Below are 57,671 nucleotides of genomic sequence, written 5' to 3'. Positions count from 1 at the left end.
AGCAGGAACTCGAATGTAACAAAAGTTGTTGCGTTTGCTGTGTATGTCGACCAGACTGACGCGGTGGCGGCCAACAGCAGAGTGACTATCGCGGCCCACGCCTTGGCGTGGCTGGAATTGGCCAGGCGGCGCGGTCGTGAGGTGCTCACCTCGGAAGAGGTTTCGGCCAGCATCAACACCAACGCGGTCATCGTCCGGCGTAGCCTCAGCGACCTGCAGCGGGCCGGCCTGGTGGGGGCCCGCCGCGGCAACGGAGCCGGCTTCTCCCTCGGGCGGCCGGCAACAGAGATCACACTTCTGGACGTCTGGCTCGCAGTCTCGCCGGAGCCGCTCCTCGCCCTGCACCACTCCGAGCCGAACCTGGAATGCCCGGTCGGACGCGGAATCCGTCCGGTGCTCACCGACCTGTACGACGAAGCGACCGACGCGTTCCGGATGACGCTGGCCCGCTGGACCGTCACCGACGTCTTGGAAAGGATCCTGGCATGATCGTCGAATTGCGCCGTTACACCCTGCACGAGGGGCGCCGCGACGAACTGATCGACGTGTTCGACCGCGAGTTCGTCGAGACCCAGGAGGAACTGGGGATGGCAGTGCTGGGACAGTTCCGCGACCTCGACCGGCCCGACCACTTCGTGTGGCTGCGCGGATTCACCGACATGCAATCGCGCCACACCGGCCTAACGGCCTTCTACTCCGGCCCGGTATGGGCGAAGCACGGGCCGGCCGCGAACGCGACGATGCTCGACTCGGACGACGTACTGCTGCTCCGTGAGATCGTCGCGGTGCCGGTATTCGACCGCGGTACCGCCAACCCCGAATCGGTTCTGCACGCGACGATCTGGTACTGGGCCGGCCCCTTCCCCGACCCCACTGAGAGCCCGAAAGACACCCTGGCCGTACTACGGACCGAGTACGCCGCGAACAGCTTCCCCCGGCTACCGATCCGTGAGGGGGAACACGCGCTGGTCTGGCTCACCCGGTCACCCCTGCAGACAGACGTGCCCGCGGAGGTGGTGAAGACCGAACACCTGCGCCTGCGCCCCACCGACCGCTCCACCCTCCATTAAGGAATGCCACGACGGGCCCCGCTGGTCGAACGCCCGCTCGCCGGTGCCACCGATCAGCACGACGCGACCACGACCGCCGCTCGGTCGGACGCACGTACATGCCGTCGGTCGAGCGCAAATGTCGGGCGGGTGGTGACGCCGAGGTAGGCCAGTTCCGCGGCGTGACGGCTGGCTGGGGGACTGCCGGTCGTGGCGGACGGCATCGCAGCACGGTTTACGCCTACCACGGTCATCAGGAACGGGTGCGCAGTCTCCCAATGCCCTGCACGTCAGCTCATCGACCCGAATCGGCGGCTCTACCCGCGGCCGTCGCCACACCGGTCATGGCACCCTCATGTGCCGCCCCGTACCCGACACCCCTGGTCGGGCATCGCCCTCACCCCCCGAGGTGCTCCCGGATCTCCCGCTCCAAGATCGCGCCGAACTGGCCAGATCGATCGTGGTCCAGTCCAGGCACGAGGTGAAGCTGCGTCGTGAACCCGTTGGCCCGGTACCACGATTCACCGGCCTTGACGCCGTACGAGCTCGTCCAGGCCGAGTCTTGATCGCCGACGTCCCACACGAATGGCACGGCGGCCTTGTACGCGGCGGTGAACGTCGGTGTGGCGATGCAACGGCCACCGTAGGAGATCGCGACGCCCACGCCGTCTGTCATCGTCCGCACGCCGTACGCGGGTGCGAAATACTCCGTGAGCCACTGTGCCCCCGAGGAGTATCCGCCCAGCGCAACCCGTGCTGTGTCAATGTTGTAGCGGCTCTTCACGTACTCCACCAGGTTGTGCGACCAAGCCGTCTTCTGTGTCGGCGTATAGCCCGACGATGTCTCGTACCAGCAGGTGCCGTCACCGTCAGGGCAACCCGTGCCGGGCGCCAAGGGTGTCAGGAGGACCATGTTCTGCCGCTTCGCCACGGCGATCATGCCGTTGGTGCCCGCGAGCAGATACGTGGACGATGGGTTCTTCAACCCGTATTCGCCTGATCCGTCGGCGTAGACCAGCAGACCGACCGGCTTGGTCCAGTTCAGCCCCGCCGCGTACAGGTGATACGACGACGTGATGCCGCCGTTGCTGTACGACAGGTTGGTCCGATCCGTCCGTGGACCACCCGATCCGCCACTGGGAGTAGCCGGAACCCGGGCTGTCGGCGCGGCCGAGGAAGTAGTCGTCGCCGGTGACACCGGAGCCGTCGGGGTTGCTGTTGGAGTCGGTGCCGGCGCGCTCGTGGTCCGGCTGGCAGATCGGGACGTCTCGGTCTCCGCTGCTGTCGCGCGCTGCTCGCTGGTGTCGCCCAGCGCGATCTCGCCGGCGCGGTCCGGTATGACCGGCGCTGCCCCCGCCATGCCGATCGAGATGACCCCCGCCAACCCGCTGGCCGCAAGGAGCCGGCGGAGGGCGCTCGGCCGCCCGTTCGCCGCACGATGTCGGGCCGATCGATGGCGACCACCAGCAGCTTCATGGGGGGCTTGGGCGCGGCGCATGGGGCGATGCTAGGCAACGCACTCCCAGTCGCCCACCCCTCAACACGGAAACCTGGCAGTTTCCTAGTGCCTATTTCGCCTGGTGGAGGCCACATTTGTCGCAACAGTTCGGCCGCGACGCGAGGTGACCACCAAGCTGGCAAATCACTTGATTACAGCATTTAGTGTTTATTGCCGGGCTGGCGGGCACGAGCGGTCAGGGCACTCACTCATCGACCATCGGAAGTCGTTGCACAAGCTGAAGGAGGATCCTGATCAACAGGTGCCCCCCGGCAAGAATCGAACCTGCGACCTGAGGTTTAGGCCGCCCTTCCCGTGGTGCCTGCTTGGCGCGATCGTCGGCGGCGCGGTCTCGGCAAGGTGCGCTCGGGACAGATCGTTAGATGCCGGCATCGTCGTGATCATTCGTAGCCCCGCTCTCACCAGGGCAAACGCTATCCTTGTCGAAATGTGCGCCCCCGAAGTCGTCTCGCCGTCCACCCGTTCCGCGGCCCGCACAGCAGCTGGTCACCGGTGGCGTGACGGCAGCCGGGCGGCGTGTCTCCTGGCCGTGGCTGTGCTCGTGGGCTACGTCCTGTCCGGCTGTTCGGGCGTCCCGGCCGGCCCGGAAGCGGACAAGCCGACACAAACCCCGGCCGCTTCGCCGACCGCGTCTACCGAGTCTCCAAGCCCTGCGCCCACCCGCATCGGCAACGCCACCGCCGCACCGTCCTGGCTCGGAACGCGAGTGCTCCCCGTCGGGCCGCAAGGGTTCGCCGCCGCCCAGCAGACGCCGCCCGAGCTGCGTAACCGGTCGATCATCACCGTCGACGACTTGCCACCACCGGCGGACGGCCGCTTTCACGCAACCGTCCAGGCGGTGCCGGCTGGCGTACTCGCTCGATCCAGCTGGACCAAGGACTGCCCGGTCGCCGCCGCCGACCTGCGCTACATCACCGTAAGCTTCCGCGGCTTCGACGGACTCGCCCACACCGGTGAGCTGCTGGCCAACTCCCGCGCGGCGGACGACCTGGTCACCGTGTTCCAGCGACTCTTCGCCGAGGGCTTCCCGATCGAGCGTATGCGGATCTCCAGCGCCGCAGAACTGAACGCACCGCCGACCGGCGACGACAACACCACCGAGGCGTTCGCCTGCCGACCGGTACGCGGCCAGCAAGGGTGGTCCCAGCACGCCTACGGCCTCGCCGTGGATCTCAACCCGTTCCAGAACCCGTACCACAAGGGCGAGATCGTCCTGCCGGAACTCGCCACCGCCTACCTCGACCGAGCCGATGCGCGACCCGGAATGGTGCAGGCCCACGGGCAGGCTGTCCGGGCCTTCGCCGCGATCGGATGGAAGTGGGGCGGCGACTATCGATCTCTGAAGGATTACATGCACTTCTCTGCCACCGGCGGCTAGGCCAACCGAACACGGCAGAGCATGCAAAGAGTTCGACCACGCGGCTGTGGCGGCTCGGTGGGGTTCCTCCGAGCCGCCTGAGCGAATGCCGGGCTGACCGTCGCCCAGAACCGCCGCGTCTGCCGTTCCACGTGCCGGCTACGTACGATCAGCCACGAGCCGGCGCGGGCTGCGAATTCCGGACTCTTGCAGAGGGGGCTCACGTGAACGACCCTCTGGCACGCAGACGACTGGAGATGGATCGCATCGCGCGGAGGCTGGCCAGACGCCGGATCAACGCTGTGACGTACTGGGGTCTGGGATCCTTTAGCGATCCCAGCCTGTGGGACATAAGCGACTGGCACCTGCCTGTCATGGGCGTCGAGCTGCGCCTGGATGACGGCGCACCCGTTTCGGCGGTGTGGGGCAGCGATTTCGGGCATTTCGGCTTAGAGCTGTACGCCTCGCCGATGACCGATCACGTCACGGCTCTCGACGTAGATGATGGCGGCCCGAATCATGGGACAGTCACTGACCACCCTCGGTGGGCCGCGCTGCTCATCGATCCTATCGTCGACGCTCGGCTTGTCTGGGCGGAGGGCTATGCCGATCGGCAAGGTGCAGTTGGACCTGTGGCCGCCCCGCTCGCGCTCCGTCTGAACTTTCCGAACGGCCGCATTCGGATCATTGCCGCTATGGAGCACACCGACGACCGTTGGTGGCTCGGGGCTGACGAGGTCATTGTCGCCTTCACCGACGAGTTTGCCGCCAGCATCGGCTACCCGGACAACGACTGACCTCCGTTGGTGAGAGGCGACTAAGCTCCGAAGTGTCCTGGCCTCGAGTTGAAGCCGCGCCGCGGCGACCGAGCAAATCTTGCGATGCGGGCAAGGTCGACCGGTCGCAACCCACGCCGCGGGTGCGGCCGGATGAGTAGCCCCTGCCCGCGTGCGGTCAGCTCGCGTACGAGCGTTGGCTCGTGCGGAATCGCAGTGTCGTCCGTCCACACGAGTCGTCGCCCGTCGGCCAGTATGCGTCGTGCCGCTGTCAGCTTCGCCGCATCCGCGTCGTCGGTCAGTGCAGCTGTCTCGAGCGCGATGCCGAGCGGGGGCAGTCCTAAAAGCTGTTCAAGCTTGTCCGCTTCCGCGCACCACGTGGTGCACCACTGGATGTCGATGGTGCCGGTCGCGTGGATGCGGCGGATGCCGGTGATGAGCCGGGGCGCCCAGTGCAGCGGATAGTCGTCGTCATCGGAGTGGACGATTCCGCGGTGCAGCTGGGGTCCCCAGAGCGGCCGCCGGGTGTTGATCACTCCGTCGACATCGAGAAGCCAGACCGGTGGGCGGGACATTCCGCCATCATGGCCCCTTTGGAGCTCCTGGCTAAAGGTAGTGGCTGGAGTCGACCCTGAGCGCGTGTTCGGGCGACTGCTTACGCTGCGGGGACATGGAATCCAGCGGTGGACGAACACCGATCTGAACTCATGGAATTCGACGCTGGACTATCGAGACCTGCTTCAAAGACGCGAGAAACGAGGCTGGCCCGGGCCGCAACCAAGTGCGTCGCAGCGACCTGCACTGCCACATCACCCCGTCCATCTGGCCTACGCTGGGCCACGTGCGGCATCGGGGCAGGGGAGTCGTAAGAGATCATGGACGTCATGCGCCCCGATCGCCTCGATGAAGCCGACACGGACCTGATCAAGATCTGGATCAAGTTCGTGCCCCGCGATGGCTGGCTCCCGTACGACACAGAGGGATTGTGGGCCGAACCTCTCGACGGGCACACCGCCCGCGTCCGCAGTATCCCGTTCCTGGCCAACGGCATCGCGTTCGGCGACGTGCTGAATTACACGGTCGGTGAGGACTCCACAAGGTGGGCGAGCGGGCGCGTAGCGACCTCCGGCCACTGCACCGTCCGGGTGCTGCCGACGCCCGCCGGGCCGCTCGGTCCCAGCGCCGAGGCGGTCCACCGATGCTTCGCCCCATGGAATCTCGGCGGTGAGGCGTACAGCAAGGAGCTGCCGCTGGTAGCCCTCGACATCCCCGTCGGAGCCGACCTGACCGGGATCAAGTCGCTGCTCGACCGCGGCGTCGAGGACGGCTGGTGGTATTCCGAGACGGCTTGCGTCACCGACGCCTGGCGTGCGGCGTGATTTCTTCGGTGCTCCCGGCGCGGCTGTCCGATCTAATATCTATCCCGTCATGACGGTGTTCACCTGCAGCAACTGCGGAGCGGCGGTGACGGCAGTCCTGAGGGAGATACCGTTCGTCGACGAGCCCGCCGTTCACCACGGCAGCGGCCCTGCGCCGTCTCGGATGCCGCCAGGTGCCTTCGCCCGTGATCCCGACCGGTTCGAGCAGCCTTCCGAGCCGACGTCCGAAAATCAGACGCTGTTGGTGCCGGCCGGGCCCGCGTTGACGATTGTCGTCCACCCCGGCGATATCCGCGGGCTGAGCCTGCATCCTGACCGGCGGCGGTTGAACGGCTGCTGCCGTCTCGACGGATGTGACGGCCCGAATCTGGTCTGCGCCGGCTGCGGGGCTGAGATCGCCACAGAGCAATCCGACTGCTGGGTCAGTTGGCATGACGTCCGACTTGATCCAGCTGCGGTCGTCGAGCACCGCCCGAACTCGGAACAGTTGTGAGCATGGGCCTGCGCGTCATCGCGTTCACCGTCCGCTGGCTCGTCGACCGGCGCGTCCACGAAATCGTGCCCACCCTCGACGGCCGATCGCTACTCGACCTGATCGACCGCTTCGAGATCGACGCTGGCATGCGCCCTGCCGGCGGCGCCTACGGCGGAATCATTCCCGCCTTCTACCGGTATGGCCCGCTCGACGAACACTTCCTGGGCAAGGAGAACCCCGGACTTGGGCCAAAGACGGCGGTGCTCGCCTGCGAATGCGGCGAGGTGGGCTGTTGGCCGCTCATGACCCGGATCACGCCGACCGGGAACCTGGTCGTATGGAACGACTTCGAGCAGCCCCATCGCCCGACCCGCGACTACACGACGTTCGGACCGATCCTGTTCGACCGCGACCAGTACGACGCGGCGCTGGCGGCGCTCGCCGAGGATCTCGCTGGTACCGAGGCGTAGTCTCGATCGCTCCAGGCAGGGCCGGCCGCGTTGTGAGGCAGTGACCGAGCGCCCTCTTCTCGACCTCAGTGAAACGCCCTGCCGTTCCGACCAGATGTCGGCGTGGTGCCGATGACCTCCGAGCACATCGTGTTCGAGGTGGGAACCCCAGGCGCTTACGGCTACCGTGGCCCCGTGAACCGCGCCCTACTCGATCGAGCACTCACCGACGCCGTGCCAGTGCGGCCATTGCCGGAAGACGCCGCCGCCTTGCTACGAAACCTCGCCGCGCCGCCGAGACTGGCGGCGCATCTGCGTGCGGTGCACGACGTGGCGTGGCAGCTCACCGAAGAGATCACCAACCTTTGTCCAGTGCTGCGGTTCGACCGGGAAGAGGTGCTGTTCGGCGCGGCGACGCACGACATCGGCAAGACGATCCACGTCGCCGAGCTGTCGCAGCCGGGCACCCGGCATGAGTTGGCAGGGTACGAGCTGCTCGTCGAATCGGGCGTCGAGCCCCGGCGGGCCCGCTTCGCAGCCAATCACGGAACATGGGCCGCGCCCGACGTCAGCACCGAGGACCTCCTCGTCAGCCTCGCCGACAAGATCTGGAAGGCCAAACGGGTACCGGACCTCGAAGACCGCATCGTTCAGCGAATCTGCGATGTCTCTGGCGAGAGCCGCTGGCAGGTCTTCATGAACCTCGACGACCTGCTTGACCAGATTGCGCAAGGCGCCGACGCACGGCTGGCGTTCCAGAGCCATTACCCGGTTGCCGCCGATGGCTGAGAGCCCACGCGCGCCACGGCGACCCGTCCGAACCATCCTCACGCTCGGACGTGCAGCGATCCCAATGACTTTGTGGTGATGGTGGCGACGGCCACCGATCTTCGGCTGTTCGACCTGGCCGAGGATGCGTCGCTGCGCAATGGCACCGGATGGATACCAGGCATCAGACCCGGCACGGGGACTCGGTAGGGATCGGCTTCACGCCGCTGACACACTCCGCGGCATCTGGGAAATCACGATCCATTCACGGTCCCGCCAGGCGATCCCGCAGGATTATGTGCATGAGTGGGCTCTTGGGTCAGTTGCCTTGGGCGCTGAACACTTGGTCGACGCCGTTGCTGTCGTCGTACTCATGGACAAAGCCAAGCCGTTCGTACAGCCGACGCGCCTTGCTGCCCCGATCGATGGCGAGCCGGAAGCGTCTGGCGTCCCGATGGGCGTCCATGACCTGACGCAGGACCTGCTCGCCGATGCCGCGACCGTGCACCGATGGATGCAGGTAGAAGTGCTCTATCCATTGCGCATCGCGCTCAGGCCGGACGGCGATGACACCCACCGGACTGCCATCGATCTCGATCACGTCGGTGTTCGTGGGGACGAATGAATCCAGGAACCGTTGCCGAGCCCAGTCCCGATCCCACAGTCCCAATCGCTCCAGATCCGGGCGCATGGCCAGTGCCTTGAGGTCGGCGAGCCACTGCGCATCCTCTGCCGTCGCGGGACGGAGCGTCCACAGTTGCCCCATGATCCGGAGTATCCCACAGCTGGTCAGTGCCGGCCCGTCCACTACCACCGCTCAAGGTGCACTGGCGAACGTTGTGGGCCCATGTCGGCCTCAATCTGGCCAGGCAAAGCTCACTAACAAACGAGCCATCACTGACGGCTCATCGAGGCCATAGCGAGCCCCGCTTGCTTGCACCAGAATGACCCGCGACAGCGAGAAGGCAGGCCCGAGGTGCATCACTGCCTGGGCCGACACATGTCTTCATGCTAGGAACGACCCGCTGCAGGCAACCCCTGACCCGCCTCGCAAAAAAGTCTTGCTGCGGATAATTAGGCCATATTCATTTCCTTCTTGACCTTGTCCAGGACCTGCTGAGCTGCGTCGTTCAGCGTCACCCCGGCCATGTCATGCTGAGCGAGGTGCGCCTTCAATGCCTCTAGGAATTCCGCTTCATCGTTGGATGCCATGAGAGTGTTGTCGTCTTCACAGACGTACTTATACTCTTTCATCTTCTTCTCCCGTCCCGGGATACGCATCGGGCATCATCCGGCGTCGAGTCCGGCTCGCCGGAATGAATACGCGCCAGTGAAACAGTCGGCCCAGCGTGGCAGAAATCGCTGCTCAGGCAATTATAAGACCTGGACCTGAACAGGCACGGGGAGAGAACGTTTCCGCTTCAGCGAGGGTGGACCGCATCTGCGCCGGAGGACCGCAAGCTCCACTGCCTGCTGCGTCCGGTGGAGGTGGCGTACGCGCCTCAGGGCTCGCGAGACATGATCACTGTCCGGGAGAATATTGTCCGAAATAAGCTGTACAGTGCCGGACATGACAGCGATCGGAGTGGATTGGCGGGTAGTCGATGGCGTTGCGACGGCATGGTTTGACGCGCCGTCGTTGATCGAGGGGGCCGCGCTGGCCAGGCGTATCGCGGAGCTATCGGCCGAGATCGTGGTCGACCTACGTGCGACAGGCATGCGGGTGCGACTGGCCTCAGACGAGCACGCCGAGGCGGTTTCGGCGGCCGCTCGGGATCTTGGGCTGGCCGCAAACCCTGTAGCGCTGCAGCACCTGAGCGTTGTGATCGAGTCCGCGAACCCGTCTGTGATGAAGCCTTTCTGGCAGCGCGTGCTCGACTACGCGCCGGGGGAGGACGGAGGTTTGGCGGATCCGTTGCGCCGCGACCCCGAGGTACGGATCCGGCGGTCGACCGAGCCGCGGCCATTGCGAAACCGTATCCACCTCGACGTGGTGCGGCCAGCCGCGGCGGTCGAGCAGGCGGGTCTTGGTGAGGCATCGGGACCGTTCGGGGTCTGTCACAGCGACCCCGACGGTAACGAGGTCGACCTGGTGCCGGGCGCGGCACTCGGCGAGAGGAGTGAGACAGCCGACTGGCAGGTGGTGTTCAGCGCGATGGCGTGTTACCGCACCACATCGCCGACGCAGCAGGGCGAGCTGGCCTCCGCGGCAGCGGCGCTGGCCTCCAATGCGGGCTTCCCGCTGCTGGTCGACCTGCGCCCCGGGCTCATGATCATCGACAGTGGTAAGGACCAGTGGGGAGACGACGCCCACGGCCTCGAGCTCGACTTTACTGACTTCGCCGCAAACCTCCAGACTGCTGCCCGCGAACTCGGTGCCACTGCGGATCTGAGGCTGCCGCGCTTCGCTCAGCTCTTCCTCGACGCCGCCGACGTCGCCGCAGTACGCGCGTTCTGGGTCGCCGCACTCGGATACACCCACGACCGGCGAGCCGGGGTTACCGATATTCACGATCCGCGGCGGCTGAACCCAGTGCTGGTGTTCCAACAGCTCGACGCATCGGAGACGCAGCGGCGCCAGCAGCGCAACCGCATCCACTTCGAGCTCGCAGTACCGACGGACCTCTCGCAGACGCGCCTCGCCGCGACCATCGCAGCCGGTGGCCGGCTCCTTGACGAGTCGAAGGATCGCTGGCGGGTCGCCGACCCCGAAGGCAACGAAATTGTGCTCGTCAGTCGGGCATGAGCTCGCGTTCGGCTGAGCTGCATGCCTGGCGATGTTCGGTCAACGAACGTTGGATCTCCGTTGCGATCAGCATCGAACACGCACGCCGCTGTTCAGCGAATCTGCGATGTCTCTGGCGAGAGAGCGGGCAGGCCTTCATTAACCTCGACGACCTGCTTGATCGGGTTGCGCAAGATGCCGACGTGCGGCTTGAGGCCGAGGGCTGAGACCCCCCGCGCGCCACGGCGACACGTCCGAACCATCCTCAATCTCGAACGGTGCAGCGAGCCCATTGACTTTGGGGCGTCGCGTGGTCACCAGTCGCGGGTGGAGATCAGTTCTTCGACGTCGGCGTCAGCGAATCCGTAGGCCGTTGCGATGAAGTGGAAGTCCGTGCCGATCGCGTCGCGGGCAACGGTCTCGATCTCGCTGCCCGCCTGGTCGAAAACTTCCTCAAGCTCGTTGAACTCCTCGGTCGCCGCGTGCGTGATCACGTAGAGCGCGGCAAGGTCCGCGGGCTGTTCGGCTTCGATGCGGTCACACATCCGGACCAGGATCGCCTTGCCCAGGTCGACGACATGATCCGGGTAATAGTCGTCCTGGTACATCTCAGCGAGAAACGGGTATACCGCCACTTGCTGGTTGCGTGGCACGTTCTTCTCCTTGCTTGCGCGGTGCCCGTCGCCTCACCCGGACGCGGTCGGCACACGGATTCTGCAACAGAGTCAGGTACGCGTTGACGCACAAGATCGTATGCCCGAGGAAGCCCGCTGCGCCCGGTTGTATCGGCCAGGCCGGCCGGATCTCCCGCCGCCGCCTCGAATCGTCCGATGCGACCGGATGCGTCGCGGACGGCGTCCCCGCGCAGACCTCTACGCACGGGGCTATCTCCAGCCCTGCGCGAACCCACGACGTGCTGATGGCATTCGCCGCTGGAGCCATGCCGCGCCACGTCGAGAAGGTCCTTCTGCCAAGATTCATTGAAGCCACCTTGACGACATTCGCGGACGGGATGACGACTCGCATGACGAAGGATTGCTGCACGCCCGGCGGCGTACGCGACGCAATCGCGCCCATGGAAATCCAGGCGCCGCGACGCGATCTCAAGGACGTGCGTCGCGGAATGGTGTTCATCTCCGGCGGCGCATTCTGGATGGGCAGTCAGGACGACGACACCTTTCCTGACGATGGCGAGGGTCCGATCCGCGAGGTGACCGTCGACTCGTTCTACATCGATCCCAAGGCGGTCACCAACGCGCAGTTCGCCACGTTCGTGAAGCGCACCGGCTACGTCACTGAGGCCGAGCGGTTCGGCTGGTCGTTCGTCTTCCACCAGTTCGTCGCCAACGAGGCGCGCGGCAACGTGCTGGACGCCCATGTGCCGTCGGCGCCGTGGTGGCTGCCGGTCGAAGGCGCGTACTGGCGGGCGCCGGAAGGGCCAGGCTCGGACGTGCAGCGCCGGTCGAATCATCCGGTGGTGCATGTGTCGTGGAACGATGCCGATGCCTTCGCGCAGTGGGTGGGTAAGCGGCTGCCGACCGAGGCGGAGTGGGAGAAGGCGGCACGTGGCGGCCTGGATCGCGCGCGTTTTCCGTGGGGCGACGACTTCATGCCGCACGGGCAGCATCGATGCAATACATGGCAGGGCGTCTTCCCGCGGCAGAACACCGGTGCTGACGGGCATGTGGGCACTGCCCCGGTGGATGCCTTCCGGCCTAACGGGTTCGGGCTGTTCAACACCTCGGGCAATGTCTGGGAATGGTGCTCGGATTGGTTCAGCCGCGATTGGCACGTCGCCGAATCGCCGGAGCGGCGGCTGAATCCGCGGGGCCCGGAGAGCGGCGAGGGACGGGTGATACGAGGTGGCTCGTATCTCTGCCACGAGTCGTACTGCAACCGCTACCGGGTGGCCGCCCGGACCACGACGACACCGGACTCCACCACTGGCCACACCGGATTCCGTTGCGCCGCCTGACCTGCATCCCTCCGCCCGATGACCGCGCCGACGGGTCGCGCCGGGACCGGGACGGCCGGCCGCACGGTGCGGTCCTTACCTCAGCCGGTCACGCAGGTGGGCCAGCATCGGGCTGACCGGCCGGCCGGGGACCAGCCGGGCACCGTCCGTGAAACCCTCCTCACGACCCGTCAATACCTTGATCAGTTCCGCCCGCCAGGGTCGTGTCCGGGCCTCGTCGTGGGCAATGTCGCGAAGTTCCGACGGATCATTTCGCAGGTCGAACAGCTGTTCACGGCCGGTGCTGCTGTGCCAGATGTACTTCATCCGGCCGTCCGTCAGCCACTGCAGCGACTGGCCGAGCAACGTGTGTTCGCCGTGCAAGATCTCGCGCCACTCGGTGTGCTCGCCACGAGCGAGGGGCAGGAAGCTACGGCCCTCGACGTGTTCGGGGATCGGTAGGCCGGCGCACTCCAGCAGGGTAGGCATGACGTCGCGCAATTCGACCACACTGTCATCGTTCACGGTCGGCCGGATTCCCGGCCCTGTCAGCAGGAGCGGTATGCGTGCCGAGCCCTCATAGGGGAAGCCTTTGCGGAACAGGTGATGGTCGCCGAGCATCTCGCCGTGGTCGGCCAGGAAACACACGTAGGTGTTGTCGCGTACGCCGTAATGGGCCAGCGTCTCCAGCAGATAGTTGATCTGTTGATCCACATGTGACATGTGGCCGTAGTAGGCCGCTTGTGCGCGGTGCAGGAGCCGCGTACCGATGTCACCGACGAACGTGGCCGGGTCGCGAGGATTGTCGAAGGCGCTGAACGCGTCTACCCAGTCGCCGATCGGCGGCGGGGGCATAGGCGCGTCGAGATACTGCTCCATCGCCCACGAGGGCGGATCGTAGGGGGGATGCGGCGCGTTGAAGGACGTGAAGAGTAGGAACGGTTTGTCCGTGTCGCGGCGCCGGAGGAAGTCAGCGGCCTGGGTGGCGACGAAATTGGTCGGGTGAACATGCTCCGGCTTGTCCCATGGCCGGGCGACGTATGAGTTGCTGTCCACGCCGTTGTCGAAGAATGTCGCGTCGCGGCCGAGTTGCTGCCGCAACCAGGGGAGGTAGTCGTCCACCTGGTCTGGGTCGATGCCGTGCTGGCGGGCCATCCGGATGATCCCTGTCGGGCTGTGCAGGATCACGTTCTGAAACCCCTGCTGTGATCGTTCGGGGTAGAAGTGCATCTTGCCGACGGCCTGCGTCTGGTAGCCGTGCCGGGTGAACTCGCCCGCCAGAGTGATCGGGTAGTCCCACGGTACGTAGTCCTGGTATCCGACTCGCCCGTGGGTGACTTGTCCAAGTCCGGTCATGAGCGAAACCCGGGCGGGAATGCAGGTGGGGGCGGCGGAGTACGCGCGGTCGAACCGGGCGCCGGACAGAGCCAGCCGATCGAGGAAAGGGGTTTGGACGACCGGATGGCCGGCCGCGCTCAGGCAGTCACCGCGCCACTGATCGACCATGATCAGCAGTACGTTGGGACTCGCGGAAGTGGCCATGTCGGGCGTCCTCACCTCTAGATCATCCTTTCGGTCCACGGTAGCGACTCTTGATCGATCAGATCCGGCGCCGGGCGCCGGTGCCACCACGCTGCCATGGCCGCGGTCCCTCCAGCGGCCGGTAGTTCACGTCGAGCGCTTCGAGCCGGCGCAGGTGGGCGCCGAGGCGGCGGACAAGCCCAGCCTGGTCGCGGCGCGCCGCCGGAGTCCAGCCCACCTCGGCGAGGGCGCTCAGCCGAGGAAACGCCATGTACTCGACCGCCTCGGGGGTGGGCAGGTACTCGGTCCACAGCTGTCCCTGCACCCCGAGCACCCGGCCGGTGAGGTCGTCGGGGCCGGTCGGGTCCGGGTCCCACGCGGCCACATCCTCGATGCGCGTCAAACCGCCGATGGCCAACGGTTCGTCTGTTTCCTCGGCCTGGTAGTAGTCGAAGTATGTCCGCTGCTTGGGGCACATGACGACGTCGTGGCCGGCCCGCATCGCCGCCAGCCCGTGATTCATGCTTCGCCACGCCATCACGAGGGTGTCGGCAGGCATGCCGCCGTCGTCGACGACCTCGTCCCACCCGACGACTCGCTTGCCCAGACTCACCGCGTGCGCATGCACGGTGCGCATGAACCAGCTCTGTAAGTCCTCGACCGAGCTCAGGCCGAGTTGCTCGGCGCGGCTCCTCGCCTTCGGGCTGCTGTGCCACTGTGTCCGAGGGCATTCGTCGCCACCGAGGTGCAGCCATGGACCGGGGAAGACCTCGGCGACGACGTCTACCACCGTCCGGGCGAAGGCGAGGGCTTGCTCGGTGGGGGCCAGGACATCGTCGGAGATCCCCCAGCGCGTGCGTACGCCCAAGGGGCGGCCGGTGTTGCCGAGCTCCGGGTAGGCCGCGAGCGCGGCCTGGACATGACCGGGCAGGTCGATTTCCGGCACGACGGTGATGGATCTCTGCGCTGCGTAGGCGACGATCTCCCGAAGGTCGTCGTGCGTGTAGTAACCGCCGTGGGGTGTTCCGTCGAATTCGCTGCCGCCGTTGTGTCCGATCAGAGTTTCGGCGCGCCACGAGCCGATCTCCGCCAGCCCGGGGAAGGACGGGATGTCCAGCCGCCAGCCCTGGTCGTCGGTGAGATGCAGATGCAGCACGTTGAGCCGATGCAGCGCCGCGAGATCCAGGAGCTTGAGAATGAACGACTTGGGCATGAAGTGCCGTGCGACGTCCAGGTGGACCCCACGCCAGGAGTATCGCGGCGAGTCGGCGATGTCGCAGCAGCCGATCGCGATCGGTTCGACAGCGCCGTTCGCCTGCCGCAGAGCTGCGGGCGCCAGCATCTGACGCAGGGTCTGAACCGCTCGTGCCAGGCCCTCGACCGCGTTGCCGGTCAGGCGTACCAGATGGTCTTCGACCGCGATCTCATAGCCTTCGGGCGAGCCGTCAGTAGCCGCTGGTCTTATCGACAGGACGATCGTGGCCGCTGGGTCCGACTCGGCCACCACGGGAACCCGGAAGCCTGCGCGGCCAAGGATGTCGTGCAGCAGCCAGGCTGCAGTGCGGGAGGCTCCGTCGGCGCCGATGGCGGTACTTGCGCCGACGCGGAAGACACCGGGCCGCTGCCGGCACATCGCCGGCAGCGGGACCAGCGCGTCGATGAGGTCGTGCGGATCAGGCACGGACGCCTCCCGGGTGCCCGTTTTCCACCACGAACGTCGCTCTGGTGGTGATCGGGGCGTCCGGGGTGGAGATGTATGGCACCACTCGGAAGTCGCTGCGCAGTTCCTGCGGCGTGACGGTGACCCGGTTGTAGCCGCGTTGGAAGTTGCAGAAGTGCATGTGCGGGTTGGCTTGCAGGTAGACCTCGCCGACCGGAAGCATGTCAGCACCGTCTTTCGCGGAGCTGATCGAGGTGCCGACGATCTCCACACCGACGACGGGCGACTCCGGATCGTCGTAGTCGGCCTTGAGGTCGAGGAAGTAATTGCTGTGCCGGTCGCCGGTGACGACGACAAGGTTGTCCACGCCGCGGTTGTGCGCTTCCGTCAGAACTAGTTCGCGCTCTACGGCGTAGGCATCCCAAGCCTCGAAGACCCGGATGACGTCGGGGTCGGGATCGCGGTCGACCTGCCCCATCGGCTGCTGATTGCCGATGATCTGCCAGCGGCCTGTCGACGACGAGAACCCGTCGAGCAACCAGTCACGCTGCGTGCCGCCGAGCATGGTGGCGTTGGGGTCGAACCGGCCGACGTGGGCCGAGCGCCACTGCCGGGTGTCGAGCATGGTGAAGTCGGCGAGGCTGCCGTAGCTGAGCCGCCGGTGGATGCGGATGTCCGGGCCTGACGGCATCTGCGTGTGCCGCAGTGGCAGGTTCTCGTACATGGCTTGGTACGCATCCGCTTTGCGTTGCCGGAACGTCGCGGGATCCTCGCCGGCGTGGGTGTCGGACCGCCAGTCGTCGACGACCTCGTGGTCGTCGAAGGTAGTGATCCAGGGGCACAGCGCGTGGGCGGCCTGCAGGTGGACGTCTGACTTGTAGAGGGCGTATTGCATCCGGTACTGGTTCAGATCGAAGCACTCGGTGTGCAGATGGTCCGGGAGCGGGTCGCCGTTGTGGAGCCGGGGATCCGCGACATAGGACGTTTCGTAGATGTAGTCGCCTAGATGAAGCACGAGGTCGAGGTCTTCCTCCGCCATGTGCTGGTAGGCGGTGTAGTGACCGCCCTCGTAACTCTGGCAGGACGCCACGGCGAACTGAAGCTGCGCGGGCATGCTGTCGGGCGCCGGTGCGGTACGGGTTCGGCCGACGGGCGACACGTTGCTGCCGACCCGGAACCGGTACCAGTAATGGCGTCCCGGCTCCAAGCCGTAGATTTCCGGGTGAACCGAATGGCCCAGTTGCGGTGTGGCGAAGGCGACTCCCGCTCGGACCACCTCGGTGAAGTTCTCGTCGGTGGCGACCTGGTATTGCACCGGGACGGTCTGGTCCGGCATACCACTCTTGCCGTCGGGCGCGAGCGCGTCGACGGCCAGCCGGGTCCACAGCACGACACTGTCCGATGTGGGGTCACCAGAGGCGACGCCGAGGGTGAACGGGTAATCCTTGATGCCCTTGGCCGATGCGCTCGCGGTATCCCATAGACCGGTGCCGAGCAGGACGGCGGTGGTGCCTGCGCCGGAGTATCCGAGGAAGCGACGCCGGGACAGTCGAGAAGTCATGTCGGCCAGTTTCAGTCCCCAGCGTGGGCGCGTGTCAAGATGCTGCGCTCACTAATACAAATTAGAAGGTCCGATGGCGAGTGATCCTGAATTTCACGTGGGGGCCTCTTGACTCCGCATAGCCGGAGGGCTAGCTTCTGCCTAATTCGAATTAGGAAGGATTATCGAGATGACTGGACGGCCACGGCAACGGGACATCGCCAGGCTGGCCGGTGTCTCTCAGACAGCCGTGTCGCTGATCCTGAACGGCAAGACCGCCGAGCACGGCCTCACGAAGGAGACCGAGCGCAAGGTGCTGGATGCCATGCGTCAGCTCGGTTACGTCCCCAACGTCACCGCTCAGGCGCTGCGCGGCGGTCGCAACGGCCTCATCGGTGTCCACACCTTCGAACCGCTGTTTCCCAACAAGGGCACCTACTACGACGAGTTCATGGTGGGCATCGAGGATCAGGCCATCCGGGCCGGACAGGACCTGGTGTTGTTCACCTCGGTCCACCAGCGTGAGGGCGACCAGAGCATCTACCGCGGCGGGCAGAACCGGCTGCGAATCGCCGACGGCGCCGTCATCCTCGGCTTCAACCAGCACGGCGAAGAGCTGGCGAGGCTGGCGGCAGAGGGATTCCCGTTCGTGTTCATCGGCCGACGTGAGAGCGCCGCCGACCTGATGCCCTACATCACGCCCGACTACACTCCCGCCGTCGGCAGCATGGTCGACCAGGCCTACCAGCTGGGACACCGGCATGCCGCGTACCTCGGCCTGCCGGATCGGTCCGAGCCACGGGTCGAACGGCGCGACGCGTTCCGGACCTTCTGCGCCCGAACCGGCATCGCCATCACCGAGGAGACGGTGGCCGAGCCGCAGGCGCTCACCAGCGATTGGCTCTCCGCCGTCTGCTCCTCCGGGGCCACCGTCCTGTTCGTGGAGAGCTCCTACCACCTTGAGGAACTCGCTCGATTGTCGGCCGAGACGCGCACCCGCATCCCGAGCCGGCTGTCTGTCGTCGGGCTCGACTCGATCGACGCCGCCGGCAACGCGACCCATCACTGGACTCACATCAGCGTGCAGAGACGTGCCATCGGTGCCCGCGCCGTCGAAATGCTCCTCGAAGTCATCGATGGATTGCGCGGCGTGCACGACCACGAGCACTACCCGTGCCGGCTCGAACACGGAGCCACACTCGTCCCCCCGCCGCGTGCTCGCGTCGCTCGGCCGAGAAGCGCCGGCCGACGGCGCAGCGACACCGACTGATCCGCCCCGACTCTTGAGAAGGACGCCACGTGAAGAGAAAACACATCCTCGCCGCGGCCTTAGCCGGCTGTCTGGCGGCTGCGCTCCTTTCCGGCTGCTCTTCGAGCGCGAAGCAGCAGAACGACGACAAGAAGCTCAGCGTCTGGTTCCCCGGCAACTCCGAAGCCGAGATGAAGCTTGTCAAGGAGACCATCGTGCCGGCCTTCGAAAAGGAGACCGGCACCGACGTCGAGGTGACCTACGTCGACTGGACGCAGCTGTCCCCGAAACTCAACGCCGCCTTCGCCGCGGGCACCGCGCCCGACGTCTTCGGCCATGGCATCGCCGCGACGGCGGATCTGGTGAAGAACGACCGGATCGTCGATCTCACCCCCTATGTCGACAAGCTGGCGGCCGCCGACCGCGACGACCTGAAGGTGGCGCTGACCGGCGGCAGGGTCAACGGCAAGCAGTACATCATGCCGATCGTGGCCACGGTTCGCCTGCTCGTATACAGCGGCAAGGATTTCAAGGATGCCGGTCTGAACCCGGACCAGCCGCCCAAGACCTGGGAGGAGGTCAAGGCCGCCGCCGACAAGCTCACCCAGCGGTCAGGCGGCAAGATCTCCCGCGCAGGTCTGATCATGCCCAGCGACGCCATCGGTGCGCAGCAGACATTCGCCACCTTGATGTGGTCCAACGGCGGTGAGCTGCTCAGCTCCGATGGGAGCAAAGCGACTCTCACCACGCCGGAAGCCGTGGCGGCGCTGGAGTATCAGGCGTCTCTATATGGCGGCGCCGCTGCCGTGGACAACACGTTGGGCGGCACCTGGAACACCGCGCCCCAGGCGCAGCAGCCGATCGCGACCGGCAAGGCATCGATGCAGTTCGCCGGCGCGGGCGACATCAAGAAGTTCCAGACCGCCGCACCCGACCGCGACCTGCGTCTCATGCCACCGGTCGGATTCGGGTCCAACAAGCCGCAGACGTTCGGTGGCGCGGCCAACGGCCTGATGATCAACAAGGACAGCGCCAAGCAGGACTTGGGCTGGAAGTTCATCCAGTACATGATCGACGCTCAGACGGGCCTCAAATACGCCGAGGCGTTGGGCGTGCTGCCGGTGCGCACCTCGGCCATCAACGCGCCTTACGTGACGGCCGACCCCGAGATCACCAAGGCTGTCGCGGCACTCCAATACGCACACGGGAATCCCAACGTTCCGGGCTGGGTCCAGATGCGCGACGCACTCGGCAAGCAGATCGAGCAGGTACTGCACGGCAAGGTCGACGCCTCCCAGGCACTGACTCAGGCAAACGCTGAAGTGGACAAGACCATTGCCGCAAGCTCTTGACAACGATTCCGTGGTGCGCCGCCCGGCCCGAGACTCGGGCGGCGCACCACGGGCGCGCAAGCGGCCGCGGCGAGCCTCTCGGCGGCTGGCGCGGAGCGGTCTGCTCTTCGTCGTTCCAGCCGCGCTGTACGTAGCCTTCTCCCAGCTCGGGCCCGTCGTGTACGGACTCGTGCTCAGCTTCACCAAATACAATCCGCTCAGCCGGTCCGGACCGCAGCCCGTGGGTCTGGACAACTACCGCTCGCTGCTCGACGACCCCGAGTTCGGTAAGGCGCTGCTCGTCACGGGCCGCTACGTGCTTCAGGTGCTGCCGGTCACGGTCGTCCTCGCGATGGGGTTGGCGCTGCTGGCCAATCGGGCCTTCCGCGGCGTAGGCCTCTTCCGCACCGCGCTCTACGTCCCGCACGTGGTCTCACTCACTGCGGTCAGCATGATCTGGCTGTGGATCTACTCCGATCAGGGCCTGGTCAACCAGGTTTTCGACTTCTTCGGTCTGCCGAGCCAGAGCTGGCTGCTGCAGGAGGGCTCGGCGCTCAACGCGGCGTCGGCGATGCGCGTCTGGAAAGCATTGGGCAGCAACATGGTTCTGCTGCTCGCCGGACTGCAGACCGTGCAGCGCGATCTGTATTAGGCGGCCCGCGTCGACGGCGCCAACGCGTGGCAGCAGTTCCGTGCTGTGACACTGCCCGGCATCCGGCCGATGCTCACCTACGTCATCGCGATGGACATCATCTATCTGGCGCAGGGCTTCCCCGAGATCTATGTCCTCACCCAGGGTGGACCGGTCGGCAGCACTACCACGGTGAACTACCTCATCTACACCGAGGCGTTCCAGTACAACCAGATGGGCAGCGCCTCAGCGATGGCGTTCGTGTTGTTCGCGTTCATCGCGGGACTCTCGGTGGTCGCCATCCGTCTGGGCCAAGGGAGGCGGCCGTGAACAGACCGCGAAGCAACGCGTACCGTTTCGTCATTCTGGCGGTTGCCACGGCGCTTGTTCTGCTGCCCTTCGTCTGGATGGTGAGCCTGGCGTTCACCCCGGAAGAGGACGCTTTCGCCTCCGTCCATCTCATCCCGGACAACCCGACGCTGGACAACTTCGTCGCCGCCGTCCAGGCGGCCAACCTCGGCCGTGCCTTCGTCAACTCAGCGGTCGTCACTCTCCTGGCGGTTCTGACCAACTGCCTGATCGCGGTGCTGGCAGGCTACGCCTTCGCACATCTTCCGTTCCCGGGCGCCAAGGTGGTGTTCTACGCGCTCATCTCGACCGCGGCCATCCCGGTGTCGGTGACGCTCATCCCGCTCTTCCTGATGGCGAAGAACTTCCCGCTCGCCGGTGGCAACGACGTGTTCGGCGACGGTGGGAGCGGTCTGCTCGACAGCCTGGGCGGCCTGGCGATCCCATACCTGATCGGCACGATGAACATCTTCGTCTCCCGGCAGTACTTCTCCAGCCTCGACCGCGACTTCGCCGAGGCTGCTCGGATCGACGGGGCGAGCGAGCTGCGCATCTTCACCCGGATATACCTGCCGATGGCTCGGCCGCTCATCGCCCTGGTCGCGGTGTTCTCCTTCACCAGCGTGTGGGACGACTTCCTGTGGCCGCTGGTCGTATCTACATCGGAGCGCAGCACCACGGTGCAGCTGGCCATCACCACCTTCACCTCCTCTGGGAACGTCAAATACGGCGCTTTGATGGCCGCCACGATCCTTGTCAGCATCCCCGTTCTGCTCATCTTCCTGATCAACCAGCGCGGCTTCATCTCCGGGCTGACCGACGGTGGCACGAAAGGCTGAACCGACGTGACATCCAACCAACCAGACGTCCTCATCATCGGTGGCGGCCTGGGCGGCGTCGCTGCCGCGCGTGCCGTTCTGATGCTCGGCCGGACCGCTGTGCTCACCGAGGATGGAGACTGGCTCGGCGGTCAGCTCACTACTCAAGGCGTACCGCCGGACGAGCACCCTTGGATCGAAAGCGACCTCGCCTCCGCCGGCTACCGCGAACTGCGTACCCGCATCCGCGAGTACTACCGGCGCAATTACCCGCTGACTGATCAGGCACGTGCCGACGAGCGGCTTAACCCGGGCGACGGCTTCGTCTCCGCGCTGTGCCACGAGGCGCGGGTCGCCGCCGCGGTGCTGCCCGAGATGCTGGCGCCATGGATCGCCAGCGGAGCGTTGACGATCCTGTACGGGCATCGGCCTGTCGCGGCGACCCGCGATGCCGTCCGGGTGACCTCGGTGACTCTGCGCGACCGGCAAGGCAACGACAAACGGCTGACCGGACGCCTCGTCGTGGACGCCACAGAGCTCGGCGACCTGCTCGAGTTCGCCGATATCGCGCACGTCATCGGCGCCGAGTCCGTCGGGGAGACCGGTGAACTGCACGCGCCCGATCAGGCAGACCCGCTCGACCAGCAGGCGATCACCTGGTGCGCCGCCGTCGACCACCGCCCGGGCGAGTCGCACGTGATCCAAGAGCCGATGTCCTACCGGGACTGGCGCGACACCGTCGACCCGCGGTGGCCCGGATCTCAGCTGTCGTGGACCGACGTGCACCCCATCACTCTGGAGGAGCGGCACCGGCCCATCTTCGCCGGGCAGCCCGAGGCTGCGGTCCACGGCAGCGAACGCGATATGTGGCACTACCGCCGAGTGCTGGCCCGGAAGCACTTCGACCACAGCTTCCGCGGCGAGGACATCACACTCATCAACTGGCCCCAGACCGACTACTGGCGACGGCCGCTGCTCGGCGTGGACGACGGCACGCGCCGGGCCGCCCTGCGGGAAGCACGCGAGCTGACGCTGTCGTTCGTCTACTGGATGCAGACCGAGGCGCCACGGGCGGACGGCGGCCATGGCTATCCCGGGCTACGCCTGCGCGGTGACGTCCTGGGGACACTGGACGGGCTGGCCAAAGAGCCGTACATCCGCGAATCGCGCCGGGTCAAGGCATTGTTCACGGTCACCGAGGCGCACATCGGCCGAGAGATGCGAGGCCGAGGCGCGGGCTCCGAGATCTTCCGTGACAGCGTCGGTATCGGCTACTACCGCATCGACCTGCACCCCTCAACCGCCGGGCGCAACTACGTGGACATCGGCTGCTTCCCCTTCCAGATTCCCCTGGGCGCGCTCATCCCCGCCACGGTGGACAACCTTCTTCCCGCCAATAAGAACATCGGCACGACACACATCACCAACGGCGCATATCGCCTGCATCCCGTGGAGTGGTCCATCGGAGAGGCCGTGGGCGCGCTGGCGGCCTACTGCCTCCAGAATGACCGGACGCCCGCGCAGGTCTGGGCTGACCCCGCCGACGCGCGCAAGTTGCAGGACATGCTGGCGGACACGCTCGGCGTGCCATTGGCGTGGCCGGACGACATCCGGTGCGGTGCCGGCACTGAGGACCAGGAATGAGGACACCGTGCCGACCCCGCCGCGCGACGACACCCTGCAGCTGTTCAGCCCCGCGGCGGGGGTGCCGACCTACGGCCGGAAGGGCGCTCCGCCCTGGCATCGTCCACACCGGGTCGGCGGCTCTAACCGGGCGCATCAGTCGTGGGCCCTTTGCCTGAGCGCGGGTGGTGTCGAATGCTCCAGCGTCTTGTGAGCTAGAAGGGCACTCGCCGCCGGTCCGGTCGGGCGCGGGTTCGGGGTGGGCTGACTCTGCGTCTCTGATTCGCCACGGCACACCTCGGCCCGACGCGGAGTTTCCCGACGGACGTCAGGTTCTGTCTATCGTGAGGACCGCTGCAAGGCGACCGAGTGCTTTCTTGATGTCGGCGACTGACTGCTTCCGTACGTGCCGTTGATACTGGTAGACCTCGGGGGCGAGGGGAGCGAGCAGCACGTCGGGGAGTGCGTCGTCGCGTACCCCTGCCTCTCGAATCTGTGAGACGACGAAGGTTCGCCAGAACCCGTAGGCGCCGGTGCTGAAACGGGCGGCGCCCAGTTCGGCTCCCAGGGCGAGCGGCAGATGCTGTTCCAACATGTCGACCATGGCCGCGTAGAAGGCCGTCAACCGTTCGTCGGGTGAGGCGCCTGGACCGAGTGGTGGCGGTCCGGAGAGAAGCTGTTGCTGCAATGCTCGCTCATGGACGTCGAGCAGGGCGACGGCGACCGAGGCGACGTCGGGGTACCGCCGATAGAGCGTGCCTCGTCCGACGCCGGCGGCGGCAGCGAGATCCGACATGGTGATCGATGGCCCCTGAGCAGCGAAGAGTTGTTCGGCGGCGGCCAAGATGCGTTGTCGGTTCGCGGCCGCGTCGGCTCGCTCCTGCGGCGATGTGTCGAGCAGCTTCTTCCTCACCCTCCCATGCTAACTGGACGCCTCGTCCACTTCGTGTATCGTCTGGTATCTGGACACGGTGTCCACTTATTGGAGGAGGCGCGATGCGCAACACGACGATCACCATCGCCGGCTACGAGGTGGGACGCGTCGGTTACGGCACGATGCAGCTCAGCGGACCGAAGGCGTTGGGCAGCCCCGTCGATCCCGAGGCCTGCAAGGACGTAGTTCGCAGTGCGGTTGCACAGGGCGTACGGCTCATCGACACGTCGGCGTACTACGGTCCCGAGATCGCGAACCGGCTGCTCGCCGAGGCGCTCGCCCCCTACCCCGACGAGGTCCTGATCGCGACGAAGGTGGGCGCTCGCCGAACCCCCGACGGTGGCTTCACCGCCGACGCGACGCCAGAGGCGATCCGTGGCGCGGTGCACGACAACCTTCGCCAGCTCCGCATCGACAGGCTGTCGCTGGTCCACGCGAGATACATGCCGGACAGCACAATCCCGTTCGAGGACACCGTCGGCGCGCTGGCCGACCTGAAGGACGAAGGGCTGGTCGCCCACGTCGGAGTTTCGAACGTTTCGCTCGACCTGTTCGAGCGTGCTCAGACGGTCACGCCTATCGCGTCGGTAGAGAACGAGTTTCGACTAGGACTCGATGCCGGTCGAGATGTTCTCGACGCCGCGACACAGCTGGGCATCGCGTATCTGGCGTTCCGCCCGCTCGGCAACGGCCTTCTGGTCGGGCCAGGCTCGCCGCTGCAGGCTGTCGCCCGGGCCGCCGGCGTATCGCCGGCAACGATCGCCTTGGCCTGGATCCTCGACCACAGCCCGACAATGGCGGTCATTCCTGGCTCATCGCAGCCGGAACACCTGGCGGCCAACCTTGCTGCGCTGTCGTTCGAGCTCACCGACGAGCTGCGAACCGAACTCGCCCGGCTGGACCTCTCGTGAGCATCGGCTGGATCGCCGTCGTCGCGGCCGGGCTTCTGGAGATCGCGTGGGCGCACAGCATCCGCCTGACGGAAGGCTTCACCAAACCGCTCCCGACGGTCGTCTGCGGCGTACTGACCATCGCAGTCCTATTGATCCTCAACGTCGCGATGAAGACCGTTCCCGTCGGCACCGCCTACGCGGTCTTCGTCGGCATCGGAGCGCTCGGCACCGCGATCGCCGGAATGATCTGGCTCCACGAACCCGTCAGCCTTCTCAGGTCGCTCGCACTCGCGCTCATCGTAGGCGGCGTGGTCCTGCTCCGGCTAACCGACGTCAACGCAGCGACCACATGACGCGACCGTCGGAACGAACGGGTCCGCGCGCCAACACCTCGACAAAGTTTCAGCCAATCATCGCGGGGAGGTGAGTGTTACCGCCTTGTAGCGCGGAGCCCGGTCGCAGCCCTTGCATCGGTGCGGTGCTGGGGCCGGAGACTAGCGCCGCCAACACCGGGTCGACGGAATTCGTCAGGCAAGGGGGGTGCATTCCCGGTGTCGAGGTGAGGGCATCGACGACCTATTGTAAGCCGTTTGCGTGCCTATCATGTGGCGTCCGGGCTTGGTCGAACAGCCGCGGAATATCCGAACCGGCTCCGAGAGGGACATCATGAGGCCTCGCTCGATCGCTGTCGCCGTCGCCGGTCTGGTGCTTGTGGCGCTTCTCGGCTGGATGTTCGGTCCCGGCGCGTCCTGGTGGCTGGAGCACGTCGACGGTGTCAGCGGCTTGCATGGCACGGACCTAGCGGCTGCCGCCGATGCGGTCCGCGGCCGGACGCTCGCTGTTGCCACAGGGATCGCCGCGCTGTTCGCGGTCTATTTCAGCGCGCGCAACGCCGACACTGCCCGGCAGGGCCACGTCACCGATCGCTTCAGCAAGGCGATCGAGCAGCTCGGCTCGGATAAGTTGGACGTCCGCCTGGGCGGCATCTATGCACTGGAGCGTATCGCCCGCGACTCCGCGCGAGACCACCCGGTCGTCATGGAGGTGCTGGCCGCGTTCCTGCGCGGGCATAGCCATGACGAGGGCGCCCGCAGCGACACCAATGGGTGGGTGCTGCGGTCCGACTTGCGGGCCGCGTTCCAGGTCATCGGCCGTCGTGACGCCTCGCAGGACACGGGCCGCATTGACCTCGTGGAGGCCGATCTGCGCGGCGCGAAGATGATCGGTGCCAATCTGAGCAATGTGGACTTGGTCGAGGCGAACCTCACACGGGTGGCGCTGCCCAAGGCCGATCTCAGCGGCGCCAACGTGCGCGGCGCGACGCTGATCGACGCCCAGCTGACCTTCGCCAAGCTCACCAAGGCGCTGATGGGGGGTGCCGACTTGTCTGGTGCCGACATCGAGCAGGGCGACTTGTCGAGTGCGGACCTCCGCGAGGCGCGACTGTCCGGCACGATTCTCCGCGCTGCGAATCTGCGCGGCGCCGTGCTCTGCGCCGCCGACCTGACGCAGACCAATCTCGCCTTCGCGGATCTCCGTGATGCGGTCGGCCCGGTCGATCTGTCCGCGGCAGACACGAACGGCACGCGCGGGCTGCCGGTGAGCAGGTCTGCGGTGTCGGCGCGCCGGACGCGGACGGATGACCCCGCACCGAAGCAGGAGGCCTGACCGGCTCGACCTGGCTGCCTAGGATGCTCTAGGTGGTGTGTAGCCCACGACGCGCCAGATGGCACGCTGCTCCGGCAGACGACGCATGATCGGCCCACGCTGGCATGTCTATGCGGGAGTTGTGGTGCGGGCACTCAGATATTGCCGGGCGCGCCAGGCGGTGTCGCGCGCGATCGTTGAGGCGAGCCCAGTGTGGGCGGCGGGATCGAGGAGCTGGCGTAGGCGGGCTGTGTCGAGCTGGTCGCTCACGCGAGGATCGCGGCCGAGGAGGTCAAGGAAGTCGCGACCGGCAAGGGCCGCCTGCGTCGCGTTGTCGTACACGATGGCGTGGGCGTGATCCCGGCCGACGAACTCGGCCAACGCGATCATGATCGCCTCGGAGGAGATGAGACCGGCGGTCAGGCGGACGTTGTCCCGCATGCGATCCGGGAAGATCTCCAGCCCGCCGAGGATGCGGCGCAGCCGCACCAGCAGATCTCCCATGGCGATCAGCGATCGTTCCAGAACGTCGGTCATGAGGGCGGTTGCTGCCCCGTCGGCCTCGCTCGGCCGGACGAGCGCTTCCACCGCAGCCGGGGCGAGGGCGCGGATCTCTGCCGACAGCTGGAAGACGTCGTAGGTGAGCTTCGGATTGCGCTTGTGCGGCATCGTCGAACTGCCGACGGAGCCGTCGGGCACTGGCTCGCTCAGTTCGCCGAACTCCGTCTGCATTAAGGTGGCGACGTCGGCGCAGATCCGGGCTGCGGTCGCGGAGGCGACGGCCAGCGCGGAGACGTACCCGGCGAAGGGATCGAGCAGCGCCCGCGACGGCACGGGCATCGGGTCGAGGCCGAGGTCCTCGGCGATCAGTTCCTGAACGTGGGGTCCCGGCTCTCCCAGGGCGGCGAACGTTCCGACCGCACCGCCCATCATCACGGTCAGGCACGCCTGGATGGCGAGGTTGTTGCGCTGATGCGCCCGGACGAGTTCGTCCAGCCAGCCCGCCGCCTTGAATCCGAACGTGATCGGCACGGCATGCTGGCCGTGCGTACGACCGGCCATGAGCACGTCCGCGTTGTCCTCGGCAAGATCGGCGACGATGGCGACAACGTCGGCGTGCAGCCGGGAGACGATGGCGTGCGCCCGCTTCAACAGCAGCGCGTGTCCAGTCTGCATGACATTCTGCGAGGTGGCTCCCCAGTGGACGTAGCCACCGGCCTCGTCGCCGGCGACCCGGACCAGCTCCGAGATCAGCGGCATCAGCGGATGCTCCTGCTCCGCCAGCGCGCGGCGTACTCTCTGGGTGTCCATGCGGCTCAGCCGAGCCGCGTCCTCGATGATCGCGGCCTGCTCGGCCGGGACGATGCCGATCTTGGCCTGGGCTCGCGCGAGCGCCGCCTCGACGTCGAGCCACGCCTGCCAGACGCTCTCCGTCGTGAACAACGGCCGAATGCCGGCGTCGGGCAGATTGTAGTCAGTGAACCGGGTCGCCTTGCCTGCCGCTTCGGCGATGGTCGGTGTGGTCGGGATCGGTTCGTCGGTCGTGTGGCCGGCGGTCATACGCTGTCAAACCCCCATGGAGCGCCGTCGTCGGCGCCCGTGTTCGAGCCGGTTCGAAACAACCAGGATGATGAAGATCAAGACGATCTGGAGCGTCCCGTACGCCGATGCCGTGCCGAAGTCGGCCGCGTAGATGCGCTGGTAGATCGCCACTGACAGCGGCGCGAAGCCCACCGGGTAGACGATGACCGACGCGACGTACTCGCCGACGCCTTCGACGAAGGCCAGCAGGGCGCCCGCGATGACTCCCTTTGCGATCAAGGGCAATACGACGGTGCGCAATGCCCGCAATGGCGAAGCCCCGAGGGACTGCGCGGCTTCGTCGATGGATGGATCGACCTGGGCGATCGCTGCGCTGGTGGAGCGGAAGACCAGCGGCATGAATCGGACGAAGTACGCCACCGGCAGGATTGCGATCGAGCCGACGAGGATGAGCCCCAGCGACGACGGCGAGTCCCCGCCGAAGGCGGTTACCAGGTTGATGCCGATGACGGTGCCCGGCAACGCCCACGGCAGCATGACCGCGAGGTCGAGCAGTGAGCCGCCTCGCCGGCCGGGCCATCGCGCGATGATCCAGGCGGCCGCGGCGCCGATGACGACGGCTGTACAAGTGGCGACGAGACTCGTTTGAACGCTGACGTTGATCGGCAGGAGGCTGGCCGGATCGGTGAAGATCCGGGTGTAGTTGGCGAACGTGTAGTCCGGCGGCAGAACCTGGATCGTCCAGGTCCGGTCCACGGAGAACGACACGAGCACGATGACGGCGATCGGCGCCAGCAGCACGAGGCTCAGCACAACGCTGCCCGCGAGAGCCAACGCGGATCGGATGCCCCGCGTCTGGGTCCGTGACCGCTGGATGCCTTTGGACAGGCTGCGATGAATCCGCCGGCCCTGGTACCACCGCATCAGCAGCAGGAAGGCGATCGAGACCACAGCAAGCACCGTCGATTGCGCGGCGGCCAGCTCGTACATGCCGCCCGTACGCGTGGCGACGATCTGCATCGTGAGGGTCTGCACGTTGTAGAGCTGGGGTGCGGTGAACGAGCCCATGGACCGCATGAACGTCAGCAGACCGCCGGAGACCAACGCCGGGGTGAGCATCGGCAGCACGACGCTCGCCCAGACTTTCCAGCGCGGCGCGCCCAGGCTCTGCGCCGCCTCCTCCAGGGAAGGGTCCATCCCGGACAGTCCGGCCGCGACGGTGAGGTAGAAGTACGGATACATCGTGAAGGTGTGCACCAGCAGGACACCGGCGACACCGCGGACCGACACGGCTGCGGCGCTGATGCCCAGGAGCTCGTGCGCCGCCCGTGGCACGATGCCCGTTTCGCTGAAGAGCAGCACGAACGAGACGGCGCCGATCAGGGGCGGCAACGCCATCGGCAGCACGGCGAGCACTTCGAGCACTCGGCGGCCGGGGAACTCGAACCGGGTCAGCAGCACCGCGAGCACTGTGCCGACCAGTGCGCACAGCACGACCGAGCCGAGCGAGATCCCCACCGACAACACCAGGGCCGTCCGTGCGCTACCGGAAAAGAAGGTTCCGTAATTGGCGGAGAGCCCTTGCCCCTGCCCACTCGCAGCCGCCGTGTGCAGCATGGGTGTCACGACGAAGAACGCGATGACCAGGAAGACCGGCGCGGTCAGCAGGTAGATGAACCGGTCGCCGGCGGTCAGTCGTCGCCGTGATCGTTCGCGGCCAGGGATCTCGCCGGCCGGTGGCGCCTCGGCTGGCGGCAAGGTCTGAACGTCGGTGGTCGTCATTCCGGGATCAGCCAGGTGCTGGTCTCGTCGACGCCGAGGCTGACCCGTTCACCCTGCTCGGGTGCAGTCTGTCCATCGGATGCCGACACGACGACAGTGGACCCGCCGACGTCGACGGTGGCGGTCACGGTGGCGCCGAGGTACTCGACGCGACTCACCTCGCCGCGCAGCAGCGCCTCGGACTCGGCGACCAGCCGGAGCGCCTGTGGGCGTACCGAAAGCTCTGCCGTGGACCCGGCGGCGACCTTCATGGCAGCGGACCGCGGCACGGTGATCACCCGGCTGCCGCCGGCGAGCGACACGTCGGCGGTGCCGTCGCCGACGGCGGCCACTGTCACGGGTAGGACATTGCTGCGGCCGATGAAGCGGGCCACGAACGACGTGGCCGGCTGGCGGTAGATGCGGCGAGGCTCATCGACCTGGTGCGCGCGACCGTCGGCGAGAACTGCTATCCGGTCGCTGATCGCCATCGCCTCCGCTTGGTCGTGAGTGACGTATACGGCCGTGGTGCCGCTGGTCTCTTGTACCTCGCGGATCTGCGTGCGGGTTTCCTCGCGCAGCTTGGCGTCGAGGTTGGACAGCGGCTCGTCGAGCAGCAGTAGATCCGGCTGGATGACGACCGCGCGGGCGAGGGCGACCCGCTGCTGCTGGCCACCGGAGAGCTGGTCGATGCCGCGGCCACCCATGCCGTCCAGGCCCACCATCGACAGCGCCGCGGCCACCTGCGAGTCGCGGCTTTCCCTCGCTGCCCGTCTGATCTTCAGCCCGTACGCGACGTTCTCGGCGACGGTCATGTGGGGGAACAGCGCGTAGTTCTGGAAGACCATCCCGATCCCGCGTTTGTGTGGGGCGAGCCGGGTGACCTCGCGGTCGCCGAACCAGATGGAGCCCGTCGTCGGCGCGACGAAACCGGCGACCATCCGCAGCAGCGTCGACTTGCCGCAGCCCGAGGGGCCGAGGAGCGTGAAGAACTCCCCGGCCTGGATCGTCAGGTCGGCCGAGATCGCCGGCTCTGCCTCGGGCGAGGCGGCGTAGGTCTTGCTGACGCGGTCGAGTCGAATCGGGATCATGTGCGCTCCGTTAAGCCTGGCGAACGCGGCCGGCGTCAGCCACGGTTCTTGATGTTGTCGATCCAGTGCTGGATCCAGGTGTCGGAGTTGGCGGCGACCACCTTGCTGTCGACCGGCAGCTCCGTGTAGGTGAGCTGAGCCAGCCAGTCCGGCTTCTCGGAGATCGCGATGGTGGGGATCTGGAAGGCGTTCTTCGCCAGCCAGGCCTGGGTCTTGTCCGACAGCAGGAAGCCGGCGAACGCGTCCGCCCCGGCGGCGTTCGGGCCGCCCTTGACCTTCGCGATTCCGTCGAGGTTGATCGGGGTGCCGGAGGCAGGGACCTTGACCGAGAAGGGCGCGCCCTTGGCCGCCTGGGCGAGGATGTCCTGCTGATTCCAGATCGTCAGGGCCGCCTCTTGCCGCTGCAGGCGCAGGTAGAGGTCCGAGGGGTTCGCCGCGTAGTCCTTGGTGTTGGCGTCGAGCTTCTTCAGGAAGTCGTAGCCGGCCTGCGGCGAGGAGGTCTTCGCGTACTGCTGGTAGATCAGGGCCGAGAAGACGCTGCGCATCGTGCCGGACGGCGCCACGTCACGGATGAGGATCTTGTCCTTGTACTGCGGCAGGATGAGGTCGGCCCAGTCGTTGGGAACGTCCGCGGCCTTGATCACGTCATGGTTGTACGCGATGAGCTGCAGTTGCTGCTGCTCGGCCAGCCAGGCGTCGCCGGTGCCGTGGAACTTGGCCGGGACTCGCGCCAGGACGTCTGCGCCGAACGGCGTCAGCAGGCCCTTGGCTGTGGCGCCCTCGAACTGCGAAGGTGTGCCGCCCCACCAGATGTCGGCTTGGGGCTGGGCCTTCTCGGCGTTGACCCGGTCGGCGACCTCCTGCGCGCCGAGGGTCAGCAGCTGCACCTTGTATTCAGGGTGGGCTGCCTGAAATTCCTTGACCACGTAGTCGGTGATGTTGCTCGGACGGGGGGAGTAGACGGTGACCGTGGTCTGGCCGGGCGATTGCGACGTGCTGCTGGACAAGCCGCAGCCCGCCGTCGCGAATACTGCCACCGCCGCCAGCGTTGACAGGGCGGTGAACCTGGGTGCGAGCCGCCTCATGCCCGCCTCCTTCACGTGGTCAAGACGTGCCGTCGACATCGGTTGGATGACCGGGTGAACCATGGTGGATCGATTCACCACGTCCGCACGAGGAAACCAGGCTCATCCGCCTGTGTCAAGAGCATTGCCAGGATGCTGCGACGACGAGACGACCGGCAGCACTGACATGCCCGATGCGTCGACGACGCCTACCTGGTCAAGCGGTCCTCGAGGTGGTCACCACAGGACTCCCGCACAACCAGCCGCGGCTCCGTCAGGTGCGATCGCACGGTGGGCTCCGCGCCGGAGATGACCGCGAGCAACGCCTGGGCGGCCGTCTCGCCGAGGAGCCGGCCATTGGTCGCGACGCTCGTCAGGGACGGCACCGACGCCTGCGCTGCGGCGACGTCGTCATAGCCGATGATCCGCGTGGCCCCGGCGCGGCCCTGCTCATACAAGGCCCGGGCGACGCCCATCGCGATGCTGTCGTTGTGGCAGATGACGCCGTCCGGCAGCTCGCCGCGGCCCAGCGCGTGACCTGCCCGCAGGCCGGCCTCTACGGTGGACTCGCTGGTCACGTCGACAAGGCTGACGCCGGTGCCGGACTCGGCGAGGGCCCTGCGTACGCCGTCGAGCCGGTCGATTCGCGCGACGCCGAGTTCAGGGCCGCCGATGTAGCTGATGGACCGGCACCGGTGCGCCCGGACGAGGTGGTCCGCGGCCAGATATCCGCCCCGCACCTCGTCGGAGCCGACGTAGGGCTCGGTGGACCCGGGGATGTAGCGGCTCAGGAAGACCGTGGGCACGTCCCACGAGTGAATGGCGTTGACCAGCTCGCGGTCACTGCCCGTGGCCGGAATGATGGCCAGCGCCGCCACCTGATGCTCGCGCAGCATCCGTAGCAGTCGCGCCTGCTGGTCGAGCTGATCGCGCGTCGACACCATCAAGGACATGTAACCGCTGTCGGTGAAGGTCGACTCCACCCCGATCAGGACCTCGCCGAAGAAGGGCCGGTCGATGTTCGGCACGATCACACCGATCGTCCGGCCCTTTCGGCGCAGTGACGCCGCACCCTCGTTATAGACATACCCGAGTGTGTCGATCGACGCCAGCACGCGCTCCCGAGTGGCCGTCGACACCCGACCCGTGCCGGTGATGACGTACGAGGCAGTAGTTCGTGACACCCCCGCGTGCCGAGCGACGTCGATCAAGGTCACTCGTCTGCCCATACGATCACGCTAGCAGGCACCGAGCACCTGTCGCGCGCTCGACCACCCATGTGCGCCAGCACCGCGCCCGGCGGGTCGAAGGGCGGACGTGCCGACCTTCGACCCCCAGATCAGACAATCTGAATCCGCACCACACCGACGTCCGGTGAGTCGCGTTCCAGATGAGCTGATCAAACTCCCTCACATGTCGCTGCTGAAAGCGTCATTCGGCCTCAGACGGCGCGAACGTGGAAGATGGCCAGGCGGGCGTTGTGCGAGTCGACGTTCATGTCGACGGTCTTGGTGGTGTTCAGCGTGATCTGTACGGAACCGTTGCCGGGCAGCCAGTGCAGGCGATCGATGCCGGTGCCGAACGCCTTCTGCTCCGCGGCCAGATCCGACGCGGTGCCGAAGTCCGGGCGGTTGGTGTCCGCGCCCCAGATCACCAACCTGCCGGCGTTGTGGTGCGCGAGCGCCCTGGCCTTGTGGATGTCCCGCATCAGCCACCATTCGTCGCGCAGGTCCGTGCGCTGGTCGCCGTTGAACGCGTTCGCGATGTAGTGGGTGTTGAGCACCGCGAACTCGACGGCCGGATGGTCCTCATGCTGGACGACGACCTCGTTGAACCACCGGGGTGGGGTCACGCCCGTGATTCCGCCGTGCGCGCGCTGGGTTCGGCTGGACACGACGATCCACGGCCTGCCGACGCAGATCGGGATCCGGAACGACGTCTCGTGGCGCAGGAAGGCCTTGGTGTAGAGCGGGCCGAAGTAGTGGTCGATCATCTCTTCTTCGCCGGAATCGCCCTCGCTGATCTCCTGGAAGCAGACCAGCGGCCGGTTGTCTCCGTCGGCGTTGCGTACAGCGTCGAACGCGGCGTCGCGGGCGCCGAGGTTGTCCCGGCCGACGTTCGCCGTGATCACCGGCAGCCGGAACCAGTCGGTCGCCGCCGATGCCGTGCCTGCGCCCGCGACGGCGCCGGCGAGCACGCCGCCGCCGAGCGCGAGGGCCTTACGCCTGTTCATCATGCTGGCCAAAGTTTGACTCCTGTCAATGCGTGATTGGATACGAAGTAGGAAAAAGGCACTTCACGTTGGTTCTCGCGATCGGGTTACGCCCTTCAAAGCGCGCCAGTCGCCCGGGGCTCCAGGTAAGGGCAGCCCGCTTGACCGGCACGGGAATACTCGCCAGCCATCTCCGCGTGTGCCCTGGGCGGCTCCGACCTGAGCGCCATGAAGCGGCTGCGGGGCAAGCGCGTGGATCGCCGGTCTGTCACTCGACGTAGAAGCCGCCGGAGTCGAGCTTGAGTTCGCCGATGATCGGGTGGCGCTTGCCGGTCGCCGCGTCGTACCAGGCCCAGACGACGCAGCGGCGGTTGCCTTCGGTGTAGAAGGCGGCCATTGCGCCGGGTCCGGTGTGGTTGCCAGGCAGTCCTCGGTACGGGCCGAGCCCTCCGCTGCCGGTGTAGCCGAAGTAGGGCTGGTTGGCGCCGTCTTTCAGCAGGGTGCAACGGCTGGCAGGGATGGGGTTGGTTCCGCAGTCGGCGATGCCGGTCGCGTACCGGGCGCTGTTCCAGTTGTTGCCGGAGAACAGCAGGTAGTAGTGGCTGGCGCCGCCGACGAAGATCGACGGATTCTCGATGACGTGGGTGCTACCCGATTCGTTGGCACTGTCCCAGGTGAGGTCGGTGCTTTTCAGCGCGTCGCGGCGGGTGCTCCAGAGGGCGAAGCCGTCGGAGCCGACCTGCACGATGGAGATTCCGGTCTCTGAACCGGAGGTGATGGCGTCGTCGCGGTAGGCGACGTAGAGCTTGCCGTTCGCCACGAATGGGTTGGGGTCGATGGCCCACCGGCCGCCGCTGGGGCAGGCCCATTCGCCCTTGTTGGTGAAGGGGCTTTTGGCTCCGCCGGAGGTGGCCAGCCCGATACATTTCTGGCTGGTACCGGCCTTCGTCGCGGCGTAGTACATGTAGTACGTGCCGTTGAACAGCGCCACACCGGGTGCCCAGACGGCGCCGTTGTCCACGGCCCACGAGCCGGGGCCAGACGGCAGCGCGTCGCCGGCTACGCAGTCGGACATGCTGACGGTGTCGCCCGATCCGTGGTTGAGGAAGGGCACGTACAACGTCACGCCGGTCTGGGCGCCGCAGCGGGGGCCGGCGCCGGAGCCGACGGTCGTGCCGTAGGTGACGTAGGTGCCGTCCTTGGCCTGCAGGGTGCTCGGGTCGGCCAGGCTGAACGACGACGAGCCGGTGGACGCCTGAGCGGCGGTCGGCCCCTCTGGCGCACCCAACGCGATCGCTGTGGTGACCGCCAACGTCACTGCCAATGCTGACGCGAGCAGCGATTTCTGCCGTGGTCTGGTCATAGGTCCTCCTTCTTCGAGCCCGGGGTCCTCGTCCGGGCACGTGAAAATCCGTCACATCTATACCGGCACCGATAGAAAAATGGAACATCGTCGCAGTGACCTTCCGTCCAACGATGGAAATTTTTCGAACTTTGCCAGGTCCCGGCGAGTGGCGGACGACGGGCTGCATTCTGCCTCTTGATTAATCGATTCATCAACCGCTAACTTTCTCCCGACTCGGACTACGGTGTCCGCGCTCGAGAGGAGTCCGTTGTGGACCGTCGTCGCCGTCGTGTGCTGTTCGGCCTCCTCCTCACCGCGGTGATGCTGCTGGTCACCGCAATTCCGCAACCGGCTACGATATTCGGCCCGGTGGATGTGCACATGAGCTGGCTGTGGTCGTGGCTGACGGCGCCGTCGGCGTTCGCGGGAGGGCAACCGATCGGTCCCGCGCAGGAGAGCGGGACAGCGGCCGGCAAGGGTCACTACGTCGGGTACGCCGCCACGAAGGCGTCCGGCGGGGCGGGCCGGGCACCGGACTCGACGCCGGCCGAGCGGCAGGACGGCAGGGTCCAGCAGCTGACGACTCCGGACATCAAGGGCTTCGAACCCGGCCGGAGCGTGCGTAGCGCGAAGGACTCGACTGCGGGTTCCGACCTGTTCGTGAACCCAGACGGCTCCTACACGCGTGAGGTGTCCCAAGGCACCGTCAACTTCCAGGACGCGAAGGGTGCCTGGCAGAAGATCGACGCCCGAGTGACGGCTGTGGGGGAGCGGCTGGGCCAGCGGGCGAACCGGCTGGGGCTGCAGTTCGCGCGTCGCGGCGACGACCAGCGGCTGGTGTCGGCGTCGTTCGACGGCGTCGAGTTCGGTTACTCGTTGCAGGGCGCGTCCGGTGTTCCGGCGCAGACCGGGGCGTACTCGGTGACCTATGCCGGGGTGTTGCCGGGGACCGACGTGGTGGTGGAGTCCCGGGAGAGCGGGGTCAAGGAGTCGATCGTGCTCCAGCGGCGGGGCGCCGTGCACGAGTGGGTCTTCCCGCTCCGGTTGGACGGTCTCGTCCCCGCGCTCGACGCCGACGGTGGTGTCGTGCTCACCGACGCGAAAGGGGCGGTCAAGGGCCGCATCCCGCCGGGCCTGATGCACGACTCCAAGTTCGACACCGCCAGTGGGGAGTTCACCACATCGAATGCCGTTCGCTACGAGTTGGTCGAGGTCGGCGGCGGCGTCGGCCTGAAGGTGATCGCGGACGAGCAGTGGCTCACCGCACCCGAGCGCGTCTACCCCGTGACGGTCGACCCGACCGCGGAGTTCATGAACACCTCGGACACATACATGTACTACGGCAACGACGTGGACCATTCCGGCGAGGACAACCTCGCCGTAGGCACCTGGGACGCCGGTACGCATCGGGGCAAGGCGCTGATGGCGTTCTCCGGTTTCAGCAGCACGTTCAGCGGGCTGCGGATCACGTCGGCTCGGCTGTACCTGTTCCTGACCTGGCAGGGCAGTTGCACCGCACAGCCGTACACGGTTCATCAGGTCAACGAGTCCTGGACGCAGAGCACCGTCCGCTATGGCAGCGTGAACTATGACGGCCCGGCGTTCAGCTCCGCGATCGGAACACAGACACCGACGAGCTATGCGCAGGCGTGTGCGAACACCGGTGGTGACCGTACGGTCGGCGAGTGGACGAGCGTGGCGGTGGACAAGGCCACGCTCGACGGCTGGCTCAACGGCACGATCCCCAATAACGGCCTGCTGGTCAACGCCTCGCCGACCCAGACGACCGACTTCAAGCGGTTCACCTCGCGCAACGGCCCGTCCGGGGCGGTCTGCGACAGCCACACCTGCGCGCCGTTCCTGTCGGTGTCCTACACCCCGAACAAGGCTCCGCAGATCGACGCGCAGTACCCGCCGCGCGATTACCAGGCGACCTCGCTGACCCCGGAGTTGCTGGCACGGGGGCATGACCCGGATGCGTGGCCGAAGGCCATGCAGTACAACTTCAAGGTCAACGACGCGTCAGGTGCGCTGGTGGCGACGTCGGGATGGACCAGCTCGTCGAGCTGGACGGTGCCAGCCGGGAAGCTGCACTGGTCCAAGACCTATTACTGGTGGGTCGTGTCCTACGACGGATGGGCGAGCAGCCCGGATCCGCTGAACGTGGCGTACTACTTCCCGCTGTCGACACCACCACCGCAGCCGCTGGTCACGTCCGGTCTGTCGCAGGACGGCGGCGGCCGCGGGTTCGAACCAAGTGTCGGCAACTACACGACGGAGGCGATGGACGCGCAGGTCGCCACAGTCGGGCCGGCGTTAGCGATCCAGCGGTCCTACAACAGCCGTGACCCGCGTCCGGGGTTGGCGTTCGGCGCGGGCTGGTCGACAGTGGTCGACGCCAACGTCGTCGAGCGGTACACGACGGCGAACGCGAAGACAGCGGTCATCACGTATCCGACCGGTACAGAGGTGGCATTCGGACGTAACGCCGATGGCAGCTTCACTCCGCCGTCGGGCCGGTTCTCCGTGCTCACGACGGTCACCGGCGGGTATTCGCTGCTCGACAAGGACGGCACGACGTATCTGTTCACCCGGCTCGTCTCGGGGACGGCGGGTTCGAACGCGGTCTACGGGCTGACGTCGATCAAGGATTCGGCGGGTCGGGCGCTGACCTTCGCATACGACGCGGCGGGTCGGGTCGAGACCATGACGTCGGCCTCCGGCCGCACGCTGCATCTGACGTGGTCGACGCCCGCGGGCGCGAGCAAGGCCCACGTCGCCACGGTCTACACCGACCCGGCCGTCGCGGGCGACTCCAGCTCCGTTTCCCTCTGGTCGTACGCCTACAGCGGTGACCAGCTCATGAGGGTGTGCCCGCCGACCGACGCCACGCACTGCACGACCTACGAGTACGGGACTGGCACGCAATACCCGACTGCGGTGCTGGACGCGGGTCCACGTTCGTATTGGCGGCTGTCGGAGGCGGCGGGAGCGGCCAAGGCGGCCAGCACCGTGCTGGACAACGCCGGCACCGACGCCGCGACATTCAAGAATGTGACACTGGGTCAGGCGGGATCGCTGCCCGGATCCTCGGCGACAGCGGCCGGATTCAACGGCACCTCCTCCTACGTCGAAATGCCGGCCAAGCTGGTGACCGCGGCGAGTTACCAGTCCCTGAGCATGTGGTTCAAGACCACGACGCCCGAAGGGGTGTTGTTCAGCTATCAAAAGGACCCGATTACCAACGGCACCACTGCCGCCAACTACGTTCCGGCCTTGTATGTCGGCACCAGCGGGAAGCTGCACGCGGAATTCTGGAACGGCGCCTCGGCCAGTGCCATCACCTCACCCAGCCCGGTTACCGACGGCGCCTGGCACCATGTGGTGCTCGCGGCGGCCGGTGACACTCAGACGCTCTTCCTCGACGGGACTGCGGTCGGCACGCTGGCCGGCCTGATCAAACTGGCTGACGCGAACAGCACAGCGCACGAGTACGTCGGAGCCGGGTTCATCGGCGGAAGCTGGCCCGATCAGCCGCACCCCAGCGAGGCCGTCGCGACCTACTTCTCCGGATCGATCTCGGATGTGGCGTTGTTCGACCGGACGCTGACCGCGGCCGACGTCGTGAGCTTGCGCGCAGCGGCTTCGGCGGCCGCGCACCCCTTGACGAAGATCATCCGTCCCTCGGGTGCGACGGCGGCGCAGATCTCCTACGATCCGGTCAGCGGTGTCGTGACGCAGGTGATCGACGAGCACAACGGCACCTGGAAGATCAGCAACCCGACGGTGGCCGGGTCGTCACAGATCTACGCGGCGTCAGTGCTTTCCGGCGGCCCGGCAGATTATCTGCGGATGACCGAGACCGGCGTCTCCGAGGCGGTCAACGAGGTCAACGGCGGGGTGGCGACCTACAACACGGTGACCCTCGGCTCGCCCGGCCCGTTTGCCGACGCGACGGCGGCCAAGTTCAACGGAACTGCCTCCTACGTCGAGCTGCCGGCGACGGAGGTCCCCGGAACCTCGCCGAATTCGGTGTCGATGTGGTTCAGCATGCCGTCGGGATCGACCAAGGGCGGGGTGCTTTACGCGTACCAAAGCATGCCCATGGATGATGTCGACGCGGCCGGCAGCTGGGTGCCGGCGCTGTATGTGGGCGTCGACGGCAAGCTGCGCGGGGCGTTCTGGACCGGAAGCGCCGCGAACGTCTTGACCACCGCGGCCTCGGTGGCCGACGGTAAGTGGCACCACGTGGCTTTGGCCGCGAGCAGCGCCAGCCAGTCCCTCTACCTGGACGGGACGCTGGTCGGCACCCGCAACGCGGCCCGGGTCGCACCCTCCACCACGCCCGTGTACGCCTACCTGGGCGCCGGGAAATGGTCGTCCGTCTGGACGGGATACGACGGGGACGCGTCAGGCTACTTCCCGGGGTCGATCGGCGAGTTCGCGTTCTTCACCTCGCAGCTGACCGCTGCACAGGTCGCCGATCAGGTGGCGGCGGGCAAGAACGCGTCGGCGACCGCAGCGGGCGCGGCGCTCGCGAAGAGAATCGTGGTGACCGATCCGCTGAATGCGACGACCACCTATCTCTACGACGTGGACAACGGTAGCCGCCAGGTCGCTGAGATCTGGGCCGACGGCGGGGTCGAGCGGCAGACGACGTACGGGTACAAGGACGGCTTCCTGCGAACGGTGACCGACCCGAACGGCAACGTGACCACCAGCGAGTACGACGGGCGGGGCAACACGGTTTCGGAGCAGACCTGCCAGGATCGTTCGGCCGGAAGATGTTCCACCGTCTACTACTCCTACTTCCTGAACAGCGCCTCGGCGCTCGATCCTCGCAACGACCAGCTGACCGAGGTACGCGACGGCCGGTCGGCCGGCCCAACGGACAACACGTATCTGACGAAGTTCGAGTACGACGCGCTGGGCAACAAGACGAAGACGACCGACGCGCTCGGCCGCATCGCCAAGACCGACTACACCGACGGCACGACGATCGCGGCGGCCGACGGCGGGTTCGCCCCGGCCGGATTGCCCTGGCGGGTCACTTCGCCAGGCGGTCAGGTGCAGACGACCACCTACTTCGCCAATGGTGATGTGGCGCAGGTGACCGATCCGGCGGGGTTGGTGACAAGGCTCGGATATGACGGGCTGGGCCGGGTGGTGTCGAAGACCGAGATCTCCGACGGGTACCCGAACGGTGTCGTGTCGCGCGTTGTCTACGACAAGCTCGGGCGCATCTCTCAGCAGACCGATCCGGCGACGACGAACCGGGTGACGGGCGCGGTCCACACTCCGGTGACTACGACGGCCTACAACTATGACGGGCAGATCACTCAGCAGACGGTCGGCGATGCGACCGGTGGGGACGCCGCCCGGACGTTGAAGAACAGCTATGACGCCTTGGGTCACATCGCGACGGCGACCGACGCGACCGGGAAGGTGACGACGTTCGGGTACGACCTCTACGGCAACCTGACGCGCGAGGTCGACGAGACGGGGGTGGAGACCCGGTACGCATACGACGCGAACGGGCATCTGCTGACCAGCACGCTCGTCGGCTACACCGGCGACCCGAACAATCCCGTCACCGCCCGGGACCTCGTGACCGAGTCGCGGGCGTACGACCCGGCGGGCCGGCTGGCGTCGATCACCGATGCGATGGGTTTCGTCACGGCATTCCTCTACACCGACAACAACCTCCAGGTCGCGGTGGTCAAGAAGAACGCCGACGGCAGCCAGTCCTACATCGCCGAGCAGACCCAGTACGACGCGGCCGGCAACGTGATCCGGGAAGTCACCAACAACAACGCCACCGAGACCGCGTACGCGGTGGACGCCGTTGGCCGGGTCACCGAGGAGACGCTGGATCCCAGCGGCGTCGCTCGTAAGACGTTGTACTCCTACAACAACGACGACCAGGTCACCATGAAGTGGTACGGCGACTACACCGGCTACTTCGGCGCCGTAGGCAGCACCTACGACACTGCGGGCCGGGTCACGTCCGACTTCGTGCGTTCGTCTGGTCCGCTGTCACCGGCCGGCTGGTGGAAGCTCAACGCGACCAAAGGCACCAGCGCGGTCGACAGCTCCGACCACGACTTCACCGCGACCGCGACGAGCGGAGTCACCTGGTCCGGCGGCGCCGCGGCGTTCAACGGCAGTACGGGCTGGGCCACCACCTCCGAGCCCGTCCTGGACACCACGCAGAGCTTCTCCGTCATGGCCTGGGTCAAGCTCGGGGCGAACTCCGCGATCCAGTCCGTCGTGTCGCAGGACGCGAACGTCGGCTCCGGCTTCGAGCTGCAGTACCTGAAGACGGAGAACCGCTGGTCGTTCACCCGGAACCTGAGCGACACCACCGCGGCGTCCTCCGCGACGGCCCAGTCCACCGCCGCACCCACCCTGAACACGTGGACCCATCTCGTGGGTGTCTACAACGCCCCCGACGGCAAGATGACGCTCTATGTCAATGGGGCTGCCCAGGGCACGGCCGCCGACCCCACCCCGATAGCGTCCAGCGGGTCGCTGGCGATCGGCCGCTCCAAGTACAACGGGGCGACCGAAGCGCCGTTCACCGGGTCCATCGCCCAGGTCCAGGTCTACCAGCGGCCGCTGTCGGCATCGGACGTGTCCAGCCTGTACGGCCGAGGATGGTCGGAGGTCCGCGCCCTCGGCGACGTCATCAGCAGCACCAGCTACACATATGACCAGCGTGGCCTGCCGTTGTCGGAGAAAGATCCGCTGGGCAACACGGAGTACTACGAGTACGACGAGTCCGACAACCTCGTGGTCACGACCAGCGCGCCGGTCAACGCCGAGTCCAACGGCGGCACGCCGGTGTCATCACGTCCCGTGACGACGACCGGCTTCGACACCTTCGGCGACGAGGTCGAGCTGCGGGACCCCGACGGCAACGTCACAGTGATCACCCGGGACGCGTCCGGCCAGCCGGTCAGCACCCGACTCCCGAACTACACACCGCCCGGTGGCTCGCCGATCACCGCCACCGTGTCCCGGACGTTCGACGGGTCCGGCAACGTCGCCTCCCTGACCGATGCGCTGGGCAAGGTCACCACCTACACCTACGACCAGTTCGGCCGTCTGTCCAAGACGGTCACGCCCAACGGCGCGGTGACGACGTACGCGTACGACCTGAACGACGAGCTGCTCAAAACCGTCGACCCGCTCGGCGCGAGCAGCGAGTCGACCTACGACTATCTCGGGCGCAAAATCACGGACTCGCGGTTCGAGCGGTCCACGTCCAGCACGTTCACCACGTCGTACGCATACAGCAGCACCGGGTTCTTGCAGAAGGCGACGCGTCCGTCCGGGTCGTATGTCACTTACACGGCCAACGCAGCCGGTGACGTCATCACGCAGACGGACGCGGCGGGCAACGCGACCCAGTACGCATACGACCACCTGGGCCGGCAGGTGACCGGCACCGCGCCCGACGGCTCGAAGCGCCGGATGGTCTACGACGAGCCGGGCAACAACACCATGGTCAAGGCATACGACTCGGCAGGTCGGTTGATCTCGAAGATCTCGGCGGCATACGACGGCAACGGCAACCAGCTGAGTGCCACGGACGCGATGGGGCGAACGACGACCTTTGCGTACGACGCGACGGGGATGGTGACCGGCCAGACGCAGCCGGTCTCGGCGACGGCGTCGATCACGACGTCGTTCGGGTACGACGTGCAGGGCCGCCGGACGCGGTACACCGACGGGCGCGGGAACAGGCACATCTCCACATACAACTCGTGGGGTCTGCTGGAGTCGCAGATCGAACCGGCGACGTCGGCGAATCCGAACGACCGGACGTGGACGACCTCGTATGACGCGGCTGGGCGGGCGGTGAAGCAGACCCAGCCGGGCGGGGTGGTCATCATGAACGGCTACGACGTCGTCGGGAACCTCACGGCTCAGTCCGGTTCGGGGGCGGAGGTGGCCACGGCGGATCGGACGTTCGGCTACGACCTGGCTGGGCAGCTGACGTCGATGAAGGCCGGGTCGGGGACGGACACGTTCGCGTACAGCGATCGTGGGTTGCTGACCACGGCGTCGGGTCCGTCGGGGGCGTCGAGTTTCACCTATAACGGTGACGGGCTGATGTCGGGGCGGACGGACGCCTCGGGGACGAGCACGTACTCGTATGACACGGTGGATCGGCTGGCCGGGGTCACCGATGCGGCCACCGGTCAATCGGTGTCGTACACCTATGACGGGTTGTCGCGGCTGACGAAGCAGACCTACGGCACCGGCGACTCCCGCAGCTTCGGCTACGACAGCGCCAGCCGCCTGGCCTCGGACACGCTGAAGACCTCGGCCGGCGCGACCGTCGCCTCGATCGCGTACGGGTACGACCTGGACGGCCGGGAGACGTCGAAGACGACGACCGGGTTCGCCGGGTCGGCGGCCAACACCTACACCTACGACTGGGCCGGTCGCCTGACGTCGTGGAACAACGGCACGACCACCAGCAGCTACGCCTACGACGCGTCGGGCAACCGTACGCTGATCGGCGCGAAGGTGCAGGTCTACGACGAGCGCGATCAGCTGGTCGGGGACGGGTCGACGACGTACTCCTACACCGCGCGGGGGACGTTGAAGTCGACGGTCGCCGGGTCGACGACGCAGACGCTCACGAGTGACGCGTACGGGCAGCAGACGGCGATCGGGTCGCAGGCGTACACGTACGACAGTCTGGGCCGGGTGCTGGCGGCCGGCTCGACCAGCCTCGCATATTCCGGTTTGGACAATGATGTGGCCGGGGACGGGGCGGCGACCTACAGCCGGGATCCCGACGGTGGGGTGCTCGGCGTCAAGCCGACTTCCGGTGCCGGGGTGTTCGCGTGGGCGGATCTGCATACGGATCTGGTGGGGCAGTTCAGCTCGACCGGGGCGGCGTTGGCCGGGTCGTCGACGTATGACCCGCTCGGCACGGTGAGCGCGACGGCCGGCAAGGTCGGCAATCTGGGTTATCAGTCGGAGTGGACCGATAGTGTCGCCAACCGGGTGAACATGCACGCTCGCTGGTACAACCCGGCGACCGGGCAGTTCGACAACCGCGACACCGTCGACAACGACCCGATCCCGGATTCCATCGACGCCAACCATTATCAGTACGGCGACGGCAACCCGCTGCAGACGATCGACTCGACCGGGCACTGGGGCTGGAACCCGTTCAAGGCGGTCAAGAAGGCCGTCCACAAGGTCACGAAGTACGTCTCCCACACGGCGTACCACTACGCCTACAGCCACGCCCGGTCCTACTGGCACGCGGCCACCCACGTCGTGCGTCACGTCGTTCATCATGTGAAGAAGGCGGTGCACAAGGTCAGCCGAGCCGTTCACCGGGTGTACCGGTCGGTCAAACACACCGTCTACCGAGCCGTGCACTACGCGAAGAGGACTTATAAGAAAGCCGTCAACACGGTCAAACACACGTACCACCGGGTGAAGCACAGTGTCGCCAAGCACATCAACCACATCAAGAGCAAGGTCAAGAACGCGTACCACCGGATCAAGCAGGCCGGTTCGCGGATCGTCGCCAAGGTCACCAAGACCGTCAAAGCAGCGGCCAACAAGGTCAAGGACGCCTATCACGCAACCGCGAAATGGGTGAAGGAGCATAAGGACACCCTCATCCAGATCGGCGCGATCGTCGCCGGGGTGGCCGCCGGCATCGCCTGCACCGCGGTCACTGCCGGAGCCGGCGCAGTGGCCTGCGCCGTCGGCGCAATGGCGTTGATCAACCTCGGCAAGGATGCCGCGCAAGGCAACATACATGGCTTCAAGGACGCCCTCGGTTCCCTTGGCCAAGGAGCGCTCCAAGGCGCCCTCAGCGTCGTCACCGGCGGAGTCGGCGGTGTCGTCGCGGGCAAGATCGCCGGAGCGCTAGGTGCCTTCGGCGCCAAAGTCGGCGGTCGTATGATCGCCGGATTCGTCAGCGGTGCCGGCGTCGACGCCGCCGAGCAGCTGGCCACCACCAGACGCGTGGACTGGACCGGCGTCGCCGTCGCTGGCGGTCTCGGCGCGGCGCCTGGAGGAGCCGGCCGCCGCGCCGCCGACGATGGCCCGGCTCCGGCGCGCCTGTCGGGCCGCGACCCCGGTAAGCCGAGGACGGAGCACGACGTCGAGGAGCGCTTGAAGGCCGACGAGCGTACGGAAATCAAGGATGAAGTCGAAGCCCGCCTGAAGGGACAGAAGGCGGAAGCGGACCTGGCAAGCACCATCGCGACGGTGGGGTATGCGTCGTCCCATCCCACTGCGCAGCACTACATGGGGCCGGTCCACGCGGGGGCGGGGGAGGGACTGACGATCATTCCGATGGTCCTCGCGATCGCCGCCAACAGGGTCAAGCTGTGGAGGAACCAGTAAGTCCGGTGAACCCGCATCGCTCTCACCAGAGCGATGCGGACCACTGCCTGATCAACTGTTGCGAATACATGTTCGCCGTCGGCGACCACTTCGCTCGACGCATCGGGCAGGAACACGCCGACCTGCATCTACGCGATCCGCTCGGCGGTGCCAGTGAAATCGCCTCGCTTGACGGATAACGTTACGCCCACGTATGAGGAAGCGATACGGCTCCAGCCGAGCCTCGCGCGGAGACGGAAGGGGTTGGCTGTGCCTCGGGCGACAGCGATGGATGCGGCTGAGTGGGCCACGATCCTTGATCCACTCGCGAAGTTCGAGCCCGACGAACTGAACCAGGTAGTACGCGAGTCTGCGTCGATCGAGCTGGCGCGGTGCGAGCGGCACGAACGCCGGTCGTGGTTCGGCAAGTTCCTGGTCGCGGCGTCATACGTGGTGATGATCTGCGGGCTGATCGTGTCCGGCATCGTACTTCTGGTGGTTCTCCGGGTGAGGCCCGAGGATTTCAAAGCAGGCTTGCAGATCTTCTGCGCCGCTGGCTTCCTCGCGGGTTGTCTTACGGTTCTGCACTGGTGGGTCGACTGGCTGACCACGCCTCACCGGCAATGGAGCAGGACACTGCTCGGGATCGCCGCCATGGAAGGGGCGTGCGCTGCCGGCTCGCTAGCGGCCCTGTACTCGAGGCTCCCGCAGCTATCCGACCGCTGGCTGCTGGTGATTCCCATCTGGCTGCTTTTGCTGCTCGCCATCGCGTCTGTTCCCCTGGTCTTTCGCTTCACCCACTACGAGAAGCCACCAGCGGTGGACCTCGAGTCCTTGACGCCGAAGCAGGTCGAATTCCTCATTGCGTACCGACGCAAAGCCCTGAAGGTCCTCAGGTCCCGGAGCATCGTCAGCTACCCCCTGTTCGACGAGCTAGACCAAAGCCCCTTGACCTGACGTGAGGAGCGGGCTTTCTGAACCGCAACTCCTTGTCGGCCGCGGCCCATTCGCGCTGGGTAGGGACTTGGGTTGGTGAAACCTCCTCCGAACACGGGAGCGTGCGCCGCGATGAACCTGGCTCCGTCATCGGAGCTCCCAGGCCCGGGGGCTCAGTCGGCAGCGGATACGTAGATTTGGGCGAGTTTCCCGTCCTCCCACTGCACACCGAGTCGGTGGTCGGCGAGATCAAAGGTGACGAACACTGCGCCAGAGGCGCGGTTCACCCAGCTGTTGTGCGGAAGGGCGCCGTGCGCCTGGAGGTAGGCGTCGACTGTTGGGCGAACCCCGGTGAGGTCGAGCCCGGAGATCACGCGGCCGGCATCCTGGCAGATTGCGAGGTCGACGGTGACCCGCTCCACCAGCCCGTCGAGCAACGCGACGTTGACGCCGTCGGGACGGAGGATCACCGGTTCGAACTCACTCCGCCGGACGGACAGACCGGGGAAGAGGCCGCGCAGTTCCGCGTACGCCGCAGCGTCCTCGGGCGCGCCCAGCGCGGCGTACATCGTCGCGATGACGCCGGACAGCGACGTCCCGGGGATCGAGGGCAGGTCGTCGGCCGGGAGTCCGGCCGGGAGATCCGCGGCCTTCCTGGGCGTTGGCCGCGGGTCCAGGCCGCCGAAGCCGGCCACGCGGTCCCAGACCCAGTCAGCCACCGACGCGGCGACGGGCTCGTCCGGCTGTCCCGGGCGGCGCTTGACCAGTGCCCCGAACGCGACGGCGACCAGGTACGACCCCGCGTCGTCGGTCATCACCTGTTCCCACATCTCGTTCGCGGGCCAGTCTGGGTGCGCTGCCTGGTCGGCTTCGATCTCGGCGTCCATGGCGAGGATCTCGGCCGCCGACATCAGGCGGAACGGCTCGGCCAGCTCCCAGACGGCACCCGAGCCGGGCTGCTGGCCGTCGTGCCAGGACACCAGGTTCTTCGCGACCATCGAGCCGACCTTGTTACCGGCCAGATCGGCGGGGGATGCCCCCGGGCGTAAGGTGTCGCGTAGGCCTGCGGGCAGCACGGCGTCCAGCGCCGCCAGCGCGGAAGGCAGGTCGATGCCGAGCCTCTGGTCACGGAGTTGCTGCCACGCCATCTCGATCGCGCCGGTGCCCTGGATGTCCGCCAGGCTGATGTCCTGGCCGCGCGCTTTCTCGACGATCCCCTGCATCGTCCGAGCGGTCCGCACCAGGCTCTGGAGCAGGTCGTCGGTCGGGTCTTCGCGCAGCAGTCGCAGCCCGAGTTCCTCGGCGTCGTCGTACCGGTATTGCGCCAGGTAGGCCCAGCCGAGCAGCATGGCGATCCCGGGGTCCGTCGCGTCGGCCCGGACGGCCGCCTCAGCGGCGGGAGCGAACCGTTCGGGTGGCGCGAGGCTCTCCAGCAGATACCTCGCGCGTCTCCTGAGCGCTTTGGGGAGGTCGTCCGGCTCCGTTCGGGCGCACAGCGCCACCGCCTCGTCGAGCTGGTGCCACCCTTTCTCGTGTTCCCCAGCGCGTGCCTGAGCAGCGCCCAGCTCCATCCAGTCGTCCCAGTTCTCGTGTTCCTCGCCCAGCACGGTGCGCGCCCACCGCAGTGCCTCGGCGTGCTCGTGCTCGCCGGACGCCACCCGCCGAAGGCCACGGGCCGCGTTGATGAACTGGCCGTCGCGGCGGCCTGCCACCTGGAGGAACAGACGCCGCGCCTCCTCGACGTCGCCGCAGAACTCACGGTGACTGGCGAGCAACAGCAACGGGGTGCTTCGCTCCGGCTGGGCGGCTAGTACCCGCAGCGCCAGCTCGGCGATCCTGGGATGCGTCGGCTGCGCTCCGAAGAGCTCCCAGGCTAGGTCCAGGTCCCGCTCGACGGCTTCCCTGTCGTCGGCGGCCGTGCGGCCGGAGTCCCTCATCGCATTCCCCGCTTGACCCGGTACGCCCGGAGCTGGTCGAAGGTGCCGTCGTCGACGCCGTACTCCAGCACCGGCACCACCTGGTCGAACCAGGACGTCGTGGACGGGGTGATGTCCCCCGCCGCGGCCAGCACCGCGTCGGTGGTGACCGGCACCAGCGCACCGCTTTCCATCGACTTGACCATCGCCCGCTGCAGCACGGTGGTCGTCAGGTGGTTGAGGTCGGCGCCGGAGAAACCCTCGGTCGCCGCCGCGACGGCTACGACATCGACACCGTCGGCGGGTTTGCCCGCCAGCGCGTCCTGGACGATCGCCGCCCTGGCGACCGCGTCCGGTGGCAGCACCAGCACCGTCCTGTCGATGCGGCCCGGACGCCGCAGTGCGGAGTCGATGTCCCACGGCCGGTTCGTCGCGGCCAGGAAGTAGACCCCGTCGTTCGCGCTGGCCACGCCGTCGAGCTCCTCCAGCAGCTGCGTGACGAGCATCCGCATCGTCTGCGAGCCGCCACCACCGGAGGTACGCCGGCTGCCGAGCGCGTCGAACTCGTCGAAGAAGATCACGCACGGCGCCGCGGCGCGGGCATGGCGGAACACGCTCTGGATCGCCTTCTCGCTCTCGCCGATCCACTTGCTGAGCAGGTCTGCGAGGGTCACGTGGATGAAGGACGCGCCGAGATCACCCGAGATCGCCCTCGCGATGAACGTCTTGCCGCAACCGGGTGGCCCGTACATCAGCAGCGACCCGCCCGGCTTCTGCCCGAACGCCGCCGCCAGCTCGGGATTGCGCAGCGGCGCCAGGAACGTGGTGTCCAGGTGCTGCTTGACCTCGGCGAGACCCGCGACGTTGGCCAGCGTCACCGCCGGGCGCTCGGCGTCCCACACCGACGCCGACGCGGCGGCGCTGACGTCGCTACAGTCCTCGTCGGCCGGGACCGGAATCGGCTTCGGGCGTGCGGGCGGCGCGGCCGGTGGCGCGGCGGTCTCGGCGGGCGGCAGCGGGTTCGCGGTCCGCATCCGCGCCGCCATCAGCCGGGCACGCAGCAGACGGGTGCGCGCCAGATCACCGCCGTGGGCCTCGAATGCTGCCAATTCGGTGGCGGCGCGGCCCAAGTCCTGCTCCAACAGCAGCGTGACGAAGTCCTCACGCAGCGCCAGGTTGCCGGGGTCAGCCGCCACCTCGCGCGCGATCACCTCGATGAACTCGTCGCCTGGGTTGGCACCGTCCACGGCGCGGCTCCTTCCGTCCAGCCCTCGGGTTCGTGATCAAAGAAAACCATGCCGTCGACCGTCGTACACAGCCGGCCGGACCGGGCACGCGTCAGCAATGCGCGCTTTGCGGACCTAATTCATCCAGGACCGAGTGGTTCATGTGGACATGGACTTCGTCACGGACCCGCCGGTGGCACCGAAAAATCTTGATGGTGTTCGCCAAGATCGATCATGCGGACACAGCTTGTGAGAGGTCGACGCGGAGGCCTTCGTGCGGGATGCGTTCGCTACAGCTCGATTCCGGCGTCCGCCAGCACGCGAGCGATGATGCGTACGTGACTGAGCTGGCTGATCACCGGGACGGAAGAACCACAAAGCGTCTGGCCGATGCGGGGCGTGGGCGTAGCCGAGTGTCGCCAGCGGTTCGATCGCGGTGGTGGCTTCGGCCAGCGAGCGCACTCCGGCCATCAGGTCGAGGACGGGTTTGGCGGGCAGACCGGGCACCGACGTGGAGCCGATGTGGTGCACGCCGTCTTGTCCGTCGGGCAGCCAGGCAGCAAGTGTCGCGGAGAGACGGCGCCTCTCGAGCTCGAAGGCTTCGGCCCAGGTCGATTGGTAAGGCGTGACCTCGATCCCCATGCGGCCAGCATGCGTGGCGTCGCCGATCTGAGCAACACATCGTGGCCGGCATCGCAACGCTGACTAGGGCAAACGATGTCCACTGTCGGTGGCATCCAGTTCGGCGCTGACACGGATCCAGCCTGGCGATGATGAGGAAAGGGCGCGATGCGGCATGCCTGTTCGCGCACTCGGCGTCCGGATCTGCCGCATTGCGCGTGCTCTATCGATTCCTAGGGTCGTATGACCAGGTCAGCATGACGTCGGGTTTCATTCGCAGCCACAACGTTGGAGCGGGCAAGCCTTCTCGCACTGTCGGGGCCGTCTCCAGTTCATGCCAAGCGTTCGTGACTCAGATATCGAACCGGCTTGCCGAGCGACTCCGCGTAGGCGATCTCCCGCCGGGTGGACTCACCTCGGTAGCCGCCCGGATCCACGATGTACACCTCGTCGGCCATGCGAATCTTCTGGAAATGCACGCGGCCAAGCCGCCCCTTCAGGTCCGAGCTGTCGACCGTCCAGTCGTAGTCCGGCAGATCGGGAAGGCTGAACATTCCGAGGCTGATCACGACGCAACCTTCCATCGTGAGCCGTTGATTGACCTCCGCGAACTCAGCCTCGAACTTGGTCGAGCCGCAGAGCGTGATGACCTTCGCCTCACCCTCGGCCGACTGCGGCGCCTGCTGGTCCTCCATGAGTTTCATGATCGGTGAACGGGCAGGACAAGTCCACCGCCGTCCGCTGGACGGACAGCGCGCCTGCCAGCGAGGGGCCTGACGCCGCGTCGGGCGCCTCTTACCTGTGCGGATGGTGCCACGGTGCCACGAAGGAGGTCGAGGTCCGTTGGTGGATTCGCCGCGAAGGCAACCCAGAGCTCAGTGGGCCCAGACCGCCAGGCAAACGAGCTTGCCCCGCAGCACCTCCACGAGCCTGCCGAGCACCACGTACGCACTGTTGGAGTAGGAGAAGAGAGCGCCAGGCAGGACGTAGGCGCGAGCATCGTCGATCGCGCTCTCCCACAGCCGGGGGTTCCCCGGAGAATCAAGGATCTGATCCACACCGCGGCCAGTCATCACATCACCGCAGAGCAAGATCGTGCACCGTGCGGCCACCAGGAACGCTTACCCGGCTGAGACCCGCGCCCAACCTTGGATCTTGCCGTCAGCGCAGGCGGAAGCGGCGCGCGGTCCGGCGCGCTACGCGTACGCCGCCGACGAAGGCGCGGCCCATGCGGGCCGGTCCGGACGTGCTCAGCAGCTCGACCAGGTGCAGCGTCTCGCGCAGCTTCTGCTCACGTTCGTCGGCCAGCTGCTGGTAGGCGGCCCGCTGCGCCTGGGCGTCGGCCAGCAGCCGGGCCAGCTCGTCGCGTTCGGCCACCAGGTCGTGCCACGTCACGGCCGGCTCGCCGGTCGGCACGTCGGCCGGGTCCAGTTCGATCCCGGCCATCGCGGCCAGCGCGACCGTCAGATCGGCCACCCCCTCGGCCGGCCAGGCGTGCGCGTACCCGTGGTGGGTCAGGAAGGCCGCGAGCCGCCGCAGCGCCTCGACCGGCTCGACGCCCGCGCTCAGCGCGGTCAGCCCCGCCGGCTCGACGATCACCTGGTCCGCGGGCACGCCAGACGGCCCGCGCTGCCACGCCGTCAGCAGCTCACGCACCGCGGGCAGGTCCCGCTTGACGGCGGCCAGGCTGATCGCTTCTTCAAGGGTACGCACATCGGGGCGGTCTGAACCCGGCACAGAGGACGGCAGGTCCGCGTCCGGTGTGGATCCCGCGACGAGGAACCAGGCGGCCGCGACCGGCATCGCAGCCTGACTGCGGAGGGCCCGAGCGGCCACCCGGCCCGGATCGGCCAGCGAGCCCGTTCCAGCGCCAGTGCGTACGAGCGCGGCCTGCAGCACCCCGCTGTCCGGGGTGTCCGATCCGACCAGGACGGTGGGTTCGACCGGCGACGGGAAACCCCCGTACGCCCGCACGACCGGACGGCCCAGCGCGGCCACGACGGCGTCGAACCCGGGTCCGCCGAGGTCGCCGGTCCAGTCCTGGTCAGCGGGCGGCGTCGGGGGCGCGGTCAGCCGATGCACCCCCAACGGGTTCGCCATCCCCAGCAGCAGTACGCCGTCCGGCCGCAGCCGCCGGGTCAACCGGCCCAGCACGTCGGTCCATTTCGGACGGTCCACCTCCGGCCCGGTGAGCCGGTCGAGACCCGCGAGCGCCACAATCGCGTCGTACGCCGTGTCTGCGTCGAGTGTGGCGTCCAGCGCGGCCAGGTCGCCGGAGTAGACGGTGGCGGCCGGATAGCGGGCGGTCAGCACCTTGGCGTCGGCACGGGCGCGGACGAGCAGCGTCAGGTCGCTCGCCCCGTCGAGGATCGCGTCGATCAGCTCGGGGTCGTGCGGGCCGGCGACCAGCACCCGCTCCCGGGCCGTACGCGCGAGCGTCGCGAGCGCCTCGCCGCGTGCCGGGCCGGCGCCGTGCGTACCGTCGAGATCGGAGTAGGCGAGCAGCTCGCCGCCGAGCGGGTGGGTCATCGATCCGCCTTTTCTGTCGGCCAGCGCAGCAGCCAGCGCATCTCCGCCGGGTCCAGCAGCCGGTCGGCGCCCAGTTCGGCGACCGCCGCCGCGCGCGCCACCGCCACGTCGATCTGCTCGCCGTGCAGGTCGGGCCACTCCCGCCGGATGCGGGCCTGCCCGCCGTACACCGGATTCTCTCGCTCGAGCTGCATCGGGTCGCCGTAGACCGCCGGTTCACAGCCGGCCAGCGTCCCGTAGAACACCGCCGTCGACAGCCGATTCGACGCGACACGCAGATGGCGGCGCTGCTCGCGGAGCTGGCGGTACAGGAACTCCGGATCCTGGTTGCCCCACCGGTCGCCGCGGTAGCCGTGGCAGATCACGCGGAAACCGGCCTGCTCGTAGCGGCGCCGCAGCCGCCGGGACTGGTACTCCTGCCAGTACAGGCAGATCGTCACCGGCCCGGGCTCGGTCAGCTGGATTTGGGCGATCAACCGGCTGTGGTCGCCGAGGACGTCCTGACCCTCCCAACCGTGGAACGGGTACCAGATCGTGCCGCGCCGCAGCTCCGTCGTGTCGTCGGGCATCATCGTCAGCAGGTACGCCCACGGTGCGCCGAGTGCGTACGCCGTGTGCCGGCCGAGCGACCAGGCGCGGCGGCGGGTGCGTTCGGACCACACGAGCAGCGGTACGCCCGGCACGAAGTCATGATCGGGGGCCATGCCGTCGCCGATGTTCCAGCCGTGCTGCAGATAGCCGTGGATGCGCGGGGAATCGCCGTCGTCCAGACCGCAGTAGCGGGCCAGGATGCGCGAGTGCCCGTAGTAGTGATTGGCGTGATGCACGGAACTCATTCGGTCGCGGTCGGTCCAGAACGTCGCGGGCGACGCCAGGAGCAGGTTATACGGCTACACCTGAACAACGCACGTACGGCGGGTGACTTTCTTGCCGTGGCTACGCTGAGGATCATGAGCGGCTGGTAGACCTGTCGGTGGCCGGGAACGAGGCCAGTGATCTCCTGCGTGTCGAGTCGGCCGAGGTGCTGGCGGCGCTGGGCGCGCGGGCGGCGTACTGGACGGTGCTCGACGAGGGTCCGGTCGAGGAGTGCCTGGCGGTGCTGGCGCTCGGCGCCGACGGCTGGCATGCGCGGCACCTGCCCGCCTCGGCTGGTACGCACACCGGCCGCACCGAGGACGGCGAGGCGCTGGCCCGCCATGACGGCTGGGTCTACGTCATCGGCTCGCACTTCGGCTCGAAAGCCGGTCCGCTGCGCCCGAAGCGGGCCTTCGTCGCCCGGTTCGCCGAGAGCCTGACTCCACAGGTGCAGGTCGTGCGGCACCGGTTCACCCTGCATCGGCTGGTCAACGAGGCGTTGCGGCGGCTCGCCGACGAAGGTCACCCCGCCGCGCCGGAGCCGCCGGCCGCCCGGGTGCACGCGTCGTTCATCGAGGAGACGCTGCGGCGAGGCCAGGCCAAGGCCAAGCAGTGGGTGAGCGATCTGCGGCCGGGCGATCATCCGATCAACGTCGAGGGTGCCGCGTTCACCCCGTCGGGCAGCCTGCTGCTGGGTCTGCGGTGGCCGGTCTCCACCGCGGGGGAGCCGTTGCTGGTGGAGATCGCCGGGATTCCCGGGCTGTTCGCCGATCCGCCGCTGCCGTTGTCGGTCGTCGGCGTGTACGCGGTGACCGGCGCGGGACCCGGGCCGCTGGGCGTACGCGCGCTGGCGCCACGGCCGGGTGTGCCGGGGGAGTTCGACGCCATCGTCGGCTCTATCGACGCGCTCGGCAAGAACTCGGTCATCATCGAGGAGCACCCGCAGGCCCGGGACGCGACCTGCGCGCACCTGAGGTTCAGGCTGCCCGCGGACGGGTCGGTCGCGATCAAGCCGGTCGTGGTGGCCGATCTCGCGCCGCTGCACCATGTCGAGGGAGTCGCCGAACTCGACGGTTCACCCCTCTACGTCACCGACGAGGATCACCGGGTGTCGCTCTGGGTGCACCAGACCTCGGCGTCGGCCAGGTAGGCGTGCGTCTCGCCGGTGACGGCCGTGCCTGCGACGGTCAGCATGCCCACGGTGCACGGCATGTAGACAGTCGACAGCAGATGCGGGGTGCCGCCCAGGTCGAAGGCCTCGTCGCGGACGAGCCGGCGATCCTTCGGCTGGAGGATCTCGACCGTCACGTCGGCGGCCGACACCCGCAGCCCCACGCTGAGCTCCTGATGCCACGCCACCGGGGCGTCGACCACCTCCGGATCCGGCCACTGCTGTCCGCGTACCTCCGGAAAATGCCGGGTGAACTCCTCCGCCAGCCAGCCGCCCAGTTCGGGTGAGGCACTGACTACTTTGGTCGTGCCCGCGTGCCAGAGCACGAGCGCGAGGCCGGAGCCGCGCTCGGACCAGTCCACCCGCCAGACGGAGGCGAACGCGAGCAGGCGTTCGCCGTCGCGGACGGTCATTCCGGGATTCGCACCGATGAAGCGGACCGACATGGCCGCCACGGTACGCGATCAGACGCCGAGGCGGGTGACCAGACTTGCCTTGCCCTCGGCCAGCCGGTAGGACAACCCGACGACGGCGCAGCGACCGTCCTTGACCCGCTCGGCGATCAGCGAGGAGCGCTCGATGATCGTGTCGGCGGTGTAGCGGATGTGCTCGGTGACAGCGAGCCCAGGATCCTTGACGGCCAGGTCCCGGACCGGCACGACGCTGATCATGACGCGCTCGACGATGTCCCGGATGAACCCGGGCGGGCTGGTGCCCTCGGCGATGGAGTCCAGCGTCGCGGCGATGGCCCCGCAAGAGTCATGCCCGAGCACCGCGATCAATGGCACGTCGAGCATGGCCACGGCGTATTCGATGCTGCCCAGCACCTCCGCGCCGACCACGTGCCCGGCGGTCCGGATGACGAACAGGTCGCCGAGGCCCCGGTCGAAGATGATCTCGGCGGCGAGCCGGGAGTCGGAGCAGCCGAACAGCACCGCGAACGGACGCTGGCCGGTGGCGGCGGCGGCCCGGCGGTCGGCGTCCTGGTTCGGGTGCTGGCGGTCGCCGGCGACGAACCGGTCGTTGCCGGCAAGCAGCAACGCCAGCGCGTCGGCCGGAGTCACCGGCTGGTCGGGGTTAACGGGCTCGCTCATCTCGGCCTTCCGGTCGAACGGATCATGAGTCCTCGTTCGCAATTCTGCCCTACGAAGATTGCCCGCGTATGTGGTAGACCTCATAACCAGCGGTTTCCCGCCGTGGGCCGCAGCCCGAGGGGTCGGTGCGGCCGAGGTCACGCGGTGCGGCCGGTGGGCACCCAGAAGCGCAGCTTGCCGCCGTCGGCCTCGAACAGGCGGCCACCAGCGGCCTCGATCACCTTCCGCGAGGCGATGTTGGTGTCGTCGCAGGTCAGCAGGGCGGGGTCGATGTCCAGCGCGGCGGCGACCGGCAACGCGTCGCGCAACATGCGCCCGGCGAAGCCCTGCCGGCGGCGCGACGGGCGGACGTCGTAGCCGATGTGGCCGCCGACCAGACGCAACTGCGGGGTCAGCCGATGGCGGATGCCGACGCGGCCGACGAACTCCCCGTCCTCGATCCACCAGAGCGTGGTCGCCGGCACCCAGCCGCGCGGGCGTGGGGTCTCCTCCAGCGGCGCGGCCAGCAGATCAGCCACGTATCGGGCGAACGTGGCGGGATCGGCGAGCCGGTCGGGATCGAGATCGGCGACGAACGGCGAACGGCCGGTCGGGTCGGACTCGTGGAATTCGCGTACGCCGGCGGTGAACGAGCTGCGGTGCCGGACGTCGGGCGCCTCCAGCGGCATCCGTCCAGTTTACGGCGTCGGCGCGGCACATTTCGCGGCGTCAGCGCGGCTGCCCGGGTTCAGCGGCGGCCGGTTCGGGTGCTGGCGGGGAGATCGGCCGAGATCCGGGCAGCTGTCGCGAGCAGCGGCGGGACCAGATCGCGGCGAATCGCCTCCAGCGTCGTGCGCCCGGCGTGGGACGAGAGGTTCACCGCCGCCACCACCCGGCCGGCCCGGTCGCGGATCGGGGCGGCGACCGCGCGCAGGCCCTCCTCCAGCTCCTGGTCGACCAGCGCCCAGCCCTGTGCGCGTACGCGTTGCAGCTCGGTGCGCAGGGCGGCGGCGGAGCCGATCGTGCGCGAGGTCAGCCGGTCGAGCCGGATGTCCTTCAGGTACGCCTCCAGCTCCTCGTCCGGCAGCGCGGCGAGCAACACCCGGCCCATCGAGGTCGCGTACGCCGGGAAGCGGGTCCCGACGCTGATGCTGACCGTCATGATCCGGGAGGTCGGGACACGGGCGACGTAGACGACGTCGAACCCGTCGAGGACGGACACCGACGACGACTCGTTCACCTCGGTCGCCAGCTGCTCCAGATGCGGTTCGGCCACCTCGGGCAGCGACAGGCTCGACAGGTACGCGTACCCGAG

General features: G+C 67.3%; 48 protein-coding genes and 1 pseudogene (1 of these 49 cut by a window edge). 22 read left to right on the top strand and 27 right to left on the bottom strand.

Features of this window, described 5'->3' with window-relative positions:
- Positions 1 to 63 precede the first annotated feature (63 nt).
- Positions 64 to 489 (top strand): Rrf2 family transcriptional regulator, encoded by a 426-nt coding sequence (locus AB0M47_RS07035; protein WP_363409694.1) that lies wholly within the window; start codon positions 64 to 66, stop codon positions 487 to 489.
- On the top strand, positions 486 to 1,070 hold the full coding sequence (locus AB0M47_RS07030) for an NIPSNAP family protein (protein WP_363409691.1): 585 nt from the start codon (positions 486 to 488) through the stop codon (positions 1,068 to 1,070). Before AB0M47_RS07035 ends, AB0M47_RS07030 begins: the two co-directional genes overlap by 4 nt.
- A 376-nt stretch (positions 1,071 to 1,446) precedes the next feature.
- On the opposite strand, the gene AB0M47_RS07025 is transcribed toward AB0M47_RS07030, so the two are convergent.
- A complete protein-coding gene (locus AB0M47_RS07025) occupies positions 1,447 to 2,409 on the bottom strand; it encodes a hypothetical protein (RefSeq protein ID WP_363409688.1) in 963 nt (320 codons plus the stop codon).
- Positions 2,410 to 2,995: 586 nt separating this feature from the next.
- Between AB0M47_RS07025 and AB0M47_RS07020 the strand changes: the two genes are divergently transcribed.
- Both AB0M47_RS07020 and AB0M47_RS07015 read left to right on the top strand, forming a co-directional pair.
- On the top strand, positions 2,996 to 3,946 hold the full coding sequence (locus AB0M47_RS07020; protein WP_363409685.1) for a M15 family metallopeptidase: 951 nt from the start codon (positions 2,996 to 2,998) through the stop codon (positions 3,944 to 3,946).
- Positions 3,947 to 4,149: 203 nt separating this feature from the next.
- Positions 4,150 to 4,722, top strand: coding sequence for a hypothetical protein (locus AB0M47_RS07015; RefSeq protein WP_363409682.1), 573 nt, complete (start codon positions 4,150 to 4,152; stop codon positions 4,720 to 4,722).
- A 20-nt stretch (positions 4,723 to 4,742) separates the two neighbouring features.
- Here the strand turns inward: AB0M47_RS07015 and AB0M47_RS07010 are convergent, their stop codons facing one another.
- Positions 4,743 to 5,276, bottom strand: coding sequence for a hypothetical protein (locus AB0M47_RS07010; RefSeq protein WP_363409679.1), 534 nt, complete (start codon positions 5,274 to 5,276; stop codon positions 4,743 to 4,745).
- Between the two features lie 309 nt (positions 5,277 to 5,585).
- Here AB0M47_RS07010 and AB0M47_RS07005 point away from each other — a divergent pair, with 309 nt between their 5' ends.
- From AB0M47_RS07005 to AB0M47_RS06990, 4 genes are all read left to right on the top strand, one after another.
- Positions 5,586 to 6,080, top strand: a complete 495-nt coding sequence (locus AB0M47_RS07005) for a DUF4265 domain-containing protein (protein WP_363409676.1) — start codon at positions 5,586 to 5,588, stop codon at positions 6,078 to 6,080.
- A gap of 49 nt (positions 6,081 to 6,129) precedes the next feature.
- Entirely contained in the window at positions 6,130 to 6,573 is a 444-nt protein-coding gene (locus tag AB0M47_RS07000) for a hypothetical protein (RefSeq protein WP_363409673.1), read from the top strand.
- A 2-nt stretch (positions 6,574 to 6,575) separates the two neighbouring features.
- Positions 6,576 to 7,025 (top strand): hypothetical protein, encoded by a 450-nt coding sequence (locus AB0M47_RS06995; RefSeq protein WP_363409670.1) that lies wholly within the window; start codon positions 6,576 to 6,578, stop codon positions 7,023 to 7,025.
- A 111-nt stretch (positions 7,026 to 7,136) separates the two neighbouring features.
- Positions 7,137 to 7,793 (top strand): HD domain-containing protein, encoded by a 657-nt coding sequence (locus tag AB0M47_RS06990; RefSeq protein ID WP_363409723.1) that lies wholly within the window; start codon positions 7,137 to 7,139, stop codon positions 7,791 to 7,793.
- 298 nt (positions 7,794 to 8,091) lie between these two features.
- Here AB0M47_RS06990 and AB0M47_RS06985 read toward each other — a convergent pair whose 3' ends face one another.
- Both AB0M47_RS06985 and AB0M47_RS06980 read right to left on the bottom strand, forming a co-directional pair.
- Complete coding sequence (locus AB0M47_RS06985) at positions 8,092 to 8,538, bottom strand: GNAT family N-acetyltransferase (RefSeq protein WP_363409667.1); 447 nt, start codon at positions 8,536 to 8,538, stop codon at positions 8,092 to 8,094.
- Between the two features lie 308 nt (positions 8,539 to 8,846).
- The gene (locus AB0M47_RS06980; protein ID WP_363409664.1) at positions 8,847 to 9,026 is read right to left on the bottom strand and encodes a hypothetical protein; all 180 of its coding nucleotides are present in this window, start codon (positions 9,024 to 9,026) and stop codon (positions 8,847 to 8,849) included.
- A 316-nt stretch (positions 9,027 to 9,342) separates the two neighbouring features.
- Here AB0M47_RS06980 and AB0M47_RS06975 point away from each other — a divergent pair, with 316 nt between their 5' ends.
- Complete coding sequence (locus AB0M47_RS06975) at positions 9,343 to 10,518, top strand: VOC family protein (protein WP_363409661.1); 1,176 nt, start codon at positions 9,343 to 9,345, stop codon at positions 10,516 to 10,518.
- Positions 10,519 to 10,811: 293 nt separating this feature from the next.
- Here the strand turns inward: AB0M47_RS06975 and AB0M47_RS06970 are convergent, their stop codons facing one another.
- Complete coding sequence (locus AB0M47_RS06970; RefSeq protein ID WP_363409658.1) at positions 10,812 to 11,150, bottom strand: DUF5713 family protein; 339 nt, start codon at positions 11,148 to 11,150, stop codon at positions 10,812 to 10,814.
- A 422-nt stretch (positions 11,151 to 11,572) separates the two neighbouring features.
- On the opposite strand from AB0M47_RS06970, the gene AB0M47_RS06965 reads away from it, so the two are divergent.
- A complete protein-coding gene (locus AB0M47_RS06965) occupies positions 11,573 to 12,472 on the top strand; it encodes a formylglycine-generating enzyme family protein (RefSeq protein WP_363409720.1) in 900 nt (299 codons plus the stop codon).
- 75 nt (positions 12,473 to 12,547) lie between these two features.
- Here AB0M47_RS06965 and AB0M47_RS06960 read toward each other — a convergent pair whose 3' ends face one another.
- From AB0M47_RS06960 to AB0M47_RS06950, 3 genes are read right to left on the bottom strand one after another with little or no spacing between them, the layout of a single operon-like run.
- The gene (locus AB0M47_RS06960) at positions 12,548 to 13,993 is read right to left on the bottom strand and encodes an arylsulfatase (RefSeq protein ID WP_363409655.1); all 1,446 of its coding nucleotides are present in this window, start codon (positions 13,991 to 13,993) and stop codon (positions 12,548 to 12,550) included.
- A 58-nt stretch (positions 13,994 to 14,051) separates the two neighbouring features.
- The gene (locus tag AB0M47_RS06955) at positions 14,052 to 15,653 is read right to left on the bottom strand and encodes a beta-N-acetylhexosaminidase (protein WP_363409652.1); all 1,602 of its coding nucleotides are present in this window, start codon (positions 15,651 to 15,653) and stop codon (positions 14,052 to 14,054) included.
- On the bottom strand, positions 15,646 to 17,193 hold the full coding sequence (locus AB0M47_RS06950) for an alkaline phosphatase D family protein (RefSeq protein WP_363409649.1): 1,548 nt from the start codon (positions 17,191 to 17,193) through the stop codon (positions 15,646 to 15,648). Before AB0M47_RS06950 ends, AB0M47_RS06955 begins: the two co-directional genes overlap by 8 nt.
- 169 nt (positions 17,194 to 17,362) lie before the next feature.
- Between AB0M47_RS06950 and AB0M47_RS06945 the strand changes: the two genes are divergently transcribed.
- The 6 genes and pseudogenes from AB0M47_RS06945 to AB0M47_RS06920 all read left to right on the top strand — a co-directional run bounded on the left by AB0M47_RS06945 (position 17,363) and on the right by AB0M47_RS06920 (position 23,193).
- Positions 17,363 to 18,442 (top strand): LacI family DNA-binding transcriptional regulator, encoded by a 1,080-nt coding sequence (locus AB0M47_RS06945; protein ID WP_363409646.1) that lies wholly within the window; start codon positions 17,363 to 17,365, stop codon positions 18,440 to 18,442.
- Positions 18,443 to 18,612: 170 nt separating this feature from the next.
- Positions 18,613 to 19,773, top strand: coding sequence for an ABC transporter substrate-binding protein (locus AB0M47_RS06940; RefSeq protein ID WP_363409717.1), 1,161 nt, complete (start codon positions 18,613 to 18,615; stop codon positions 19,771 to 19,773).
- Between the two features lie 13 nt (positions 19,774 to 19,786).
- A complete protein-coding gene (locus AB0M47_RS06935; protein ID WP_363409643.1) occupies positions 19,787 to 20,404 on the top strand; it encodes a sugar ABC transporter permease in 618 nt (205 codons plus the stop codon).
- A 12-nt stretch (positions 20,405 to 20,416) separates the two neighbouring features.
- Positions 20,417 to 20,713: pseudogene (locus AB0M47_RS06930) on the top strand (sugar ABC transporter permease); the annotation flags it as partial.
- The gene (locus AB0M47_RS06925) at positions 20,710 to 21,570 is read left to right on the top strand and encodes a carbohydrate ABC transporter permease (RefSeq protein ID WP_363409640.1); all 861 of its coding nucleotides are present in this window, start codon (positions 20,710 to 20,712) and stop codon (positions 21,568 to 21,570) included. The pseudogene AB0M47_RS06930 and the gene AB0M47_RS06925, both read left to right, overlap by 4 nt.
- Positions 21,571 to 21,576: 6 nt before the next feature.
- Positions 21,577 to 23,193 (top strand): FAD-dependent oxidoreductase, encoded by a 1,617-nt coding sequence (locus AB0M47_RS06920; RefSeq protein WP_363409637.1) that lies wholly within the window; start codon positions 21,577 to 21,579, stop codon positions 23,191 to 23,193.
- Positions 23,194 to 23,500: 307 nt separating this feature from the next.
- Here the strand turns inward: AB0M47_RS06920 and AB0M47_RS06915 are convergent, their stop codons facing one another.
- Complete coding sequence (locus AB0M47_RS06915) at positions 23,501 to 24,085, bottom strand: TetR/AcrR family transcriptional regulator (protein ID WP_363409635.1); 585 nt, start codon at positions 24,083 to 24,085, stop codon at positions 23,501 to 23,503.
- A gap of 83 nt (positions 24,086 to 24,168) precedes the next feature.
- Here AB0M47_RS06915 and AB0M47_RS06910 point away from each other — a divergent pair, with 83 nt between their 5' ends.
- From AB0M47_RS06910 to AB0M47_RS06900, 3 genes are all read left to right on the top strand, one after another.
- Positions 24,169 to 25,017, top strand: a complete 849-nt coding sequence (locus tag AB0M47_RS06910) for an aldo/keto reductase (RefSeq protein ID WP_363409632.1) — start codon at positions 24,169 to 24,171, stop codon at positions 25,015 to 25,017.
- Positions 25,014 to 25,352: a multidrug efflux SMR transporter gene (locus AB0M47_RS06905; protein WP_363409629.1), complete on the top strand. Its 339-nt coding sequence runs from the start codon at positions 25,014 to 25,016 to the stop codon at positions 25,350 to 25,352. The genes AB0M47_RS06910 and AB0M47_RS06905 overlap by 4 nt, the downstream gene beginning before the upstream one ends.
- A 265-nt stretch (positions 25,353 to 25,617) precedes the next feature.
- Positions 25,618 to 26,667 carry a pentapeptide repeat-containing protein gene (locus tag AB0M47_RS06900; protein WP_363409626.1) on the top strand — a complete coding sequence of 350 codons (1,050 nt, stop codon included), beginning with the start codon at positions 25,618 to 25,620 and terminating at the stop codon, positions 26,665 to 26,667.
- A 108-nt stretch (positions 26,668 to 26,775) separates the two neighbouring features.
- On the opposite strand, the gene AB0M47_RS06895 is transcribed toward AB0M47_RS06900, so the two are convergent.
- From AB0M47_RS06895 to AB0M47_RS06865, 7 genes are all read right to left on the bottom strand, one after another.
- Complete coding sequence (locus tag AB0M47_RS06895; RefSeq protein WP_363409623.1) at positions 26,776 to 28,206, bottom strand: adenylosuccinate lyase family protein; 1,431 nt, start codon at positions 28,204 to 28,206, stop codon at positions 26,776 to 26,778.
- Between the two features lie 6 nt (positions 28,207 to 28,212).
- The gene (locus AB0M47_RS06890; RefSeq protein WP_363409620.1) at positions 28,213 to 29,970 is read right to left on the bottom strand and encodes an iron ABC transporter permease; all 1,758 of its coding nucleotides are present in this window, start codon (positions 29,968 to 29,970) and stop codon (positions 28,213 to 28,215) included.
- Positions 29,967 to 31,040, bottom strand: a complete 1,074-nt coding sequence (locus tag AB0M47_RS06885; RefSeq protein ID WP_363409617.1) for an ABC transporter ATP-binding protein — start codon at positions 31,038 to 31,040, stop codon at positions 29,967 to 29,969. Before AB0M47_RS06885 ends, AB0M47_RS06890 begins: the two co-directional genes overlap by 4 nt.
- Before the next feature lie 35 nt (positions 31,041 to 31,075).
- Positions 31,076 to 32,125 carry an extracellular solute-binding protein gene (locus AB0M47_RS06880; protein WP_363409614.1) on the bottom strand — a complete coding sequence of 350 codons (1,050 nt, stop codon included), beginning with the start codon at positions 32,123 to 32,125 and terminating at the stop codon, positions 31,076 to 31,078.
- 188 nt (positions 32,126 to 32,313) lie between these two features.
- Positions 32,314 to 33,333, bottom strand: a complete 1,020-nt coding sequence (locus AB0M47_RS06875; RefSeq protein WP_363409611.1) for a LacI family DNA-binding transcriptional regulator — start codon at positions 33,331 to 33,333, stop codon at positions 32,314 to 32,316.
- 212 nt (positions 33,334 to 33,545) lie between these two features.
- Positions 33,546 to 34,340, bottom strand: a complete 795-nt coding sequence (locus AB0M47_RS06870; protein ID WP_363409608.1) for a hypothetical protein — start codon at positions 34,338 to 34,340, stop codon at positions 33,546 to 33,548.
- A 244-nt stretch (positions 34,341 to 34,584) separates the two neighbouring features.
- Complete coding sequence (locus tag AB0M47_RS06865; RefSeq protein WP_363409605.1) at positions 34,585 to 35,679, bottom strand: family 43 glycosylhydrolase; 1,095 nt, start codon at positions 35,677 to 35,679, stop codon at positions 34,585 to 34,587.
- A gap of 252 nt (positions 35,680 to 35,931) precedes the next feature.
- Between AB0M47_RS06865 and AB0M47_RS06860 the strand changes: the two genes are divergently transcribed.
- Together AB0M47_RS06860 and AB0M47_RS06855 are read left to right on the top strand one after the other, a co-directional pair.
- Positions 35,932 to 46,050 (top strand): LamG-like jellyroll fold domain-containing protein, encoded by a 10,119-nt coding sequence (locus tag AB0M47_RS06860; protein WP_363409602.1) that lies wholly within the window; start codon positions 35,932 to 35,934, stop codon positions 46,048 to 46,050.
- A 267-nt stretch (positions 46,051 to 46,317) separates the two neighbouring features.
- Positions 46,318 to 46,986, top strand: coding sequence for a hypothetical protein (locus AB0M47_RS06855; protein WP_363409599.1), 669 nt, complete (start codon positions 46,318 to 46,320; stop codon positions 46,984 to 46,986).
- A 152-nt stretch (positions 46,987 to 47,138) separates the two neighbouring features.
- On the opposite strand, the gene AB0M47_RS06850 is transcribed toward AB0M47_RS06855, so the two are convergent.
- From AB0M47_RS06850 to AB0M47_RS06820, 7 genes are all read right to left on the bottom strand, one after another.
- A complete protein-coding gene (locus tag AB0M47_RS06850) occupies positions 47,139 to 48,902 on the bottom strand; it encodes a tetratricopeptide repeat protein (protein ID WP_363409596.1) in 1,764 nt (587 codons plus the stop codon).
- A complete protein-coding gene (locus AB0M47_RS06845; protein WP_363409593.1) occupies positions 48,899 to 50,128 on the bottom strand; it encodes an ATP-binding protein in 1,230 nt (409 codons plus the stop codon). The genes AB0M47_RS06850 and AB0M47_RS06845 overlap by 4 nt, the downstream gene beginning before the upstream one ends.
- A gap of 138 nt (positions 50,129 to 50,266) precedes the next feature.
- A complete protein-coding gene (locus AB0M47_RS06840; protein WP_363409590.1) occupies positions 50,267 to 50,749 on the bottom strand; it encodes a GrpB family protein in 483 nt (160 codons plus the stop codon).
- Positions 50,750 to 51,060: 311 nt separating this feature from the next.
- Entirely contained in the window at positions 51,061 to 51,423 is a 363-nt protein-coding gene (locus tag AB0M47_RS06835; protein WP_363409587.1) for a hypothetical protein, read from the bottom strand.
- A 180-nt stretch (positions 51,424 to 51,603) separates the two neighbouring features.
- Complete coding sequence (locus tag AB0M47_RS06830; protein ID WP_363409584.1) at positions 51,604 to 51,801, bottom strand: hypothetical protein; 198 nt, start codon at positions 51,799 to 51,801, stop codon at positions 51,604 to 51,606.
- A gap of 88 nt (positions 51,802 to 51,889) precedes the next feature.
- Positions 51,890 to 53,257, bottom strand: coding sequence for a hypothetical protein (locus AB0M47_RS06825; protein ID WP_363409581.1), 1,368 nt, complete (start codon positions 53,255 to 53,257; stop codon positions 51,890 to 51,892).
- Entirely contained in the window at positions 53,254 to 54,084 is an 831-nt protein-coding gene (locus AB0M47_RS06820; protein ID WP_363409578.1) for a hypothetical protein, read from the bottom strand. Before AB0M47_RS06820 ends, AB0M47_RS06825 begins: the two co-directional genes overlap by 4 nt.
- 146 nt (positions 54,085 to 54,230) lie before the next feature.
- Here AB0M47_RS06820 and AB0M47_RS06815 point away from each other — a divergent pair, with 146 nt between their 5' ends.
- Complete coding sequence (locus AB0M47_RS06815; protein ID WP_363409575.1) at positions 54,231 to 55,262, top strand: hypothetical protein; 1,032 nt, start codon at positions 54,231 to 54,233, stop codon at positions 55,260 to 55,262.
- Here the strand turns inward: AB0M47_RS06815 and AB0M47_RS06810 are convergent.
- The 4 genes from AB0M47_RS06810 to AB0M47_RS06795 form a co-directional block, all read right to left on the bottom strand.
- Positions 55,214 to 55,729 (bottom strand): hypothetical protein, encoded by a 516-nt coding sequence (locus AB0M47_RS06810; RefSeq protein ID WP_363409572.1) that lies wholly within the window; start codon positions 55,727 to 55,729, stop codon positions 55,214 to 55,216. The genes AB0M47_RS06815 and AB0M47_RS06810 overlap by 49 nt on opposite strands.
- 18 nt (positions 55,730 to 55,747) lie before the next feature.
- Entirely contained in the window at positions 55,748 to 56,377 is a 630-nt protein-coding gene (locus tag AB0M47_RS06805) for a carbonic anhydrase (RefSeq protein ID WP_363409569.1), read from the bottom strand.
- Positions 56,378 to 56,514: 137 nt separating this feature from the next.
- Positions 56,515 to 57,045 carry a GNAT family N-acetyltransferase gene (locus tag AB0M47_RS06800; RefSeq protein ID WP_363409566.1) on the bottom strand — a complete coding sequence of 177 codons (531 nt, stop codon included), beginning with the start codon at positions 57,043 to 57,045 and terminating at the stop codon, positions 56,515 to 56,517.
- A 59-nt stretch (positions 57,046 to 57,104) separates the two neighbouring features.
- Positions 57,105 to 57,671, bottom strand: the 3' portion of a protein-coding gene (locus tag AB0M47_RS06795) for an IclR family transcriptional regulator (protein ID WP_363409563.1). 216 nt of this gene lie beyond the right edge of the window; only the last 567 of its 783 coding nucleotides appear in the window; the start codon falls outside the window, past its right edge; the stop codon is at positions 57,105 to 57,107.

The organism is Hamadaea sp. NPDC051192 (assembly GCF_040682475.1).
In the GTDB taxonomy this organism is placed as follows: domain Bacteria; phylum Actinomycetota; class Actinomycetes; order Mycobacteriales; family Micromonosporaceae; genus Hamadaea; species Hamadaea flava.
The sequence above is the reverse complement of the archived record's forward strand: the minus strand, read 5'-3'. Positions and strand labels throughout refer to the sequence as shown.

Coding starts and splice junctions, on each gene's coding strand:
- AB0M47_RS07030 (WP_363409691.1), top strand. CDS start 486: ATGATCGTCGAATTGCGCCGTTACACCCTGCACGAGGGGCGCCGCGAC.
- AB0M47_RS07025 (WP_363409688.1), bottom strand. CDS start 2,409: ATGGCGGGGGCAGCGCCGGTCATACCGGACCGCGCCGGCGAGATCGCG.
- AB0M47_RS07020 (WP_363409685.1), top strand. CDS start 2,996: ATGTGCGCCCCCGAAGTCGTCTCGCCGTCCACCCGTTCCGCGGCCCGC.
- AB0M47_RS07010 (WP_363409679.1), bottom strand. CDS start 5,276: ATGTCCCGCCCACCGGTCTGGCTTCTCGATGTCGACGGAGTGATCAAC.
- AB0M47_RS07005 (WP_363409676.1), top strand. CDS start 5,586: ATGCGCCCCGATCGCCTCGATGAAGCCGACACGGACCTGATCAAGATC.
- AB0M47_RS07000 (WP_363409673.1), top strand. CDS start 6,130: ATGACGGTGTTCACCTGCAGCAACTGCGGAGCGGCGGTGACGGCAGTC.
- AB0M47_RS06995 (WP_363409670.1), top strand. CDS start 6,576: ATGGGCCTGCGCGTCATCGCGTTCACCGTCCGCTGGCTCGTCGACCGG.
- AB0M47_RS06990 (WP_363409723.1), top strand. CDS start 7,137: ATGACCTCCGAGCACATCGTGTTCGAGGTGGGAACCCCAGGCGCTTAC.
- AB0M47_RS06985 (WP_363409667.1), bottom strand. CDS start 8,538: ATGGGGCAACTGTGGACGCTCCGTCCCGCGACGGCAGAGGATGCGCAG.
- AB0M47_RS06980 (WP_363409664.1), bottom strand. CDS start 9,026: ATGAAAGAGTATAAGTACGTCTGTGAAGACGACAACACTCTCATGGCA.
- AB0M47_RS06975 (WP_363409661.1), top strand. CDS start 9,343: ATGACAGCGATCGGAGTGGATTGGCGGGTAGTCGATGGCGTTGCGACG.
- AB0M47_RS06965 (WP_363409720.1), top strand. CDS start 11,573: ATGGAAATCCAGGCGCCGCGACGCGATCTCAAGGACGTGCGTCGCGGA.
- AB0M47_RS06960 (WP_363409655.1), bottom strand. CDS start 13,993: ATGGCCACTTCCGCGAGTCCCAACGTACTGCTGATCATGGTCGATCAG.
- AB0M47_RS06950 (WP_363409649.1), bottom strand. CDS start 17,193: ATGACTTCTCGACTGTCCCGGCGTCGCTTCCTCGGATACTCCGGCGCA.
- AB0M47_RS06945 (WP_363409646.1), top strand. CDS start 17,363: ATGACTGGACGGCCACGGCAACGGGACATCGCCAGGCTGGCCGGTGTC.
- AB0M47_RS06940 (WP_363409717.1), top strand. CDS start 18,613: ATGAAGCTTGTCAAGGAGACCATCGTGCCGGCCTTCGAAAAGGAGACC.
- AB0M47_RS06910 (WP_363409632.1), top strand. CDS start 24,169: ATGCGCAACACGACGATCACCATCGCCGGCTACGAGGTGGGACGCGTC.
- AB0M47_RS06895 (WP_363409623.1), bottom strand. CDS start 28,206: ATGACCGCCGGCCACACGACCGACGAACCGATCCCGACCACACCGACC.
- AB0M47_RS06890 (WP_363409620.1), bottom strand. CDS start 29,970: ATGACGACCACCGACGTTCAGACCTTGCCGCCAGCCGAGGCGCCACCG.
- AB0M47_RS06885 (WP_363409617.1), bottom strand. CDS start 31,040: ATGATCCCGATTCGACTCGACCGCGTCAGCAAGACCTACGCCGCCTCG.
- AB0M47_RS06880 (WP_363409614.1), bottom strand. CDS start 32,125: ATGAGGCGGCTCGCACCCAGGTTCACCGCCCTGTCAACGCTGGCGGCG.
- AB0M47_RS06875 (WP_363409611.1), bottom strand. CDS start 33,333: ATGGGCAGACGAGTGACCTTGATCGACGTCGCTCGGCACGCGGGGGTG.
- AB0M47_RS06870 (WP_363409608.1), bottom strand. CDS start 34,340: ATGATGAACAGGCGTAAGGCCCTCGCGCTCGGCGGCGGCGTGCTCGCC.
- AB0M47_RS06865 (WP_363409605.1), bottom strand. CDS start 35,679: ATGACCAGACCACGGCAGAAATCGCTGCTCGCGTCAGCATTGGCAGTG.
- AB0M47_RS06855 (WP_363409599.1), top strand. CDS start 46,318: ATGGATGCGGCTGAGTGGGCCACGATCCTTGATCCACTCGCGAAGTTC.
- AB0M47_RS06850 (WP_363409596.1), bottom strand. CDS start 48,902: ATGAGGGACTCCGGCCGCACGGCCGCCGACGACAGGGAAGCCGTCGAG.
- AB0M47_RS06840 (WP_363409590.1), bottom strand. CDS start 50,749: ATGGGGATCGAGGTCACGCCTTACCAATCGACCTGGGCCGAAGCCTTC.
- AB0M47_RS06835 (WP_363409587.1), bottom strand. CDS start 51,423: ATGGAGGACCAGCAGGCGCCGCAGTCGGCCGAGGGTGAGGCGAAGGTC.
- AB0M47_RS06830 (WP_363409584.1), bottom strand. CDS start 51,801: ATGACTGGCCGCGGTGTGGATCAGATCCTTGATTCTCCGGGGAACCCC.
- AB0M47_RS06825 (WP_363409581.1), bottom strand. CDS start 53,257: ATGACCCACCCGCTCGGCGGCGAGCTGCTCGCCTACTCCGATCTCGAC.
- AB0M47_RS06810 (WP_363409572.1), bottom strand. CDS start 55,729: ATGTCGGTCCGCTTCATCGGTGCGAATCCCGGAATGACCGTCCGCGAC.
- AB0M47_RS06805 (WP_363409569.1), bottom strand. CDS start 56,377: ATGAGCGAGCCCGTTAACCCCGACCAGCCGGTGACTCCGGCCGACGCG.
- AB0M47_RS06800 (WP_363409566.1), bottom strand. CDS start 57,045: ATGCCGCTGGAGGCGCCCGACGTCCGGCACCGCAGCTCGTTCACCGCC.